Annotated in this window: 43 protein-coding genes and 1 pseudogene (1 of these 44 running past the window's edge); 25 read left to right on the top strand and 19 right to left on the bottom strand. The window is 39.1% G+C overall.

All coding sequences use genetic code 11. From position 1 onward, the window contains the following. The 7 genes from I6E69_RS14965 to I6E69_RS14935 form a co-directional block, all read left to right on the top strand. A protein-coding gene (locus tag I6E69_RS14965) for a hypothetical protein (RefSeq protein WP_010553497.1) crosses the window boundary here: on the top strand, positions 1-122 show its 3' portion. The gene continues 289 nt to the left of window position 1, outside the view; 122 of the gene's 411 nt are visible here — the last part of the coding sequence; the start codon falls outside the window, past its left edge; it ends in the stop codon at positions 120-122. A 555-nt stretch (positions 123-677) separates the two neighbouring features. Then, positions 678-3,791 carry a pilus assembly protein gene (locus I6E69_RS14960; RefSeq protein WP_197121566.1) on the top strand — a complete coding sequence of 1,038 codons (3,114 nt, stop codon included), beginning with the start codon at positions 678-680 and terminating at the stop codon, positions 3,789-3,791. Positions 3,792-4,374: 583 nt separating this feature from the next. Then, entirely contained in the window at positions 4,375-5,862 is a 1,488-nt protein-coding gene (locus tag I6E69_RS14955) for a hypothetical protein (protein ID WP_197121565.1), read from the top strand. A 236-nt stretch (positions 5,863-6,098) separates the two neighbouring features. Further along, on the top strand, positions 6,099-6,437 hold the full coding sequence (locus I6E69_RS14950; protein WP_024595217.1) for a hypothetical protein: 339 nt from the start codon (positions 6,099-6,101) through the stop codon (positions 6,435-6,437). Continuing rightward, positions 6,430-7,770, top strand: a complete 1,341-nt coding sequence (locus I6E69_RS14945; RefSeq protein WP_002961828.1) for an SPFH domain-containing protein — start codon at positions 6,430-6,432, stop codon at positions 7,768-7,770. The genes I6E69_RS14950 and I6E69_RS14945 overlap by 8 nt, the downstream gene beginning before the upstream one ends. Positions 7,771-7,922: 152 nt before the next feature. After that, positions 7,923-8,189: a YrhK family protein gene (locus I6E69_RS14940; RefSeq protein ID WP_002961829.1), complete on the top strand. Its 267-nt coding sequence runs from the start codon at positions 7,923-7,925 to the stop codon at positions 8,187-8,189. 89 nt (positions 8,190-8,278) lie between these two features. Then, positions 8,279-8,794, top strand: a complete 516-nt coding sequence (locus I6E69_RS14935; protein WP_002961830.1) for a M23 family metallopeptidase — start codon at positions 8,279-8,281, stop codon at positions 8,792-8,794. 74 nt (positions 8,795-8,868) lie between these two features. On the opposite strand, the gene I6E69_RS14930 is transcribed toward I6E69_RS14935, so the two are convergent. Further along, complete coding sequence (locus I6E69_RS14930) at positions 8,869-10,038, bottom strand: MFS transporter (RefSeq protein WP_002961831.1); 1,170 nt, start codon at positions 10,036-10,038, stop codon at positions 8,869-8,871. 244 nt (positions 10,039-10,282) lie between these two features. Here I6E69_RS14930 and I6E69_RS14925 point away from each other — a divergent pair. Then, positions 10,283-10,426 (top strand): annotated as a pseudogene (locus I6E69_RS14925) (LysR family transcriptional regulator); the annotation flags it as partial. Between the two features lie 19 nt (positions 10,427-10,445). On the opposite strand, the gene I6E69_RS14920 reads toward I6E69_RS14925, so the two are convergent. From I6E69_RS14920 to I6E69_RS14910, 3 genes are all read right to left on the bottom strand, one after another. After that, positions 10,446-11,447: a LacI family DNA-binding transcriptional regulator gene (locus I6E69_RS14920; protein ID WP_002961833.1), complete on the bottom strand. Its 1,002-nt coding sequence runs from the start codon at positions 11,445-11,447 to the stop codon at positions 10,446-10,448. A 76-nt stretch (positions 11,448-11,523) separates the two neighbouring features. Further along, positions 11,524-13,050, bottom strand: a complete 1,527-nt coding sequence (locus I6E69_RS14915) for an MFS transporter (RefSeq protein ID WP_197121564.1) — start codon at positions 13,048-13,050, stop codon at positions 11,524-11,526. A 32-nt stretch (positions 13,051-13,082) separates the two neighbouring features. Further along, positions 13,083-14,411, bottom strand: coding sequence for a GH1 family beta-glucosidase (locus I6E69_RS14910; RefSeq protein WP_138489250.1), 1,329 nt, complete (start codon positions 14,409-14,411; stop codon positions 13,083-13,085). A 239-nt stretch (positions 14,412-14,650) separates the two neighbouring features. Here I6E69_RS14910 and I6E69_RS14905 point away from each other — a divergent pair, with 239 nt between their 5' ends. Then, positions 14,651-17,227: an exo 1,3/1,4-beta-D-glucan glucohydrolase gene (locus I6E69_RS14905; protein WP_197121563.1), complete on the top strand. Its 2,577-nt coding sequence runs from the start codon at positions 14,651-14,653 to the stop codon at positions 17,225-17,227. A gap of 326 nt (positions 17,228-17,553) precedes the next feature. On the opposite strand, the gene I6E69_RS14900 is transcribed toward I6E69_RS14905, so the two are convergent. The 3 genes from I6E69_RS14900 to I6E69_RS14890 form a co-directional block, all read right to left on the bottom strand. Further along, positions 17,554-19,041: a tryptophan halogenase family protein gene (locus I6E69_RS14900; RefSeq protein ID WP_197121562.1), complete on the bottom strand. Its 1,488-nt coding sequence runs from the start codon at positions 19,039-19,041 to the stop codon at positions 17,554-17,556. Beyond that, positions 19,034-20,584, bottom strand: coding sequence for a tryptophan halogenase family protein (locus tag I6E69_RS14895; protein WP_197121561.1), 1,551 nt, complete (start codon positions 20,582-20,584; stop codon positions 19,034-19,036). The genes I6E69_RS14900 and I6E69_RS14895 overlap by 8 nt, the downstream gene beginning before the upstream one ends. Positions 20,585-20,686: 102 nt before the next feature. Further along, on the bottom strand, positions 20,687-23,653 hold the full coding sequence (locus I6E69_RS14890; RefSeq protein ID WP_138489246.1) for a TonB-dependent receptor: 2,967 nt from the start codon (positions 23,651-23,653) through the stop codon (positions 20,687-20,689). A gap of 688 nt (positions 23,654-24,341) precedes the next feature. On the opposite strand from I6E69_RS14890, the gene I6E69_RS14885 reads away from it, so the two are divergent. The 7 genes from I6E69_RS14885 (at position 24,342) to I6E69_RS14855 (ending at position 28,758) form a co-directional block, all read left to right on the top strand. Beyond that, the gene (locus I6E69_RS14885; protein ID WP_231619799.1) at positions 24,342-25,001 is read left to right on the top strand and encodes a hypothetical protein; all 660 of its coding nucleotides are present in this window, start codon (positions 24,342-24,344) and stop codon (positions 24,999-25,001) included. Positions 25,002-25,004: 3 nt separating this feature from the next. Continuing rightward, positions 25,005-25,679: a Crp/Fnr family transcriptional regulator gene (locus I6E69_RS14880; RefSeq protein WP_197121559.1), complete on the top strand. Its 675-nt coding sequence runs from the start codon at positions 25,005-25,007 to the stop codon at positions 25,677-25,679. Between the two features lie 71 nt (positions 25,680-25,750). Continuing rightward, entirely contained in the window at positions 25,751-26,158 is a 408-nt protein-coding gene (locus tag I6E69_RS14875; RefSeq protein ID WP_197121558.1) for a hypothetical protein, read from the top strand. 84 nt (positions 26,159-26,242) lie between these two features. Continuing rightward, entirely contained in the window at positions 26,243-26,746 is a 504-nt protein-coding gene (locus tag I6E69_RS14870; RefSeq protein ID WP_010553511.1) for a DUF962 domain-containing protein, read from the top strand. A gap of 60 nt (positions 26,747-26,806) precedes the next feature. After that, complete coding sequence (locus I6E69_RS14865; RefSeq protein ID WP_197121557.1) at positions 26,807-27,598, top strand: SDR family oxidoreductase; 792 nt, start codon at positions 26,807-26,809, stop codon at positions 27,596-27,598. 61 nt (positions 27,599-27,659) lie between these two features. Beyond that, complete coding sequence (locus I6E69_RS14860) at positions 27,660-28,253, top strand: DUF2238 domain-containing protein (protein ID WP_007583339.1); 594 nt, start codon at positions 27,660-27,662, stop codon at positions 28,251-28,253. Between the two features lie 52 nt (positions 28,254-28,305). Continuing rightward, the gene (locus I6E69_RS14855; RefSeq protein ID WP_197121556.1) at positions 28,306-28,758 is read left to right on the top strand and encodes a GNAT family N-acetyltransferase; all 453 of its coding nucleotides are present in this window, start codon (positions 28,306-28,308) and stop codon (positions 28,756-28,758) included. 39 nt (positions 28,759-28,797) lie between these two features. Here the strand turns inward: I6E69_RS14855 and I6E69_RS14850 are convergent, their stop codons facing one another. The 3 genes from I6E69_RS14850 to I6E69_RS14840 form a co-directional block, all read right to left on the bottom strand. Next, entirely contained in the window at positions 28,798-30,132 is a 1,335-nt protein-coding gene (locus I6E69_RS14850) for a hypothetical protein (protein ID WP_101162976.1), read from the bottom strand. Between the two features lie 602 nt (positions 30,133-30,734). Next, on the bottom strand, positions 30,735-30,914 hold the full coding sequence (locus I6E69_RS14845) for a DUF6435 family protein (RefSeq protein ID WP_007375469.1): 180 nt from the start codon (positions 30,912-30,914) through the stop codon (positions 30,735-30,737). 144 nt (positions 30,915-31,058) lie between these two features. Further along, a complete protein-coding gene (locus tag I6E69_RS14840; protein WP_197121555.1) occupies positions 31,059-32,234 on the bottom strand; it encodes a PQQ-dependent sugar dehydrogenase in 1,176 nt (391 codons plus the stop codon). 266 nt (positions 32,235-32,500) lie between these two features. Here I6E69_RS14840 and I6E69_RS14835 point away from each other — a divergent pair, with 266 nt between their 5' ends. The 3 genes from I6E69_RS14835 to I6E69_RS14825 all read left to right on the top strand — a co-directional run bounded on the left by I6E69_RS14835 (position 32,501) and on the right by I6E69_RS14825 (position 35,786). After that, the gene (locus tag I6E69_RS14835) at positions 32,501-33,544 is read left to right on the top strand and encodes a flavin reductase family protein (protein ID WP_197121554.1); all 1,044 of its coding nucleotides are present in this window, start codon (positions 32,501-32,503) and stop codon (positions 33,542-33,544) included. Beyond that, positions 33,541-34,593 carry an acyl-CoA desaturase gene (locus I6E69_RS14830; protein ID WP_188162067.1) on the top strand — a complete coding sequence of 351 codons (1,053 nt, stop codon included), beginning with the start codon at positions 33,541-33,543 and terminating at the stop codon, positions 34,591-34,593. Before I6E69_RS14835 ends, I6E69_RS14830 begins: the two co-directional genes overlap by 4 nt. Positions 34,594-34,784: 191 nt before the next feature. Then, positions 34,785-35,786, top strand: a complete 1,002-nt coding sequence (locus I6E69_RS14825; protein ID WP_257983256.1) for a branched-chain amino acid aminotransferase — start codon at positions 34,785-34,787, stop codon at positions 35,784-35,786. An 81-nt stretch (positions 35,787-35,867) separates the two neighbouring features. Here I6E69_RS14825 and I6E69_RS14820 read toward each other — a convergent pair whose 3' ends face one another. Together I6E69_RS14820 and I6E69_RS14815 are read right to left on the bottom strand one after the other, a co-directional pair. Then, positions 35,868-38,438, bottom strand: a complete 2,571-nt coding sequence (locus tag I6E69_RS14820) for a TonB-dependent siderophore receptor (protein WP_197121553.1) — start codon at positions 38,436-38,438, stop codon at positions 35,868-35,870. Between the two features lie 716 nt (positions 38,439-39,154). Further along, on the bottom strand, positions 39,155-39,469 hold the full coding sequence (locus I6E69_RS14815; protein ID WP_182720447.1) for a DUF962 domain-containing protein: 315 nt from the start codon (positions 39,467-39,469) through the stop codon (positions 39,155-39,157). Between the two features lie 164 nt (positions 39,470-39,633). Here I6E69_RS14815 and I6E69_RS14810 point away from each other — a divergent pair, with 164 nt between their 5' ends. Further along, entirely contained in the window at positions 39,634-41,790 is a 2,157-nt protein-coding gene (locus I6E69_RS14810; RefSeq protein WP_197121552.1) for a prolyl oligopeptidase family protein, read from the top strand. 98 nt (positions 41,791-41,888) lie between these two features. Here the strand turns inward: I6E69_RS14810 and I6E69_RS14805 are convergent, their stop codons facing one another. Then, positions 41,889-43,181, bottom strand: a complete 1,293-nt coding sequence (locus tag I6E69_RS14805; RefSeq protein WP_138489232.1) for an anti-phage deoxyguanosine triphosphatase — start codon at positions 43,179-43,181, stop codon at positions 41,889-41,891. A 248-nt stretch (positions 43,182-43,429) separates the two neighbouring features. Here I6E69_RS14805 and I6E69_RS14800 point away from each other — a divergent pair, with 248 nt between their 5' ends. Both I6E69_RS14800 and I6E69_RS14795 read left to right on the top strand, forming a co-directional pair. Continuing rightward, positions 43,430-44,236, top strand: a complete 807-nt coding sequence (locus tag I6E69_RS14800; protein WP_197121551.1) for a glucosaminidase domain-containing protein — start codon at positions 43,430-43,432, stop codon at positions 44,234-44,236. After that, positions 44,229-44,897: a DUF2987 domain-containing protein gene (locus tag I6E69_RS14795; protein ID WP_269435729.1), complete on the top strand. Its 669-nt coding sequence runs from the start codon at positions 44,229-44,231 to the stop codon at positions 44,895-44,897. The genes I6E69_RS14800 and I6E69_RS14795 overlap by 8 nt, the downstream gene beginning before the upstream one ends. A gap of 64 nt (positions 44,898-44,961) precedes the next feature. On the opposite strand, the gene I6E69_RS14790 is transcribed toward I6E69_RS14795, so the two are convergent. The 3 genes from I6E69_RS14790 to I6E69_RS14780 form a co-directional block, all read right to left on the bottom strand. Continuing rightward, a complete protein-coding gene (locus tag I6E69_RS14790) occupies positions 44,962-45,966 on the bottom strand; it encodes a LacI family DNA-binding transcriptional regulator (protein WP_002959786.1) in 1,005 nt (334 codons plus the stop codon). 62 nt (positions 45,967-46,028) lie between these two features. Further along, positions 46,029-47,351: a glycoside-pentoside-hexuronide (GPH):cation symporter gene (locus I6E69_RS14785; protein WP_182696453.1), complete on the bottom strand. Its 1,323-nt coding sequence runs from the start codon at positions 47,349-47,351 to the stop codon at positions 46,029-46,031. A gap of 44 nt (positions 47,352-47,395) precedes the next feature. Beyond that, positions 47,396-48,724, bottom strand: a complete 1,329-nt coding sequence (locus tag I6E69_RS14780) for a GH1 family beta-glucosidase (RefSeq protein WP_197121550.1) — start codon at positions 48,722-48,724, stop codon at positions 47,396-47,398. 268 nt (positions 48,725-48,992) lie between these two features. Between I6E69_RS14780 and I6E69_RS14775 the strand changes: the two genes are divergently transcribed. Both I6E69_RS14775 and I6E69_RS14770 read left to right on the top strand, forming a co-directional pair. After that, positions 48,993-50,267: a sugar MFS transporter gene (locus tag I6E69_RS14775; RefSeq protein ID WP_138489229.1), complete on the top strand. Its 1,275-nt coding sequence runs from the start codon at positions 48,993-48,995 to the stop codon at positions 50,265-50,267. Further along, positions 50,267-52,819, top strand: coding sequence for an exo 1,3/1,4-beta-D-glucan glucohydrolase (locus I6E69_RS14770; protein WP_197121549.1), 2,553 nt, complete (start codon positions 50,267-50,269; stop codon positions 52,817-52,819). Before I6E69_RS14775 ends, I6E69_RS14770 begins: the two co-directional genes overlap by 1 nt. A 189-nt stretch (positions 52,820-53,008) precedes the next feature. Here I6E69_RS14770 and I6E69_RS14765 read toward each other — a convergent pair whose 3' ends face one another. Both I6E69_RS14765 and I6E69_RS14760 read right to left on the bottom strand, forming a co-directional pair. After that, positions 53,009-53,962 carry a GGDEF domain-containing protein gene (locus I6E69_RS14765; protein ID WP_002959792.1) on the bottom strand — a complete coding sequence of 318 codons (954 nt, stop codon included), beginning with the start codon at positions 53,960-53,962 and terminating at the stop codon, positions 53,009-53,011. A gap of 354 nt (positions 53,963-54,316) precedes the next feature. Further along, positions 54,317-55,207, bottom strand: a complete 891-nt coding sequence (locus I6E69_RS14760) for a TIGR01777 family oxidoreductase (RefSeq protein WP_197121548.1) — start codon at positions 55,205-55,207, stop codon at positions 54,317-54,319. Between the two features lie 170 nt (positions 55,208-55,377). On the opposite strand from I6E69_RS14760, the gene I6E69_RS14755 reads away from it, so the two are divergent. Then, positions 55,378-56,415, top strand: coding sequence for an AI-2E family transporter (locus tag I6E69_RS14755; RefSeq protein WP_002959797.1), 1,038 nt, complete (start codon positions 55,378-55,380; stop codon positions 56,413-56,415). 69 nt (positions 56,416-56,484) lie between these two features. Here I6E69_RS14755 and I6E69_RS14750 read toward each other — a convergent pair whose 3' ends face one another. After that, complete coding sequence (locus I6E69_RS14750; RefSeq protein WP_197121547.1) at positions 56,485-57,564, bottom strand: FAD-dependent oxidoreductase; 1,080 nt, start codon at positions 57,562-57,564, stop codon at positions 56,485-56,487. Positions 57,565-57,671 lie beyond the last annotated feature (107 nt).

The following is a 57,671-nucleotide window of genomic DNA, read 5'->3' as shown; positions in this document are numbered from 1 at the left end:
CACGTATTAAGGCTCAAAAAGACACTGCGGGTATTTCTGATTTATATGAAGCGGTTCAAATTTCTAAAAACTCACTTGTAACACATAACTTAACTCGCGCTAAAAAAGAGTTATCTTTATAAGAATGATTACATAAAGCGCTTATAATTTAGCGAGAGTATAAAAGCCCATATTAGGTAGCACCTAATATGGGCTTTTTTTATGTTTGAATAACCGTAGTTACCTATTAAATACACTCTTTCAAATAAAGCAGCTTTACTGAATAATAGTGTTTTTAAAGGTGATTTTTAGAGCCTTACGTTACTAATTTATATTGGTAAGTACTTGTTACCTAAAACATAGATCTATAAATATAGAAACATAGGTAAAAATATAGTTTTTTAGCATGATTCAACTGTGCAGTAAAACGGGATTGTTTTATTTAAGCTGTTGTTTTTAATTGATAATAAAACCTAATGTCTTTGACTTTAGTCTGTTTTTATTTAAAAATCGAAGTAATATATATTTTATAGCATTGACGCCACGTGGATGCTAATCACTGTTTTGTGATGAATAGCTAGATATGACTTTCGTTTTATTTTTAGTCCCACCTCAATATTACTAAAAATTAAACAGGGAATAGAGTAGTTATTAACTTGCGCAATAAAAATAAAAAGCGCAAATAAAGGGATTTAAAAATGCAATTTAAACTAAAAAAAATAGCTGCCTTGTTATTCGGGGTAGGTATTAGCGTTTCTGTATTTGCCGAAGATATAGAACTATACGTAAACCATAATGTTGAAACCGACGAAAACCCTCGTGTACTTATTATTTTTGATACTTCAGGAAGTATGAAGACTAAGTTGCCTAATGGTGGACCTAGAAAAATCGATGCTGGTATAAGCGCGATGACCCAATTAGTAAATGATAACAGCTCGATTGATTTTGGGTTAATGCGTTTCAATTATTACTCTGGTGGGTATGTAATGGCTGGTTTAGGGGCTGAGCACTCCTCTGTAAAAACTCAAATACAAAATTTGCCAGCTAATGGTAATACGCCCGTTACAGAAACTTTATGGGAAGCTTACTTATACTTAACAGGTCAAAAAGTTCATTATGGGTATAGCTCAACTATTTATAACCGCGATTACAAGCGTGACTTAAGTGCTGAAACTGCCACTTCTTATAGCCAGAGTAATTCTTCTTATATCTCTCCTTTTAAACAAGTAATAGGTTCTGATGAGCGTTGTGATAACTCTATTAATTTGATTTTAATGACAGATGGCGACCCAGTGAGTGATAACGAAAGCGATAGTTCTATAAAGACTCTATACAAATCTACTTTTGACTCAAACCCATCTAAAACAAGTGGTAGTTATTTGGCTGCTTTAGCTCAAATAATACATGGCACAAGAGATGTTGAAGTTGACTTGTACGATACTACGCCAGAGATTGCTGATACCGGACGCGTTTTTACTATCGGTTTTGGTAGTGGCATGAGCACAAATGGTAAAAAGCTATTAGAAAAAACCGCTTTATTGGGCGGCGGCGAGTACTTACATGCCGATACATCGACTGAACTTTCTGAAGCGCTTAATAATACAATATCGAAAATACGCGAAGTTAACGATAGTTTTTCATCTCCTACGGTAGCAAGTAATAATGTTGACCAAACACGTAGCCGAGAGTCAATTTACTTTGCGATGTTTTACCCAGAAACAGGCGCACGTTGGAGCGGGAATTTAAAAAAGCTAAAAGTATCAGGCGCAAACATAGTCGATTCAACTGATAAAATAGCCCTTGATGAAAATGGGTTAATTGATGAGAAAGCGCGAACTTTTTGGCTGCCAACTAATAAGCCTGCAGATGGGAATTTAGTAGCCCAGGGTGGCGTAAATTTACTTTTATCAACTTTAGACCCTGATAGCCGTAAAATCTACATAGATAAAACGGGCAGTATTATTGATTTTACTTTTGATAAAGTACAAACCATTTTAAATTTAGCGACAGGTACAGTTACCGATCTTGCCCCTGATTTGATTCCTAATATCGGGCTAACTTTACAAGAGAGTGATATTAGCTGGGCACGAGGGGTTGATGTTGATAATGAAGATGGTGATGACTCATCAGTAGATCAGCGAATCAATATTTTTGGCGACCCTTTGCATTCAAAGCCGGTATCAATAGATTACGGCGATGGAAGTATTCACATACTTGTTGGTACTAATGCCGGATTTTTACATATGTTTGAAGACAAAGGCGATACTGTTGAAGAAAAGTGGGCTTTTACACCTGCTGCCTTATTAAAAAACATTCCTGCTTTGCGTAGTAATCTTGCAAATACAAAAGTGTATGGCATGGATGGGCCTATAAGTGTGTTCTTTAATAATAAAGGCTCAAATAGCGAAGGGTTAAACGATGGTGTTATTAGAGCAAGTGATGGTGATGAAGTGTGGGCATTTGCAGGTATGCGCAGAGGCGGTAAAAATTACTACGCGCTTGATATAAGTGACCCAAAAAAACCTAAAAAATTATGGAATAAGCCTATTGTTGGTGGCTCAGAAGAATTTAAATATTTAGCGCAAACATGGTCTAAACCTCAAATTGCATACATTAAAGCCTTTGGTGAGGATCCATTGCTAATATTTGGCGCAGGATACGATACAAACAAAGATAATGCGATTAGAACAACAGATGAAACCGGGCTAGGTATCTACATTGTTAATGCTAAAACTGGCGAAAAGGTATGGGCGCTGACTCCAGATGAACATGGTTTTACCGGAGAGCACAGTATTGCAGCGGATGTAACTACGCTTGACTCAGATTACGACGGGTATATCGACCGAATTTATGCAACCGATACAGGTGGTAATATTTGGCGAGTAGATATTCCTAGTGAAGATGAAGGTGATATTACCCATTTTAAACTTGCGGAGCTTGGCAGTACATTAGCGTCGCAAGACAGACGTTTTTTTTACAAACCATTAGTTGCTAGAACGCTGTTTAGTAAAGTCACTAAAACCAATTATGGTGGTGAAATGATCACCACCCGTTTAGATACACCGTACGACGCAATAGTTATAGGTAGCGGAAATCGTTCAAACCCACTTGCTACTAATGAGCAAGATCAGCTCTATATGATCCGTGATGAAAACACCCTAACAAAAATATTTACTGAATTTCCAGCCCCAATAGTGCCAGATGATTTAATGAAAATGAATGAAGACCCATTTGGTAACGCACTTGATGACGTAGATAAATTTGTTAATCTTGAAGTTAAGTTAGCCGAATTTAAAGGGTGGCGATACGAATTAGGGACGGGCGAAAAGTCCCTTGCTGCAGCAACGGTCGTTGGTGGGGTTGCGTACTTTACTTCCTTTACGCCTGCATCTTCATCATCAACGCAAAACCAATGTTCGTTAACGGGTGGCGGTGGTTCGCTTTATGCCTTTCATTTGCATTACGGAACGAAGGTTTACGACGATGTGAAATTTGCAACAAGTAATGATGTACCAGATACACCGAAACTATTTTTTGGGGAAGGCCCGTCGTGTGCAGATAATGATGCGGATGGTAAGTGCGATTGGGATGATGCAACGGATGTAACGCAAGTTAGTCAGTTTTATTTAATAGGCCCTGGGGTTAAAGGTTCTGATAAGCCGATAAAAGCTATTGAAATACTTGGGCCAAATTTAAATGTTGAAGGTGGAAAAGTTAAGCTAGTAAATGGCGCTGAACCAATTGGTTTTGGCTTTAAAACCCAACAAACATATATTTATAAACGCGAAGAAAACGATACTCAGGCACTTTAAAAAACACAATGCAATAAACATAAGCCACCTTAGTTAGGTGGCTTTTCAATTTTAAGAGCGAATCAAAAATGCTAACGGTTTGCTTATATAATTGGTTAAGAGTTTTCGAAGGGCTCTAAACCAACCCATGTATAATACACATTCATTTACAAAATACTGCCTATCACTCAAGCCCTTTAGATTGGGTGCCTGTAGTCCATATTGGTTAATAATAGCTGGCATTTGTTATATTTAATTAACAAATGTAAGAGCTAAATATAACATGCTGTGTCACTATATAGGTACAGGGCATGTTAACTTGTTGCCATCCCCCCATAAAAATTCAATAAATTTCTGTTGTTTAAATTTATACCAACCTACATAAATCTTTGAGTAACTTAACAAATTAAATTGCACTATAACGTCGTTAAAATTTTATTTAGAACAACTAGATACAAAAATTTTTGCCTCGTTCTAGCATAATTTTCTTAACATTAACTAGATCCCATAGATAAGCAGATTGGCATTACTTATTTTGTATTAAAGTAACTTATAACAATATGATTTTTAATAATAATTAAAGTGCAAAAAAGGAAGTCTTTGTATGTTTTTTAAAAAAAGTCAGTTAGCTATTTCATTAGCGTTTACGCTAGGCCTTGTTGGATGTGGTGGCGGTGATAAAGCGGCCGTTGTAGAGCCAGTTGTAGCTAAGCCAGATCCCGTAAAAGTAGATCCCGTAGAAGTTAACACTATCTCTCTTACTGGAAAGGTCATTGATGGTTATGTATCTGGTGCAATAGTATGGCTGGATATTGATGGCGATGGTACTTTTAATGAGCAAACAGAACCTTCTGTAGTATCTGAAGAATCGGGTAATTATAGTTTTAATTTTACAGAAGAGCAGGCGCTGTGTGTGCCGTATTCAACTATGTATGTTGATGTACCTGTTGGCGCAATTGACGAGGATTTAGGAGAGGTAACACAAGCGTATCAAATGTCATTTCCACCCTCAATTGAGGCTTTGACTGATGAAGATATTCGAAATATATCGCCTTTAACAACCGTTATTTGGGAGCAGTTGAGCCTTCAATTACAAAAAAGTGGTAACAATAATTTAAGTTGTGATGCACTTAAAGAAAATACTGAGCTACTTGCAAACCTTCAAAGCGAAATAACAAATGTTATGCAAAACTTGGTTGCGCATTATAATTTGTCGACAGAGCAAATTTACTCAGATTTTATCGCTACTAACGACAGCGACGCTTACGACAGAGCACAAGCAATTGTTAAGGGACTAAAAGCGGCCTATAAATTCAAGCAAGAGCTAGATGCTCAGTATCCTGATGCAGAAGAAGTAAGAGCAGTAATTTACCAGGACACAGCAAAAGATGCAGAGTATGGATTTGAAAATGCATGGTACCGCGATAAAGTTATTTTTGCAGGCGCTGAACTTATTTATGAGCAAGTAAAGCTTCAAAATACAGACGAACTCGACAAAATTGACGTTATTTTGTCTCGATTGGATTCAATAGATACGCCTTGGGGCGAAGAATCGTTAAATGGAAAATTAACAGTTAGAGACAATGTTTACATTAACGCTGATCGTACTTACCGATGCTCTAGCATTGAGAACGTTAGTTTTGAGCAAAGCAATGTGCTTTATGGCGTTGATAATACAAGCCCATCGGTTAACTTTTCTACAGCTGATGAATGCGTTAGTGCTAATTTAGATACACCGTTCGAGCGAGGTTTTAGCATTAGCTATACTGAGTCAGGATCGTTTTACCAAACTGACTTTGCCTTTAGGGAGGAAAATGCCGACTTTCAAACATTATCTAATTGGGTAAATGTTAAAGACAAAGCTGCTGACTTAGAAACTCAAGATTTAGTGACCGTACTCGCTGCTATGCCCTATAAGTTTGATGACGAAACATCTATTGATGCTAGCTTTTGGCGTAAATACAAAACCACAGACAACGTACGTATTATTAAAACAATTGAAGGGAAATGGTTTAGAGATACCCGCCGAGAAGATGGAACAATGCTGCATGAGTGCGGTGAAAATGGTGTTGACTGGGTGCAATGCGAATAATGTAAAAAGCACTTTAATAAATATTAGTTTAATGCCAGTCAGTTAATAACTGACTGGCATTTTTTTGTTTGAAAAAGCTTACTTTTATGTGCGGTTATAACTATATACCTGATGAACTTTATTTTTAATCTGTTTTTTACTCGGGTTTACTGTAAAATTACTGGGTTAACATTTGTTAAGTGGTGCTTACAATTGTTATTGCTCATTAAGTATTTAAACTAATTTAAGTAGAGCTTATGATTTTTTATATTATAGGGTTAAGTTTACTTGTTATTATTTTATGCGTTGCACTTTATGTAATTTACAGCAACGTACATAAAAGTCGGGTAAGAAAATCCAAGGAATACAACGTACTGTTTGATAAAGACACGATAGTTGATGAACTAATCACTCAACTAACAGAAAAAAATCAAACACAAGAAAACCAAGATAAAACAGCTAAAGGTAAAGAAGAAATCCTTGCAACATTTGTTGAGTTACATCGCTCTGGTAGCTTTTGCGCACATTTGAGTGAACAGGAAATTATTTACTTTGTTAAAAAGAAATTAAACATGGAGAGTAATAAAAATGGATAGCGAAAAAGCAGTCCCAGCAGTAAAAAGTGACTCATTTATGAGTCGATTTGGTCGTCGTAATGTAATTATAGTGTCATCAATTGTTGTTGTATTGGTCGTGATAGCAACCCTTACATCGCAAGTTGTTTCGTGGAATGAAGCAGATGAGCGTTTAGTACATCAATCGGCTTTTACAGGTAACTTAACCGTAATAAATCAAGCAGGCCCTTACTTAAAAGCATTTGGTAGTACATCTGCTTATAAAAAAGTAATTTCGATTAACTTTACGGGCGATGCCGGTGCAACAGCAAGCGCAATTGTACCGCTAATACCAATTCGATTTTTAGATACCACAACAGGTGGCGCACGAGGTGTTTCTCGTTTTAGATTACCAGGTAATGTACCTGCAGCAGAGTCGGGTGCTCTACGTGGTTTACTTAAAATACACGAAGAGTTTGGTTCACAAGAAACATTAATATCTAATTTATTAATGCGTGCAACCACTGAAAATGTAAAAGCGTCGGCGCGAATGATGTCGGTAGAGCAACATTACTCTGGTGGTAATGGTCAATTAAGCCAAGATTTTGCTGATCAATTAACAAACGGTATTTTTGTTACTGAACAAATTATTAGTACGGGTGAGCGCGATAAATCTGACGATTTAGGTAATTTAAGTAAACAGCAACGTGTCACTATTAATATTAAAATGGATGATGAGGGTAATACACTGCGTAATGCACCTATTTTAGGCGCTTACGGTATTACAGTAGTTGATGCCAGCATTATTGATATTGACTACGAAAGCAAAGTAAATGCTCGCCTTGAAGCCCAAAAGCAGGCTGCTGCTGATGAAGCGCTAGCGCGTCAAAACCTTAAAAAAGCAGAGCAACAAGCGCGTACTGAAGTGGCTTTAGGTGAACAAGCAATTGCTAAGCAACGTGCTGAATCTGAAAAGCTAAAAATAAAAGAGCAAATTGATGCTGAACGAATTAAGGCAAATGCCATTATTTCTGCACAGCAACGAGTAGCTGTAAAAGCGGAGCTTGCAAAAGAGCAAGAAGAGATTTTAAAGCAACAACGTTTAGAAGCATTAGGTATGGACGTTTTAGCTGAGGCTCGTTTAAGAGCTAAGTCTGCTGCACTTGATCCAAAGTATGTATTTGATGAAACGCTAAAAGCAGAAGTTAAAATTCAAACTGCTTTATTTACAAGCTTAGGCAATAGCCGTTTAGTGCCTGAAATTGTAATAGGCGCAGGCCAAGGCGAGCAAAGTAATGGCTCTGAATTTATGCGTTTATTAGCCGCCGATGCTGCATTAAGTCTTAAAAAGCGTTTAGAAAAAGAGAAAAAATAAACGATTAGTTAAGTATTGCACAAACAATAAAAACGTTGGCTGATTCGCATTGGCCAGCGTTTTTTATTGCGTAAATTTTGTTATTGTATGGTGCGGCTTAGCTTGTGAAAACAAGCTTTGTAAATTATGAAATAAAAGAGTGAGCAGTACTTATGGACCCCAGTAATCAGTTTATTTTAGATTTAGGACAAGAGCATATTACCATCCAGCGACGATATGAAGCGCTGGGAGCGTTTAACGATTTTTTGATTGCTGTGTGGTTTTTAATTGGCAGTTTTTTCTTTTTAAATGATTCACTAATAGAAAGTGGCACATGGCTGTTTATAGCGGGCAGTGCTCAATTGCTTATAAAACCTGTTTTGAAATTGATCAGCTTAGTACATGTTAGTCGGGTATTTCATTCAAATAAAACTTCATAAATAAAACCATAAATACGACTCATGATGAGTTCAGTTATTATGGCTAATAATTTACCAGTATAAGTTATTTAAATATCAAGGATAGAAAAGTGAAAGTACTTAAGTGGATTGCAATTGGAATAGCTACTTTACTAATTATAGGCTTACTAATTCCCGAAAAAATAATGATTCCGGTACAAGGTGCCACAAGTAAAGATTGGAACCATAACACGTTTTGGTACGAGCCTTGGGGTAGGTCGGGTGTGCACAAAGGAATTGATATTTTTGGCACAAAAAATACTCCCGTAGTTGCCTCAACAAGCGGTATTGTTATATTTGCAGGTGAGTTAACCCGTGGTGGTAAGGTGGTTGCGGTGCTTGGGCCTAAATGGCGCGTGCATTATTTTGCACATTTAAATGACTACTCGGTAAGTACAGGTGATGTAGTAAGTATAAACAGTCAAATTGGCTTACTGGGCGATACCGGAAATGCCGCAGGAAAACAGCCTCATGTGCATTATTCTATTTTATCGTTAGTGCCTATGCCGTGGCTTTTTACAACGCAAAACCAAGGGTGGAAAAAGATGTTTTTTTTGAGCCCACATAAAAAACTCACTGCTAAATAATAGTTTTAGCTGTTAAATCAAGATGTTTAACAGCTAAAATCCGTTAATGAACAAGTGTGTATTTAAGCTAAAAATTAGCCTGCAACTGGGGTTTTACCCGCGCGTATATTTTTAATGCTTTTAATAAACATATAAATACAGGTAGTGATTAAACAGCCTGCTAAATAAAACACAATACCGTTGGGTGCATCAGATAAATTTGCAGCAAGCATAGGGCCAAATACCGACCCAATACTGTAACTCAAAAGCATTACCTCAGTTGCCGATACTATTTTTGCCATTGGCAGGGAGTCGCACGCAAGTGTTATAGCAATCGGGTAAAGTGCAAAGCTGCATGCGCCTAGTATTAAGTAGCTTACTATTAATCCTGCTAAAGTGTTTGCTTGTAGTATACCCACAGCACCGGCTGCGCCTACTAAACAAAACATACCCATCAATAAGCTTTTTTCAAGCCGAGTAGATAAGTAACTCACAAGCGGCTGCACGACCATGCCGCCTAAAATAATAACCGCCATAAGTGTCCCTGTGTACTGAACTTGATCAGCTTGTGCTGAAATATACACCGGCATTAAGCCGTAAATAGGGCCCAGTAATAAGCCCGATGCTAAGCATCCGAGCATAGCTGGGTGGCTTAATGTTTTTATTTCTTTTAGTGGTAGTTTTTCAAGGTGCTGTTTTTCGGGCTGACCTTTAGTTATTAATAAAGGCGCCAAAATAGCTAAAAATAATAACGAGGCTACAAATAAATAAGGCGTTGAACCTTCGGTGCCAAGCGGCCCTATAGCAAGTTGACCAACCGCGCTGCCCCCATAAAGTGAGGTCATGTATAAACCCAAACGTTTAGCACGCGACTTTGCTGTGTTGGTCATTAATAACCAAGACTCAACAACGACAAACACACCGGCAACAGCAACACCTGCTACAAATCGTGCAATTAACCAGTTAACGGTATTTGGTAGTGCAAGTTGTGCAAGCACACTTACTATTAATAAGCTTAAAAATAATATAAAGGCCAAGCGATGACCCATTTTTACCACAATGCGCTCTATTGTGGTGGCGCCAATAAGTAAGCCAAAGTAAAAAATGCTCGCAAGCCAAGGCGCTAGGTTTTCATCAAGTTTAAATGCAGGTAACGACAGCGGAATAAGGCTCATTAAAAAGCCTGATGCAATAGCAAAAAATGACAGCCCGATAACGGGTGCTAAAGGGTTGTTAGAGGTGCTTGTGGCGGCTGATTCGGCCATGTGTGTTTATCGACTCATCAAGGTAAATAACCACTGTTTTAAAGTTTGAGAGGTTACTTTAATAATAAAATTTGCGCGAATTTAGAGCCAAATTAAAGATAAGTAAAGTGATTTTTTATTAAACAATATAAATAAACTTTAAAACGATCACTTTGGTAAATTATCGGATCTATTATGCTTTTTATTGTAGTTTTTTCATGTGGATATTGTTTTATATTTGTGAGCATTTATGTCTGAATAGGTTTTTGTAATGCAAGCAGATAGGCACATATCGCATGCTGCACGTCACTTTTTAAAGTTTGCGCAGCAGCACGTAGAGCAATATTTAAATACGCAGTGGGTGCGTAATGAATTACATAATTTAGATTTTAAACTAGATTTAAACTAGATTTAAATTCGGTTTAAAGTTAATTAATGTCGGGTGTTGAGTCTCTTAAAATAAGCTTTGGCTGAAACACGTGCTTTACTGTTATGCCGCTTTTTTTATAAATGTCTTTAAGTACTAAGTTAGCCGCAGCTCGGCCCATTTCGGGAACTGGGTTATCTATAGTAGTCAGTGTTGGATAGAGGTAATTGGTGAAAATTACGTTATCGAACCCAATAATGGCTAAATCTTTTGGTAGGTTAAAACCGTGTTCGCGGGCGTATTTCATAGCACCCGATGCCATTTCGTCATTGGCACATACAAGGGCGGTTATTTGCGCTTTATTTTGAATAAAATGCCTTAAGCCGTCGCTGCCGCCAGTTTCTTTAAAGTCGCCTATGTAAAATAGGTTTTCGTCAAAGGTTAGGTTGTATTCTGCTAGGGCTTTTTTGTGGCCTTTTAAACGATTTGACGCATCTTCTTTAAACTGCGGACCTGCTATGTACGCAATGTTTTTATGACCTTTGTTGATCATGGCTTTAGTGGCTAAGTAGCCACCCATTACGTTGTCGAGGCTAATGCAGTTTTCTTCAATTTCTTTAACGTAGCGGCTCATTAAGTAAATAGGGGTTTTGCCTTTACTTAACTCAATTAGGTACTCGTTTGATACCGCTTCTACGTGGGCAATAATAGCGTCGCAATTACGGCCTATTAAAAATTCAAAGCCGCTTTTTTCTTTTTTCTCGTCACTGTGCCCAGGGGTAATAATAACGTGTTTACCCGCAATACGAAGGTGCTCTTCAATGGCTGACATCATTTGACCAAAAAACGGACCATCCAACTCAGAAACTAAAATACCGACGCTGTTTGTAGTGCTAGACGCCAAAGAGCGAGCAATAGAACTTGGCTGATAGCCTAGCTCTTTCATTGCTTCTAATACCTTTTTTTTCGTTTTTTTGCTTACGTAGTCGTTGTCGTTAAGTACCCTTGAAACAGTTGATAAAGACACACCTGCCATTTCTGATACTTGATAAATTGTCGCCATTGATGTCCTAGCTTATATGTATTTTTACTCGCGCTTTATAAAAAATATAAAATGCGAAGGGTCATTAAAAGTTAATTTACACATTACTGCGTCTAATTGCTAAGTCTTCTGTTATTTTTTGCGTCATCGCTGAAGTAAGCGGATAAATAAGCATCAATGCGGCGCCTAAAAAAGCAAATGCGGCAGGTATCCAGCTCATAAGTAGCTGCATACCAGGTAAGGCTTGTGTAATTGTTAGCTCATCCATACCGTTATAGCCGTAGCCTGCAAGTACCACTAATACTAATGCACCTGCAAAACCACCTCCGGTTTTTTGCACAAATGTACCCGCAGAATAAATAAGGCCTGTAGCGCGGCGTTTGTTTTTCCACTCTGAATAATCGGCTGAATCACCAAGCATACTAAAAAATAATGTTGGCATCATCGCGGCAAAAAATTCAGCAGCGCAACCAAAGGTAAATACAGCAACCAGGTTATCGCTAGGTACCCAGTAAAATGCAGTAGTGAGTATGCCGCTGAGCATTAATGATGCTATAAATAGGTTTCGTTTACCCATAATTTCGGCCAGTTTACCTGTGGCAAGTGCGCCAAATATAGATACAACCAACAAAGCAATAAAGTATTGCCCAGCCATGAGTTCATTAGCTACGTGGTACTTAAAGTAGTACGCAATTACACCGTATTTTATGCCATTAAACATCATAGTTAAAAAACCAATGCCGAGTAACACCAGCCAAGGTTTGTTGGTCAGAAGATCAACCATATCGCGCTGTGATCCCGTTAAGCTTTGTTTATCTTTATTGAGTAATTTTTTAATAACGAATGTCATTGCAGCCATAACAAGGGCAAAAAATACACCGCTGTATAAATCGCGGTAATAAAAAAACAGGGTGGTAGCAAGCAAAGGTAGGATTATAAATGGCAGGCTTTTGGTTAAATCAAACAACTCTGATTTTAAATTCCCTTCATTTGAGGCGTGCGGTGTTACACGCTCTTTGGTGGTCGCAAACGTTATAATCATTAAAATAATAAGTAAGCTGGCAAATAAGTACATAGTAAGCTGATAGCCTTTGGCGTTGTCGCCGCCACCAAAAAATGCCACTAGCTCAGGTAAAAAACCCATAACCAATAAGCCACCAGTAAACGCACCTGCAAACCTAAAACCAGAGAGCTTTGTGCGCTCTGTATCGTCTGGTGTCATTACGCCCATAAGTGCCGAGTAGGGCACGTTACTTACGGTGTAAGCAAGCGTTAAACCTATGTAAGTTATGTAGGCATAAATAAGTTTATTGGTGGTGCTAAAGTCGGGTGTAGTAAAACACAACACCATAAACAAGCCCAAAAACGGTGCCGAGTAGAGTATCCACGGGCGAAATTTACCAAAGCGCGACTGCGTTCTGTCGGCAATCATACCCATAATAATATCGGTTACGCCATCAGATAGCCTTACCACCAAAAACAACATGGCAGCGGCGGCTGCCGATATGCCAAATGTATCGGTGTAAAACACCGCTAAATAAGCAAGCGCACCGCGCCATACTAAGTTAGCGCCGGCATCGCCCATGGCGTAACCTACTTTTTCGTATAAAGGGAGTTTGTTCACAGTGTGTGTTCTTATTGTTATAAGCCGATAAATTATCGGCTAGTTATTAGGTTACTGTACGCTTTACCGCTGGCTTTAACAGTTCGTTTTTGTGTGTTGTAGTCTACGTGTACTATTCCAAAGCGCTTTAAATATCCTTCTGCCCATTCAAAGTTATCCATTAGGCTCCACGCAAAGTAACCATCTACTTTTACGCCTTGCTCGGTTGCGTTATGCAGGGCATTTAAATGCTCGTGGTAATATTCAATACGGTCGTTGTCTTTGATTTCACCGTCTTTAAATTCGTCAGCCATGGCTGCGCCGTTTTCGGTAATATAAATAGGCGGTAGGGTGTACTTTTCGTTCAACGATACAAGTAATTCTGTAAGCGCTTTAGGATAAATTTCCCAGCCTATATCGGTCATTGGCGCTTTATGTGGCAGCTCATGGTAAAAGTCGGTTTCGCTTGCTTGATAATGCATGCGGGTGTAAAAGTTAACCCCTAGGTAATCTAGCGGTTGAGCAATTATTTCCATGTCGCCATCTAAAATATCTGGGCGGTGGGCTTTAGGTAATTGCTTAATAATATCAGGGTATTTACCTTGCATTACAGGCTGCATGTACCATTGGTTTATATAGTCATCAGCAAATGCAGTGGCTTTTAAATCGTCTTCACTTTGGGTAACTGAGTAACAAGGCGTAAAGTTAAGTACAATACCGTTTAGCGTATTTGGGCTATTTTTAGCAAGTACTTGCATAGCCAAACCGTGACCCAGTAATAAGTGGTGCGCGGCTTTACGACCAAATTCGCGACCTACTATGCCAGGCGCATGTACGCCTATTTCGTAACCTAAGTAAGAGCTGCAAAACGGCTCGTTTAAGGTAGCGTAAGAGTGCACACGTTCCCCAAAAGCTTTGGTAATTAAATCTGTGTAATGTGCAAATTCGTAAGCGGTGTTACGGTTTAGCCAACCGCCTTCATCTTCAATATGTTGTGGTAAATCCCAGTGGTACAGCGTTACAAAAGCTTTAATGTTACGACGTTTTAATTCATCTAAAATGTCGGTATAAAACTTAACGCCTGTTGGGTTTAAGTGACCGCTTTTAGTCATTACGCGTGGCCACGAAATCGAAAGTCTGTAAGCGTCTACACCTAATGATTCAATTAAGTTTATATCGTCTTTCCAGCGAGTGTAGTGCTCGCAGGCTACATCGCCATTTGAATTGTCGACTATTTTTCCTTCTTTACTGCAAAAGGTATCCCAAATACATGGCAGGCGATCAGCTGCGCCGCCTTCAATTTGAAATGAGGCCGTAGCTACACCATAAGTAAAATTTTTGGCTAAAAGTGGTGAGCCACTAGGTAAAGATAATTGTTTCATTAAGAGAAAACCTCTGCTTCTTTTTTGGTAAAGTTTGCTTTGTATAGAGCGTATATTAAATTCATTATTGGAAGCGCTTCCATATTTAATTTGATTAATCACTAAGTATGGTATTTAATAACTTTAAGGAAGCGCTTCCATATTTAGGTTAGTGGCTATTGTTAAACAGGTCAATAGTTAAATTTAAATAACAAATGGGCGCTCACAAAATCACACTGACACAACACAGGGCTATAAAAATGAAAAAAAGCTTAAACACTAACAGGTTACACATGCTCCCCATTTTAATTGGAGGATTGTGCGTTTTAAGTGGGTGTAATAAACAAGAGATTAACGCAAATAATAGCCAAAGCGCCGTAGTCAAAAAGACTGAGCATGAGCAAGGGGATTTATCACTTTGGCCAACCCTTAAAAGTAAGGTAGTTAAAACCCCTGAAATTGAAAATACAATTGCACAGTATTTAAAAACAATGACACTTGAGCAAAAAGTAGCGCAGATGATCCAACCTGAAATTCGCGATATTAGTGTTGAAGATATGCGCAAATACGGTTTTGGTTCGTATTTAAATGGCGGTGGCTCGTTCCCGAATGCTAATAAGCATGCAACGCCTGCAGATTGGATAACACTTGCTGAGAGCATGTACCAAGCCTCGGTTGATGACTCAATTGATGGCAGTAAAATTCCGACCATGTGGGGCACCGATGCCGTACATGGCCATAATAATGTGATTGGGGCGACGTTATTTCCGCACAATATTGGTTTAGGTGCAGCAAATAATCCTGCATTAATTGAGCAAATTGCAGCAGCTACGGCAATAGAAGTAATGGCAACAGGCATAGATTGGGTGTTTGCACCAACTGTTGCGGTTGTGCGCGACGACCGATGGGGCAGAACGTACGAAGGCTACTCAGAAGACCCTGCAATTGTACGTGAGTATTCAGCCGCAATTGTAAACGGATTGCAAGGCAGAGCCGATGAAGACTTTTTAAGTGATAAACGCGTAATTAGTACCGTTAAGCACTTTTTAGGCGATGGCGGCACATTAGATGGTGACGATCAAGGCGATAACATTGATAGCGAAGAGGTGTTATATAACATTCATGCGCAAGGTTATATAGGTGGCTTAACCGCAGGTAGTCAGTCGGTTATGGCATCGTTTAATAGCTGGAATGGTAAAAAAAATCACGGCAACAAATACTTACTTACCGATGTATTAAAAACAAAAATGGGTTTTGATGGCTTTGTTGTAGGAGATTGGAACGGACACGGACAAGTTGCAGGCTGTACAAATGAAAGTTGCCCACAGGCTGTTAATGCGGGGCTTGATATTTTTATGGTGCCAACGGGTGCTTGGAAGCCACTTTATGAAAATACAATTAAACAAGTAAAAGCGGGCACAATAACAATGGCGCGAATAGATGACGCCGTAGCACGTATTTTACGCGTTAAATTACGTGCGGGTTTATTTGATAAACCGAGCCCCGCAAATCGAAAATATTCAGGTAAATTAAAACTAATAGGTGCGCCAGCACATCGCGATATTGCCCGCCAAGCGGTACAAGAGTCGCTAGTACTGCTTAAAAACAACAACCATTTATTACCGCTTAACCCATCAAGCAACATACTTATAGCGGGCGATGCGGCCGATAACATAGGCAAGCAATCGGGTGGTTGGAGTATTACGTGGCAGGGAACTAATAATCAAAATGCAGATTTTCCTGGGGCAACGTCTATTTATGCGGGGCTAAAAACGCAAATTGAGGCTGCTGGCGGTAACGCTATTTTAAGCCCAACGGGTGAATTTAATACCAAACCCGATGTAGCCATTGTTGTATTTGGTGAAGAACCATACGCAGAGGGGCATGGTGATAAAGACAACCTTGAGTTTGAACGTAACAATAAACGTTCTCTTAAAATATTAAAAGCATTAAAGCAGCAAGGTATTGCGGTGGTATCGGTGTTTATATCGGGCAGACCAATGTGGGTTAACAGCGAGCTAAACGCGTCAGATGCATTTGTAGCAGCATGGCTTCCTGGCACTGAAGGGCAGGGTATTGCTGATGTTTTATTAGCGGATAAAAATGGGAAGGTGCAGTATGACTTTAAAGGTAAATTGTCGTTCTCGTGGCCTAAATCGCCACTACAAACCGCAGTAAATAAGGGCGATGCTGATTACTCGCCATTATTACCCTATGGCTTTGGCTTAACGTATAAAGATGAAAGTACGCTTAGCAATAATCTAAATGAAGACTCAGGTGTTGATATTAGTAACCTTGCGCCGCTATCTATATTTAATGGCAGTTTTAAAACACCGTGGCGTTTGTTTTTAAATTCAAACAGCGAGCAGCACCAAGTAGCAAGTAACAGTGTAAAGCTCGGCGGCATTACTTATCGCACTGAAGACAAAGCGATTCAAGAAGATGCGATGCAATTTAATTTTGATGGCACTGCAGCCAGCTATATCGAAATTAATAGTAACTTTACCGAAGATAAAGTGGCCTACATTGAAGCAAATTCAGCCCTTAGCTTTAGTTATAAAGTAAACCAAATACCTAGCTCACAAACATACCTTGCAATGAAGTGCGAACAAGGCTGTGGCGGCGAGCTTGATATTACCAATGAGCTTGAAAATGCTGATTTAAATACATGGCAAACCATGAGCATAGATTTAACGTGTTTTGCTAAAAAGGGTGTTGATTTTGCCAGAGTAACCAGCCCTTTTATTATTAAAACGGCAGGAGAGCTTAGCGTTTCAGTTGCAGATATTAGCTTTGAACCACAAGGCGCTGAAACAGCAAAAATAAAGTGTGAGTAGTAGCGTGCTTATAAGTTAAGTTTATTGTGTGTTGTCTCAAAGCCCTAAGGGCGTGTTGATCTTTGTGGATTGAAATTTGTTCAATCTAGGGGCAATTTAATCGCGGCGCGAGGTTTGTAACCTAGTGGGCTAAGTAAAAACCGAGCAACAAAGAGTAAATTGCCCCTAGGCAGAACCCTACGGGCAGCGCATGTTTGGCATTTATGCTACGTTATCGCCTATTTATGGGGAATAACCACACTACATAGGCTCTGCCTTGCCTAAAAACCAAATATGCTGCTGCAAATTCAACCACCAAAGAACAACACGCCCTAATAAGGGCTTTTTTATGCTGGGCAATACTGTTTTAAAAACTCATGATGAGATGGTAATTGGCTTACGCGTTGCTCTATTTGTTGCTTAATACCGTGTAAAAAACGGGTGAGTTCTTCATCGCTCATCATGCTGGCTATTAAGTGATGTTGATTAGGCTCGATACCTTGGCCAAGCATAACTTGTACCCACGAATCGACTCTAAAAATGTCGCCATCATCTAAAAATACACGGCCGGTTTGTTTAAACAAATCAATTTTATGTTGAAGTGTTTTTGGCACTTCCATGGCGTTACAATGCTGCCAAAACTCACTGTCATCGCGATTAGTTACTTTGTAGTGCAGCACAATAAAGTCGCGAATATTTTCAATTTCGCTTTTAAGCTGTTTGTTGTATTCGTCAATGGCGTGATTAGTTATGCCATTAAACGGAAATAAACGCATAAAGCGAATAATACCCGACATAATTAAGTGAATGCTGGTGGACTCAAGTGGCTCTACAAAACCGCTAGCAAGGCCAAGCGCTAGGCAGTTTTTGTTCCAGCCTTTTAAGCGTCGCCCTGTTTTAAATTTAATAATACGGGGCTCTGTAAGCGGCTCACCTTCAATGTTATTTAATAATAGCGCTTTGGCTTGTTCGTCATCCATATATTGGCTGCAATAAACTAATCCGTTGCCGACACGGTTTTGCAGCGGTATACGCCATTGCCAGCCGCTTTTATGGGCAATAGAGCGGGTAAGTGGCAATACGGTATCGCTGGTTGATTTTGTTTGCACCGCAATGGCGCTGTTACACGGTAGTAAATGCGACCAGTCTTCGTAGCCAGTATGTAATGCTTGCTCTATTAATAAGCCTCTAAAGCCGGTGCAATCAATAAAGAAGTCGCCGTTAATATGCTCGCCATTATTTAAAGTAAGTGATTCTATATGGCCTGTTTTAGGTTTTTTTACTACTTTTTGTATTTTACCTTCAATGCGTTTTACACCCAGTGGCTCTGAAAATTCACGCAAAAACTGCGCGTAACGCGTGGCATCCATATGGTAGGCATAGTTAATGGGGTTTTGCTGATTAAACGCAAATTTACCGGCTTTAGCCGCTTGCAGTTCGTAGCAGTAATCGCCAAATGGGTTGTTTATTCCGAGTGCTTTACCTTGCAGCCAAAAGTGATGAAATTCACCCGCCCAACATTCTTTGCCCGTTGCGCCAAATGAGTGAATATAATGCGTGTTTTCATCGCCCCAGTTTTCAAAGCTAATACCTAATTTAAAGCTTGCTTGAGTGGCTTTCATAAATGCTTGCTCGTTTATACCCAGCAATTTATGAAATGTACGAATAGGCGGAATTGTTGCTTCGCCAACACCCACAGTGCCAATATCGTCAGATTCAACAAGGGTTATGTTTATATTGTTGCCAACTAGTTTAGCAAGTGCTGCTGCGGCCATCCAACCAGCGGTGCCGCCTCCAGCAATTACTACGTTTTTAACAGCGTTTTTTTTAGTCATTATGTGGCTGCCCATTGTTTGATAAAAGGTGATTTAAAAGCGCGCGATTACTTGGCAGTCCATTTAAACACTGCGCTATTTTTTCGCGATTTTGCTGATAATAGTAATCCCCAGCACGTGGGTCGTTAAATGTATTTTGTGCAGATACTGTTTGTGTATCAAAGCCCATGCCATATAAAACGTATTGGTAACTGCTTGATGAAAACACTTCTTCGTTTTCAATAAAATCAAAGCGGCTAGGGGGCTGAAATTGCCAAAGTTTAAGTAAGTTTTGCAGGCGCTCGGGCGCGGTATTTAAATTACTAATATCTTGCCAATAAGGAGTGTCGTCGCGCTCGCTTAGTACATAATGAAGTTTTAAAAATTCAATAACGCGCTGCCAACGAGTGCTAAAACGCTCATTAAAACGCGTTTCAAGCTGGCTCATGTGGGTGCGGTTTTGCGGTAGTTGCTCGCTTATCATGCTAATTGAAAGCTCAACCATAGCAAGTGCTGACGCTTCAAGTGGCTCTAAAAAGCCAGCTGACATACCTACGGCAACACAGTTTTTAATCCAAAATTTTTGCCTGTAACCAGGGCTGAATTTTAATACACGGTAGGTAAGTTGCTCAGCTTGTTGCTCACTGGTGCTTTTGGCTATGTAGCTTTTTAGTGTATTTGTTGCGCTTTCATCGCTTTGATATTTACTACTAAATACATAACCTGTACCACGGCGTGTTGGCAGGGCTATATCCCAAATCCAGCCGTTACTTTGCGCTGTAGATAGCGTAGCAGAGGCAATTGGTTGATTGATGTGTGCATTAGGTATTTGCGCCGCTACAGCGCTGTTATTAAATAAAATATGATCTTGCGCTATAAACTCACTATTAAAATGCTCACCAATTAAACGAGCGCAAGAGCCTGAGCAATCTATAAATAAATCACCTGTTATATCGCCATTATTATTTGTTTTTAATGAAGCAATATAGCCATGTTCGTCGTTAATAACCTCGGTTACATCGTCAAAAATATGTGTAACGTTTAGGTTTTTAACGCAGTGATTTTTTAAAAGCTCAGCAAATTTACCCGCATCTAAATGATAACCATAGTTGGTAACTGCTGCATATTCGGGTGTTTGTAATTGCTTTGGTGCTAGTGCTGCTTGGCATACAAAGCTTTGCATATTAACAACGTCGGCAAATTTTTGATCAGGTGCAATGCGTTGCCAGCTGGCGTGTAAATTAGTGTGCTCGTAGCCTTGTGGATTCATAAAAGGGTGGTAGTAGTTTTCTCCCTCGCTGAGGTTGCGCCAATTTATAAATTTAGAACCTTGCTTAAATGACGCGTCGCACTGGGTTATAAAATCAATTTCTTTAATGCCAATGCGCTGTAAGGTATTACGCATTGACGGCCACGTTCCTTCGCCCACACCCAATATAGGCACGTTTGCTGACTCCACTAACGTTACATTAAGGTGCGGGTGTTCGGCGGCTAATAAGCCTGCGCTTAGCCAGCCGGCAGTACCACCACCTAAAACGACTATTTTTGTTATTGGTTTGGTCATGAGTTAACACCCTAAAGTTGATAACAATTAAACTAGCATTAATACTGTTTTAAATACAAAAAAGCCGCTAGTAAAAACTAACGGCTTTACTTTGTATTACCTTTAGAAGTTGTAACGCATACCAATATTGTAACGTGCGCCTAGCTGTTGTAGGTTCCACAATTGTACTGACGTACGGCCATGTTCGCGGCTGTTTTGTTCAGTAATGTTAAGGCCTTCAACAAAAAACGATAGTTGTTCGCTGTAGTTGTACGCAACATTAAAGTCGATTTGATAATATTCTTCAGTAAAGCCTGGCTCGTTTACGTATCGAGCTGCGCTATTTAAAAACTTATCACGCCAGTTGTAAGCAATACGTGCTTGAAAATCATCGTTTTCGTACATTGCAATAAAGTTAGCTGTATCGCTTAAACCCACTAGTGCAAATTGTGTTGTAGTAGGGTCAGCGTTTACATCAAAGTCTATGTCGCCATTAACTGTGGTGTAGTTTGCTTGCACACCAAAACCGCTTTCACCAAAAAAGTGCTGAAAGGCAATTTCAAAACCATCAATGGTGGCATTTTTATTGTTGGTAGGTACTTGCGCTGTAAATTCTAGTAATGGGTCGTCGCTGTTAGCAATTACATCGTAAGCGGCTTCAAACTCTTCGTAAGTCATAGAGTCAAAATCAACGCCATTTTCTGTTGCGGCAACCATTTGAAATAAGTTTGAGTCGGTTAGAGCAAGTCCGCGAGATTCTAGCTCAGCAATGGCAGCTTGAGCGCGAGGGCCTGCTGTTGCATCGCGTAATCCGTAGTAGTTTTGTGTCATTGGTGTTAAACCAATAAAGTTTTCGATGTCTTTAGTGTAATAACCTACCGACACATAACTTGTTTCTGCAAAGTACCACTCAGCCGATACATCAATATTATCAGATTCTAGCGGCACTAAACCAGGGTTACCCGTTGACGCTGTAGCTGGTGAAGAACCGGCTAAAAGAGTAGGGGCACCCGGTACACCAACAGTCGCTGCTGAACTTAAGTTGTCGTAAGTTGGGCGAGCAATTGTCGTGCTATAAGAAAAACGCGCTTTTACGTTTTCGATTACTTCTATGTCAAAGTCAAAGCTTGGTAAAAAATGATCGTAGCTAGATTTAAGCGTGAAATCTTCTTTAGCCGAGCCAAAACGAACGTTAAAGTCGTTATTACCTTCCCACGCTATTGCGTTAGGTAAATCGATATTAGCCGTTGAAGTAATGTCGGTAGACTCTTGGCGCGCGCCAATTACAATGTTGTATGGCATATCGCCAATGTAACCGTTGTAAGTAAATTGCACAAACGCAGCGGTTATGTCTTCTTCAATGGTGCGGTTTGTTGCAAATGCGCCATCGGCTGCAAAGTTAAAGCCGTATTCTTCACCTGCCCAGTAACCAATTTGCGATGCGCTGCCGGTATAACCTTGGTTGAACGAGCCCGATGTATCGTAGTCGTCAAACTCAGCTAAAAAGTTTGTTGGGTTTAGGTAGCCATCAGGTAGTTCGCCGGGGTTTTCGATACCCCAGTTACCCATTGTATTACGTGTAAGTGATTGCAGTGAATGGCTTTCCATAGAGCGAGACTCTATACCAAAGTCAATTGCACCGTTTTCAATTTCGTATTTACCATGGATTCTAAATTCTGTGATTTCAGATTCTTGGCGAGCAAAGTTAGAATCTAAAATAGACGTACCCACATCAGAGGCATCTAACGTGTTATTACAATTTAGGTTATCTCGGCGGCAATCATCAAAATCGATACTCATTGATGGAAGCTCGCGGCTAAAATCAACTTCTTGTGCGTTAACTACGTTTGCGCCTAAGCCTGCGTTTACCCAGCTGCCGTAAGGTGCATCTGGTTTGCTAGTGGCTTTTGAATTGTGCGCATCAAACATAAAGCTTAATTCTGAGTTGAAATAGTACTCAACGTTTAAACCAATAGAGTCGTTTTGGTTAACTTGGTTTAGCTCTTGAAACGCTAAACCTAAATCGCGTGTTTGCTGATCGCGACGTTCTTCTCGGTAATAAATAGGAGTTTTTACCGTGTTGTCGTCAAATGTTAGCGCGCTTTTGTAGTTATCCATCCAAATTGATTGCTCAGCACGGGCTTCGAATAAATCTTGCTTAGAATATGTGTAATCAAGCGTGGCTGTTAAATCGTCAATAGGGCTGTATTGCAGCGTTAATTGCGCGTTTGTACGAGTACGTTCTCTGTCGGCAATGGTGTAGCGCAAATCTGATGGCATTGAATAAAGCTGGCCAACGGCGGGTGCATTAGTTAAAACAATATCGTCTGCAGCTTGTGGGATTGTGCCGTCAAAAGCTGATGTATTCCATTGATTTACAAATGCACCTGTTGATGAGCTATCGCGTTGTTGCATGCTTGCAGTTAACGAGGCACCAAATTTAGCTTCACTGTCGGTCCAGCTAATTAAGCCCGAAAGCTCTGGTGTTATGTCATCACCAACACGGTTTGTTGAGTCGTGTAATGCTTTTACGCCAATGCTTGAAACAAAGCCTGGGTTGTCGAGTGGGCGAGCGGTATTAATATTAATTGTTGCGCCAATACCACCTGATGCAATGCTTGCTTTACCAGTTTTATATACTTCAACCGATTTAACGCTATCAGACGCTAAGTTTGCAAAGTCAAAAGCACGAGAGCTGGGTGTACCACCGCCTGCAGGCAAAGATGCCGCCGGCATTGTACGCCCGTTTAGGGTTACCATATTGTAGTCGGGGCCAAAACCACGAACCGTTACTTTAGAGCCTTCACCATTTGAGCGATCAATCGACACACCCGTAATACGCTGTAGCGACTCGGCTAAGTTGGTATCTGGGAATTTACCAATATCTTCAGCTGATATTGCATCTACAACACCGGCGGCGTCGCGTTTTAAACGAGTCGACTCTTTAATACTGCTTTTAAAACCAGTAACTTGGATTACTTCAACATCTGTATTTGCTTCTTGTGCATATACAGGCAAAGAGATTGATGCGCCTAAAATCAGAGATAGGCTGGTCGCTATCTTTGTTTTTCTTACAATATGGTTGGACATTCGGTTTCCCTCGCGCTTTTATCATTATTATTAACAGCTTGTATGGGGCTGTTATTGTGTAGTTATAAACATTGTCAAATGTGTGGAAGCGCTTCCAGAAAGATCTGTTTGACTAGACTTTGTGGAAGCGCTTCCAGAAATGCTAGTTTATATTTTGAATAGGGTCAACTGTTGTTTTAATAAAATGAGACTAAATTGTTTTTAAAATGTATGTTTTTTGGATTTAATTTTATTTAAATTATAAATTACAATTGGTTATAAAAAACCGTTTGAAATAGTGCGGTAACAACATTTTATTATAAGAAAACCAATTATTGATTAATTTAGTTATTTACATATTTTTATAAGGTGTTTAAATCAGCTTTTAATACTAGCTAAAATTAATAAATCGGCCGTTGGTCACTCAACAAAAAATAGGTACATTTGCTAACTTAGCGAAAATGCCGATGTAGTGATTATGTACAACGCAATTGAAGCAATCGCATCAAGCGGCGGTTCTAACTCAGTTTATGAATCGGTCATTAAAAACCAGTAGTTGTTTAAAAAATCGTTAATTAAATCACTAAAAAGTAACGTAGTTTTTGCAGAAGATGGTTTAAAAATAAACTTATAAAGTATTGCGCATAAGGTGTTGCGAGTCGCTAGTTTTATCGCTATTTTAAAGGCTCTCTCATAGATGGATTTTATTATGCGCATTAAATTTTTAGCGAGCTTTTATTCTTTCTTCTTGTTTGCTCTGTTTGGTTGTGACGATCAAAGTATGGCAATTCAAGGTAGTCCTCAGCTAAATAATAATGTAAGTAACTCACCCTCTAATCTCAAAGTAAACACGCCTTCAGCAGCTCAAACAAACGAACCCGCTTTAGTGGTCGGTATGCTAGCAACACATTGTAAAAGTAATGAAGCAGCCTACATTAACGCAAAAATGCATAAAGTTGTGCGTAACCCAGATGAAAATACAGCCTACAAGTTAGAGCCTACCGATAAAGTGCTTTCTATTTGCGTTGCAAAAGATGACTCATCGCTTAGTTATCGATTTGGTAGAGTTAATGACATAGGGCTTGAAAAAGAAGCTACACCAGATGCACCATTTGGCAGTTACTACAGGCAAGTAGGGCGTATTGGCGAGAGTATTTTATTTTTTAGTAACGGCGAATATCACTACTATATTATTAACTCAGGCGGTATGGGCAGTGGTGTAACCGTTAATGTTTATAAAAACGATACATTAATAACTGAGTTGTTTTCGGGTAATGATCCTTACGATGATTTTGTTATAGCAACCGATTTAAATTTCCCTAAAAAATTGGTTAGCGAAAAACAGCCATTTAATAAGCAAATGCAGTAAATAATGACTCCACAGCAGCAAAACGTTATAGAGCAAGGGCATTGGTTTAAAAACCGTAGCGCTTACTTAAAAAGCTTTTTATTAACGCAGGGCAAAACGCTCTCGCTAAAGGCTCAGCAATCATTATTTTTACGTGGTGATAAGCACGATGGAATTTATGCAGTACTTAGCGGCGTGGTACGTATTAGTGGCGTAAGTAACGAAGGCAAAGAAGCCGTACTGAGCTTTATTGATTCATCACTGTGGTTTGGCGAAGTTACCTTGTTTGATGGTGGCCTACGTACTCATGATGTATATGCACAAACTGATGTTGTGCTTTTTTACGTGCCCCAACGCGAGCTTGAACAGCTATTAAACGAACAGCCACAATATTGGCAAGAGTTTGGTTTATTGCTGGCACAAAAGTTACGCCTAATGTTTAGCTCAATGGAAGATCACGCATTACTTAGTGCTGAGCAAAAAGTATGCAATCGACTTTTAATGCTTAGCGAACATACAGAGCACTTAACACCACTTGTTTTATCTCAGCAGCAACTTGCTGATATGACCTACCTAACGCGCCAAACTATTAATCAAATACTGCAACAGCTTGTTAGCTTACAAGCTATTAGTTTGGGGTATCAACGCATAACAGTTTTAGATAAACAAAAGTTACAGGCGCTTGCTACACAGGCTTAAATAGAGGCTGCTTTATTTAGTTGGAACCAAAATTGCTACAGATAATGTAACGCAACAATGGATTTGAGCTAATGACTACAATAACCTTTAAAAATCAATATAGTAATTATAACTCTTCTACAGTAAATAAAGCGGCAGGTCCAAGCGAAGTTGCGGCAACTAATCCCCTCCCTAACGAAAAAACAAATGATGCTAAAGGCATTAGTTCAGCCCCTAAAGAACCAACGTTTTTAGAAAGTGCCCAAGAAGCACTGGTTTATCAGCGCTTAGGCGTAAACAAAAACAAGATAGACGAGCTAAAAGCAACAATAGAAGAGCTCATGAAAGAACAGCAAAGTAAGGGCGCAGACCCTAGCACAATTGCTGATAAAATAGAGGAACTTCAAAAAATGCTCGAGCAAGAGTACCAAAAAGGGCGTGAGCGAACGGATATGAAAGGTGAGCATGAGCTGGGTAAAATAATTTCTGCATTTGTTTAATTTACAAAATGTCGGATACCTGACATTTTTGCTGTACTTACTTTTGCTAAAGTAAGTTTTATATATAAAAATAAAGGCAAAACAATGAAAACACTTCAACAGCAACTTGGTAAATATGGTTTGTATCATCGTTCTAAGCGTAATGTACTAACGCACTTCATTGGTATTCCGCTCATTGTATTTGCAGCGTTGTGTTTACTAGCGCGCATTCAAATACCCCTTGGTAGTGTAGTAATTGATGGTGCACAACTTTTTGTATTAGCGTCGGTTGTTTATTATTTTATGCTGAGCTTTTCGCTTGGCTTTATTATGGCCGTGATATTCACTTTACTCCTTGTTGGTGCTCAGCCTATTGCGGCAATGGCGTTTTGGCCTTGGTTGAGTATTGGCGTAGGTGTGTTTGTATTTGGCTGGGTATTACAGTTTATTGGGCACTATTACGAAGGTAAAAAACCGGCGTTTGTAGATGACCTAATTGGTTTAATTATTGGCCCTTTGTACGTAACTGTTGAACTACTATTTTTAATGGGTTTTTACAAAACATTAGAAGATGAAGTAAACGCAATAGCAGGTCCTACAAAGGCGTAAAATACTTTACTAAGTACCTTTATAAAACCTAATAAATAACAATAAAAGGGCAGATAACGCATGCAATATAATAATAAAACCGTGTGGATCACCGGGGCATCGTCAGGTATTGGTAAAGAGCTTGCTATACAATTTGGCGAGCTTGGAGCGCGCGTTATTTTATCGGCGCGCAATGTAGATAAACTAAACGATTTAAAAGCAACGCTTAAAGGTGAAGGGCACTTAGTTATGCCGCTGGACTTAGCTCAGCCAGAGCATGTACTGAGTTCAATAACAGCAAAAATGAGCGAGCTTCCTGCAATTGATATTTTAATTAATAACGGCGGCGTATCGCAGCGTAGCTTATTTTTAGAAAACGATTTTAACGTGTATCGCCAATTAATGGAGGTTAATTACTTTGGCTTAATTGCACTTACTAAAGCTGTATTACCTACTATGGTGGCAAGGCGCAGTGGTTCAATTGTGTCTATTAGTAGTGTGGCGGGTAAAGTAGGTTCAAAATTTAGAACGGGTTATTCGGGTTCTAAATATGCGGTTGTTGGTTTTATGGATTGCCTACGTGCAGAAGTAGCACAACATAATATTCATTGTTTAACAATTTGCCCAGGCTCTATTAAAACAGCAATTGCGCATAACTCATTAAACGAGCAAGGCATAGCGCAAAATAAACCAGAAGAGTCGATAGAAAATGGCATGGATGTAAGTGTAGCTGCTTCAAAAATGATTCGTGCCATTAGCGATAAAAAAGACGAAGTGATTATTGGCAAAGGTTTAAGTGGTTGGGCGCCCACAATTAAGCGCTTTTTTCCTACTTTGTTTAATCGCATTACAGCAAAAACAAACTATAGGTAGCGTCGTTTATTTCAAAGGCGTAAAATGCCGTAAATTTGATCAATTTAGAAAAGGATTCTAAATGAAGTATTTATGGCTGAGCCTGTTTTTTATTGTATTAATTTGGTCTGGTATTAACCCAAAAGATCAATTTACATGGCTGCTTGAAGTTATCCCCGCAATTATTGGTTTAGTGCTGCTAGCAAGTACCTATAGTCACTTTAAACTTACTCCTATTCTATATACATTTATTTTAGCGCATTGCATTGTGCTGATGATTGGCGGGCATTACACCTACGCCGAAGTCCCTTTTTTCGACAACCTATTTGGTAGCGAGCGTAATAACTACGACAAAGTAGGGCACTTTTTTCAAGGGTTTGTACCTGCACTACTAGCACGCGAAATTTTACTGCGCAAAAAAGTAGTAAATGGTCGAGGCTGGTTAATCACCTTTGTTATTTCGGTATGTTTGGCATTTAGCGCCTTTTACGAATTAATAGAGTGGTGGGTTGCAGTGTTAAGCGGCGAAAACGCAGAAGCATTTTTAGGCACGCAAGGTTACGTGTGGGATACCCAATCAGATATGGGACTGGCGTTATTTGGGGCTATTTGCTCGCTATTAGTACTTTCAAAAGTACACGACAAACAGCTAAAAAACGTTAAAGATTATTTATAGAAAAAGTTATATAAACGCTTATAAAAACATTGATAAAAAAGACTATTAACTTATGACAGTAAACACTAGTGATTACTCAATTAGCACAGACAAAAGCAAACTTAACTTTAACGTTATTTATAACTTTATTGCTAATAGCTATTGGGCCAAAGGCATTCCTAAAAGTGTGATGCAATCGGCTATTGATAACTCAATGTGCTTTGGTGTTTACAGCGCTCATAACGAGCAAGTTGGCTTTGCCCGAGTCGTGACCGATAAAGCAACCTTTGCTTATTTAGCCGATGTATTTATTGCCCCGCACTTGCAAGGAAATGGGCTGAGTAAGTTACTTATTAAAACGATAGTAGAGCACCCTGAGCTGCAAGGGCTCAGGCGCTTTTTATTAGCGACATCGGATGCCCACGGCCTTTATGCGCAATACGGGTTTAAACCTATAGATAACCCCGCACTGCTAATGCAAATAAATCCTGAGAATGTGTATGGTAAAAACAATCGTGATACCTAATAAACGGGAGCGAAGAACAAATTCCGTCTAATGTTCTTGTTATGTTTTTTTCATACGATGCCATATGAAAGCAGGTGTCTTTTTCAGCTTTTGATATTGAGAAACTCCTGATAAAGACTCTGTAAAACCACTTGCAACGCCGAGTCCTAACATAGCTAAAAAAGGAATGGCTGAACCACCACTGACAATTGATGCAGACAACCCGCCTAAACTTACTAATGAACCTTTAGTAAAGCCTGATTTCATGGCACTTAGGCTATTACTGACTTCTTTAATTTGAGGTTCAATTTCATTAGAAAATAACCTCCTAGCTCTCCTATTGAATTCTTCACCTTCATAGCCAGAAAGCTCTCCTGATAGGTCTAGTAAAGTTTCATTAAAACGCTGATATAGTTGAGGGTCTTTTGTACGAAGTGCAAGTATTGTTTCTGGGCTATCAATATTCAACAGAGTACCATTAGCATCGAAAAAGCCTTTTGCCTCCTCTCCTTGGTTAGGATTCCTCTCAGTTGTCATATTTAATAATTTAGCTTCGAATGGTGACTCAGTTATATAAGTATGTCCCAGCTTTTGAGAAATGCTTGATTCAGTAGATATTCCAATTAATCGTGATCGCATAGCTTGATTGATTGTTTGATAAGACCAAAAATCAAATTTCTCTTTGCTTAATGTCCCTTTAGGATCCCACTTGGTTTTCAATTTCAATATTTCAGAGTTATCTATATCAGATTCAGTAACACCTGTTTGAAATAAATAAAGGCTTGTTCCATTTTGCCAATAATCATTCTTAAAACTAACATTTAAAGCCATTCGACGATTTACATCTGCAAGTTCAGACAGCAAATACATACCACCATTTTCATTTGGAATGACAGATTTTTGTACTGCATTTTTATGAATATAGTCATGTATTTTTTCGGGGATTGATGATTTAAAAGCATCATCAGAAGCTAAAATTGGGATTTCATTTTCATTAGGCTGAACCAGATCTAATAACGGATAAACCTTTACAATGTCAGATCGGATTAATTTAAAAAAATACGAAAATAAATTAAGCCCTTCAATTAGATCTTTATATCTAATGTCACCTCTAACCATTAATGGGTCATTAATTATTTGAGACTCATATATTAACGCCGATGCTAATATTTTTGAATTAGTTAAATCAACTGATGTAGAGCTGTATAAACCACTTAACCGACCTGATACTGAAACATTCTTTAACTCTAAGGGAAATTGTACTGCTCTTGACTGTATATAGGCAGATATGCGTTTAGACACCTCATGATCAGGCAAAGAAGATATGTCACAGATTGCCCCTTGGGCACTTAATAACCCTACTTCAATCAATGTATCTAATGCTAAGTTGCTCAACACATTCTCCTAAAACATAATAGCTTTATCAGAGGACACTTTCCTCTTTTTATGAGTAACGCATGTCCTCTTAATTATTTTTAATATTAATAACAAATCCTGTAACACATTGCGAGTATTAAACTTTAAGTTGGGATGTTGTTTTAACAATATTCAGAAAAAAGGAAAACGTCCTCATTTATTTACTTAGGAGGAAAACGCCAGCGCGGTACATAAATTCAGCAATAAAATGTTTAAAATGAAAACCAAATCCGATTTTAAATCATTTAATAGTCACTAATAAACGCCAGCGATAACGTAAGTAACCGCTTTAAGCACACTTGTTTGTGTAAACATATTATAGAAGGGGGTTTAGGGTTGGTGGAAGCAGTAAAGCGAGGTCATGAATTATTTACTAAACGTGTCTTCCTGCTTTTAAAATAGGGCAGACACGATGTACTTATACCAATCGACTTAAATATTTAGCCTTTCTAGCGTGCTAAATAAAGCGTTAACGGCGTTATAAATTTCTCGTTTAGAACAACTACATGTCGAAATTTATGCCTTGTTATCACTCTATTTATCCGTCGCTATAAATGTCTAATAACTTAACACGATTGGTGTTATTTGGCTTTTTTAGCCTCTAGAGTTTCTATTTCACTCCAAATTTTTTCGGCTTCTGCACTCAACATGGCAAAGCTTTTAATGTCGCCTTTTCTTTGTGCCTGCATGCCTTGCTCTAGTTTTACATCGTATTCTTTACGCAGTTTTTTTACGGGATCAGGCTTTAAAAATGAAAACATTAGTATTCTCTTAATTTATTAAATTATATGTAGTTAGTGTACGCATTAATGGGCTTAATAGTTCTTTGTTTGGTGAAAATGTTTACTTTGCGCTTTAAAAGCGCAAAGTAAACACGGTGTAATTTTGTGTACTAGTGCTAGTGTTTATTTTTCTGGCTCTAGGCGTTTAATACCTTGGCCATCAATACCTAAATAAATAAAACCATCACTGCCTTGGGCTAGGCTGCGTACTCTGCCAATTCCATCGAGTATTTTATATTGCTTAACAACCTTACCTTTTGAGAGCTCCAGTGCGCTAATGAATGCAAATTTCATTGATGCTAATAATAGCTTACCTTTAAGCTTTGGGTATTTATCACTCGTTACATACAACATATCGGAAGGGGCAATTGAAGGGGTCCAATGTAATACGGGCGATTGCATGCCGTCTTTTTCTTTAAGGTCTGTAAACTTGGTACCGCTGTAGTTAACGCCATAACTTACTAAAGGCCATCCGTAGTTAGCGCCTTTTTTTATAATATTAAGTTCATCGCCGCCGCGTGGTCCGTGCTCGTGGGACCATAAAATATTATTTTGATTATCAAACCACATGCCTTGTGGATTACGGTGCCCATAAGACCATGCCGCATGTTTTGCATCTTTTTGTTTAACAAACGGATTGTCGCTTGGGATACGACCATCTTCGTGTAAGCGATAAATTTTACCGCCATCGCGAGTGAGATCTTGCGGGTTTATGTCGCGCGAGCCGCGATCGCCAATTGAAAAATAAACATAACCTTCATCATCAAATACAATACGGCTGCCGTAGTGCTGGCCTTTGGTAGTATTATGCTCGCCTTTGTATAGCAATTGCTGATCAGACAGCTGCGTATGATCGCTACTTAGCTTGGCGCGCATTAAAGCGGTGTTACTTCCGCTTCCTTTGCCCTCACTACTTGAGTAACTAAAGTATAGCCATTGGTTTTGCTTACTATCGGTGTGTAGTGATAAATCAAGTAATCCACCTTGGCCATTAGCGTCAATGTCGGGAAGCCCTGAAACCTTAGTTAATTTAGTGGTATTTTTAGGTAATAAAAATAACGCTCCGCTGCGCTCAGATATTAGTAAATCACCATTAGCTAAAGGCTCAATAGCCCAAGGTATAACTACACCTTCTGCCGCTGTTACTGCGTTAACGCTAAGCGATAAAGTATCGAGCTGCTTATAGTTTTTTACGTAATCGCTTTTTGCATGCGCGGGTGCGTTAGTAGCAAATATAGCAACGGCTAAGCCTGCACTTATTAGTTTAGGGTGAGTGTTATGTGACCTTAAATTTATCATTATGGCTTCCAAAATTAATCCAATCTTACATAACCTTATCATGGCATAAATAAATTTGTTAAGTGCTGAGTTGAATGAAAAACACACACTTATATGTTTTAAAATTACCTCATCACAGGAAATTGTTTTAGTAAATTGCGCTAATAAAAATTGAATAATTACTCTATTGGGGTTGAAAACTTAAAATTTGAGCGTACACTTGTGCGCTGAAGTTTGGGCGTACACGTGTAAGTTCAAAGTAATTAAGATTTGATAGAGATTTAACCATGATGACTCAAGTATTAAACCAATTTTCAAAATGGTTTTTACACCATCAAAGTTTTGCAGGCTACATAGAGCCCGTAATGCAGGTGTTTAAACCTGCGTGGCGTGCAGGGCAGTTTAGAGCGCAAGTAGTTAGTACCGCTGTGCTTGATGGCGGTTTTTTAAGTGTGCAACTCAAGCCTAGTAAACAATGGCGGGCGCATACGTCAGGGCAACATATAAGTTTAACGGTTGAAATTAATGGGCGATTATTAACACGCGTTTTTACCGTGGCCTCAAGCGCTCAGCAATTTAAAAATACAGGTTTAGTGCGCTTACTAATTAAAACGAATACGCAAGGGCGCTTTACTGGCTTACTTAGTAGCGCATTAAAAGCGGGTTTGTGGTGCAATATTTCTGCGCCAAGTGGCGACTTTGTATTTAAAAACACACACACGCCAGCCACTTTTATTGCCGGTGGGTCGGGTATAACACCTATGCTGGCTATGCTTGATGATTACTTAAGCCAAACTACGCAAAAAGTGTCGTTAGTGTATTACGCAAAAGCCACTGAGCATCAATGTGTTGATGAGCTAAGTGAGTTGGCAGCGCAATTTGAGCATTTTTCGTTTTTATTATTAACGCGTGAGCAATCAAGCGATATAACCAGCAATATTAAGCCGTGGGAAAACCCAGACATTTACTGCTGTGGCCCTGCAGCATTTATGCAAACGGTGAGCGATTTTGCTAAAACGCATAAGCTAAATTATTACCAAGAAGCATTTGGTTTAGCGCTGCCTACCTTAAACGACGATAGCCAATTTAATGTAAAAATTAACGCCAGTGCCCATGTTGTATCGGGCAACGATGTTTTACTACCTCAGTTTGAAGAAAAAAAGCTCCCCGTTAAACGCGGTTGCGGTATTGGTATTTGCCATCAATGCCAATGTATTAAAAAGTCAGGCGTGGTACGTAATTTAAAAACAGGTGAATTGAGTGACAACGGCGAGCAATTAATACAACTTTGCGTAAGCCAACCTGTTAGTGATTTGGAGTTACAATTATGAAAAACATTAACTATGACATGCTCGCAAGCGAGCTAGATGCCATTAAAATGGACACCCTTGGCAAAGTTGGCCAACAAGATGCTGACTATATTCGCTCTGTTGTGCGCAAACAGCGAGTGTGTGAATGGAGCGGGCGAATTTTGCTAATGCTTGGTTTTATTCAGCCATTATTGTGGGTTGCAGGTGTATTGCTATTAGCACTTGCTAAAATTTTAGACAATATGGAAATTGGCCACAATGTAATGCATGGTCAATACGATTGGATGAACGACAAGCAACTTAACTCACAACATTATGAGTGGGACATAGCGTGCGACGGGCAAAGTTGGCACCGCGTACATAATTTTGAGCACCATACTTATACTAATATTATTGGCAAAGACAGAGACTTTGGTTATGGCTTGTTGCGTTTAAGCGATGATTTTAAATGGCGTTTTAAAAATGTATGGCAGTTTTTTACGTATATTAATTTAAGTGTGTTATTTCAGTGGGGCGTGTCGTATCACGAGTTGGCTGCAGAGCGTGTTTTTATTGGTAAAAAGAAAGAAAACCGCGAAGGGCTTGTATCACATTCTACATTAAAGCAACGCTTTTTTAGTAAAGGCGCTCGCCAACTAATTAAAGATTATGCGATATTTCCGTTACTTGCAGGGCCTTTATTTTTATGGGTATTGGCGGGTAATTTAGTAGCAAACTTAATCCGTAATTTATGGACATCAACCATAATATTTTGTGGTCACTTTACAGAAGAAACACAAACTTTTAAACAAGAAGACTGCGTAAACGAAACGCAAGGGCAGTGGTATTATCGCCAAGTACTGGGCTCGTCTAATATTAAAGGGTCGCATTGGTTTCATGTTTTAACGGGGCATTTGAGCTGCCAAATAGAGCATCACTTATTTCCAGATATGCCGTCTTCGCGCTATCAAGAAGTTGCACCTCAAGTACAAGCCGTTTTGAAAAAACACGGTATTGATTACCATACAGGTAGCTTTTTTAAACAGTATAGCTCGGTGTTAAAACGTATTATTAGATATTCGTTCAAGTAAATTATTCACCTTTAAGAATCGGCTAGTGCAACTGCATTAGCCGATTTTTTTGTTTATAGCACCCCGTGCGGTTAATTAGTAAACAGCACTTGCAAAAATTTCTCATAGTTAATTAAAAAAGCCTTACTTTAGCTATGGTTAAATAGCGTGTGATTGTCATACAATGGAGGAAAATAGACCACACAAGAGAGATTAAAATGGCCGCATTTGGTACCGTGTTTATGCCGCAGATGATTCAAGCTCGTTTTTCTGATAATAAATGGAGCGAAAGCTCAATTGTCCCTTCCGATAAACTTGAACTTCATGCTGGTGCGCACGTTCTTCATTATTCAAGTACATGTTTTGAAGGCTTAAAAGCCTTTCGCCATGAAGATGGTTCTGTTTATCTTTTTAGAATGGATGCAAATATTGCACGCATGCAACAAAGCTCAGCGCTATTAAGCTTACCGAGTTTTGACAGCGATATGCTAAAAACGATGATTATCGATATTATGCGCGAATACGCAGATGAAACGCCATTACCGCCGGGCTCTATGTATATTCGTCCAACGCACATTGGTACTGAGGCTGCAATTGGTAAAGCAGCAGCGCCATCAATGAGCTCGCTTTTGTACACGTTACTATCGCCAGTAGGTGATTACTTTGCCGGTGGTGCAACTGCACTGCGTGTACTGCTTGAAGAAGATGGCATGCGCTGCGCCCCGCACATGGGAATGGTAAAAAGTGGTGGTAACTACGCCAGTGCTCTAGCACCTATTAGTGCTGCACGAACTAAGTATCAAGCAGATCAAATTTTATTTTGCCCAGGTGGCGACGTACAAGAAACCGGTGCTGCTAACTTTATACTTATTGATGGCAACGAAATTATTACTAAAGCGCTTGATAGCACGTTTTTACATGGTGTAACGCGTAATAGTATTTTAACCATTGCAAAAGATTTAGGTATGACGGTAAGCGAACGTAACTTTAGCGTTACTGAGCTATTAGAGCGTGCTGCTAAACCAGGTACTGAAGCGGCGCTTTCAGGCACTGCAGCTGTACTAACTGCTGTGGGTACGTTTATTCATAATGACAAAGAATACAAAGTAGGTACTGGCGAGCCAGGCCCAACGACTGCACGCCTTCGCCAAGCATTGAACGATATTCAATGGGGTAAAAGTGAAGACAAACATGGCTGGTTAACTAAAATCTAATTATAGATTTATCAGCAACTTGCATTAAAAAGCCACCTAATCGGTGGCTTTTGCGTGTTTGGTTACTTTAAGCTGCGCTTATTAAAACTTCATTTCTATTTTACCGTACACGTAGCGTCCGTTAAATCCATACGGTGAGAAGCTAGAGTAAGCAAATAAACGAGAGAAGGTGGTTACATCGTCAACATTTTCACGGGTTGCATCTGGGTAAACATCAAAAATGTTATTAGCCCCTAAGCTCAGCGATAAGTTTTCACTAAGCGAGTAGGCGACATCTAAGTCGGTTATCCATTTAGGCTTAAGCACTTCGTTACGTTCTGGGATATCTGAAGGGTCTTGAGTTTCACCGTAACGCGTTGTTCTAAGCGTGGTACGAATATCGTCGTTAGTCCATGTTGCGCTTAAGTTGTACTTATTACGCGGTGTGCTTACTTCAAAACGACGTAGCTCAGTGCCTGAGAATAAGTTGTCTTGATCAAACCCTGCACCTTGAAGCTCTGCTGGTGGGTCGATAATATTTGTTACTTCATTTTTACCGTAGTTGTAACCTAGGTTAAAGGCTAAATCGCCATAACCATCAGTTGCTACATTATATGAGGCAACCACATCCACACCACGGGTTTTACTGTCAATTGCATTTAAGAAGAAACGACCTTGGTTAGCGCCTGTGCCTTGAAGTAAATCGGCAATAGCATCGCCCGATAAGTTGTTTGATAACACAATGCGGTCATCAATTAATATTTGGTAGTAATCAACCGATAAGCTGAAATTAAAGTCGGTAGACCATGTAAAACCAACGCCGTAGTTTGTTGCTTCTTCAGCATCAAGACCAGGTGAGCCCAGTGCTTTTGCTACATCGCTGCTTGGTGCGAACGTACCTGTTTCGGTTGGTTCGCCATCAACAAATACAGTGGCTACTGAGGTAAAGTATTGTTGCTGCAAAGAGGGTGCTCTAAAACCAGTAGATACAGAGGCGCGTAGTGCTAGGTCTTCAGTTAATGAATAACGAGTTGCAATTTTACCGTTAAGTGTATCGCCAAAGTCTGAGTAATCTTCATAACGGGCGGCAACCGCTAAATTCCAATCGTCGGTTAGGTAGGTTTCAAGGTCTATATACAAGCTCACGTTATGGCGGCTATTATCGCCCTCTGATTCGGGTGTAAACCCTGGGAATACTTGTGCGCCCGCTGCGCCAAATGGGCCATCAACTGGGTCGGTTACTGCGCCTCCTGGGCCAAATGTTCCTTGTGCATATGATGCTTCTTCGCCTGCATCTATTTGGTATCCTTCGCGGCGATACTCAGCACCTACAGCTACACTTACCGAGCTTTCTAAAAAGCTGACGTCCACTTCGCGACTAAAATCAACGTTTAAGGTAAGTTGATCGTAGGTAAGTGTTCCGGCATCAAAGCTTGTTTGGCTAGTCGGGCCGTATGAGGTATTTAAGCTATTTATAACACCAAACTCAAATGCATCTTGACCATATACGGCCGATACATCGTAATTCCATTCACTTACAAAACCTTTAGCGCCAAGTGCCAGTGAAAAGTCATCTATGTCTGAGGTGATAACAGGTAAAAAGCCATCAGGATAAACTTCTTCTATATTACGGCTATCGCTTGCACGGCGATAAAAACCGCCGCCTTCGCCTTCACGTTTGCTGTAAGAGCCAAACGAATATAAATCTACTTCGTTTGTTAATTGATACCCCGCGTTATAAAACACTGAAAAGTCTTCTACATCGCCATTACCAAAGTTATGGTTATATCGATTTACGGTAAGTTCACGTGGGTCGAGAGAGCCATCATCTAATCGTGCGTAGTTTTCACGATTATCGTAGTCAGAGCGGTTAGTTGAATGGCGGTCGCGGTATTCTGTTGAAATGTTTAAAAAGCCATTATCGCCAAGTTCAAAACCCATATTACCTTGCAGCGTTAGTGTTTGGCCGTCTGTTAAAGAGCGATCGCCCCCTTCGGTAAAGGCTAAATTACCATCACTGCCTTCAGATACAGACTCAAGCTGTGGTACACCGTCCATTTCGGTTACGTTAGCACCATATATAGCCGCCACTGAGCCACCGCTGCTGGCACTTTTAAGCACAATATTAATAACACCGGCTATAGCATCAGAGCCATATTGGGCTGCTGCACCATCACGTAATACTTCAATGCGGTCGATAGCATTTGCTGGAATAGCATTTAAATCAACTGATGATGAACCACGACCTGTTGAGCCATTTAAGTTAAGTAATGCATTACTGTGGCGGCGCTTACCATTAACAAGTACTAAAGTGTGATCGGGTGCTAAGCCACGAAGTTGAGCAGGGCGTACATGGTCACTACCATCAGTAAGTGATGCTTGCGGGAAGTTAAAGCTAGGTAATAAATTGCTAAGTAGGGCATTCGTTTCAGTAAAGCCTGAGTTTTTAAGTGCATCTGCACCAATTATATCGATGGGTACTGCGCTGTCTTCTACTGTACGGCCTAATCGGCGAGAGCCAATTACGCTTATTTGTTCGATGTTTTCTTCTGCTATGGTGTCTTGCTCTGCAGCATTTACTGAGAGCGAACCAACTAGCGCAGCTGATGCGCTCATGGCGAGTAATATTTGTGGTACCGACTGCTGTAATTTAAATAACGGTTTTCTATTCATGCTGTATTTCCCCATACCCATTGAATTATTTTAGTTTTGTACAAAAAGATTAATACCAACCCGCAATAATACTTAATCATTTTTAGGGGCTAAACGTGCCGTTACCTGCGTTAAAAAATTCTCATTTACGACTGCATGGATGCAGAAGGTAGAGCAATGCAGGAGCAATTGCCGAGAGCAACTAAATAGCGAATTTTTTGCCTAGCTATCAACACGTTTTTCCATCCTCAAAATAGATCACTTAATTAAGCGGATTGGTATAAACTTTTTTGTTACCTTGAACATATACTTAATTAACAAAGCCAGTCAATTGAATAACATTCAATTAATTTAAGGTTTTTTATAATTACATTTGGTTGTTTTTTATAATGACCATTGTTTTAGTTATATAGCGAAGGTGATTGCTAAGTAATTGATGGATAATGAATTATATTTAAAAATTAAATTTAACGTTTAATTAACTGGTAAGATGAGGTTGGTAGATTTAACTAATTATTTGTAGGAAGCCATTTTTATTGGGCTGGCAATAAACAACTGTTGAGCTATAAATATTTTTAAAAATATAAAATAAAAATACACCCATTAAATGTTAACTAAATTAACATTTAATGGGTGTATTATAAATTATGTACTACTTATTAGAACCTATACTTTAAAGCATGAAGTAATTTTGTTTTTATAAGTAATTGGTATAAAAAAGAGTGCTAGAAATAGTGTTAAAATTTAATTTTTCCAATAAGTATGTCTTTAAACATTACCCAATCTCCCCACAAACTGTAAAAAGGGTGTTTAAAAGTAGCAGGGCGGTTTTTTTCAAAAAAGAAATGCCCGACCCACGCAAACCCATATCCAATAACAGGTAATAGCCACAATAAACTGTAGTGTTGTTTTAATAATGCTATTGCGATTACAACAAGAACAAGGGTGCTTCCTATAAAATGTAAGCGGCGGCAAGTCACGTTGCGGTGCTCTTTTAAATAATAAGGATAGAAAGCTTTAAAGCTTTTAAACGTGGGGTTTGTACTTTGCATAGTGTGCTCTTTTATTGTTTTTTATTTTAATGAGGGTCGTGCTATTAAAGCGTAAGTTTACATTTGTTTACAGCGATAAATGGCGCTTAACGCATCTAAATAGACAAAAGGGCTAAAAGTTAATAACTTAGGCGCACTATTAATAAATAAGAATGGAACTCGGGATGTTTAAACATACTCTAGCGTGTGCTGTAATTGTAGCGCTTAGCGGCTGTTCAGAGCCAACTAATACGGTAACTCAAGAAGAAGTAAAAGCACCTATGAAGCAAGTTAACGCAGTTATATACCCAGAAACAAAAAAAGGCGATGTAGTAGATACCTACTTTGAAGAAGCCGTTAGTGACCCATATCGTTGGCTTGAAGATGATATGAGCAACGAAACTGCCGATTGGGTTAAAACGCAAAACAATTTAACGTTTTCTTATTTAGAACAAATTCCTTATCGCGATAAGTTAAAACAGCGCCTTGAAAAACTAATGAATTACGAAAAAGTAGGCGCTCCTTTTACTGAAGGCGATTACACCTATTTTTATAAAAACGATGGTCTGCAAAATCAATATGTTTTATATCGCAGTAAAGATGGCGGCGACGTTGAAGTATTTTTAGATCCAAACAAGTTTAGTGAAGATGGTACGACGTCTATGTCGGGTTTATCGTTTTCAAAAGATGGATCATTGCTCGCGTATCAAATATCTGAAGGTGGTAGCGATTGGCGTAAAATTATAGTTATTGATACAAAAACTAAAGAGCAAGTTGAAGAAGCACTTGTTGATGTTAAATTTAGTGGCATAGATTGGTTAGGTAACGAAGGTTTTTATTATTCAAGTTACGAAAAACCTAAAGGCAGTGAACTCTCGGCTAAAACAGATCAGCATAAAGCGTATTACCATAAGTTAGGTACTGCACAATCTACTGATAGTGTTGTATTTGGTGAAACTGATGAGCAAAAACATCGCTATGTAGGCGCTGATGTAACTCATGACGGCCGCTACTTACTTATTTCGGCAAGTACGTCTACTTCAGGCAATAAGCTGTTTATAAAAGATTTAACAAAAGAAAACAGTGAGTTTGTAACGGTTGTAGGAAATACTGATTCAGATACATCAGTTATTGATAACGAAGGCAGCAAGCTGTTTTTAGTTACTAACCTTAATGCACCAAACAAAAAAGTAGTGACGGTTGATGCAAGCAACCCAAGCCCAGAAAATTGGGTTGATTTAATTCCTGAAACCAAAAACGTACTAAATCTTACAAAAGGTGGCGATACCTTTTTTGCCAACTACATGGTTGATGCTATTTCGCAGGTAAAACAGTACAACAAAAAAGGCGAGCTAATTCGCGAAATTACATTACCAGGCGTGGGTACAGCACGCGGTTTTGGCGGTAAAAAAGATCAAACAACGCTTTATTATTCGTTCACTAACTACAAAACACCAGGTACTACTTATACGTTTGATGTAGCTACGGGTGAATCGGGTGTTTATCGTAAGTCGGCTATTGATTTTAATAGTGATGATTACACGTCTGAGCAGGTGTTTTACACATCTAAAGACGGTACTAAAATACCGATGGTAATTACCTATAAAACAGGCATTAAGCTTGATGGTTCAAACCCTACAATTTTATACGGTTACGGTGGTTTTAATATTAGTTTAACGCCAAGCTTCAGCCCCGTTAATGCAGTATGGCTTGAGCAAGGTGGTGTATACGCCGTCGCTAATATTCGCGGTGGTGGTGAGTACGGTAAAGATTGGCACAATGCCGGCACTAAATTGCAAAAGCAAAATGTGTTTGACGACTTTATTGCCGCAGCTGAGTATTTAAAAGATAAAAAGTACACATCTAAAAAGCGCTTAGCACTTCGCGGTGGATCTAATGGTGGTTTGTTAGTTGGCGCAGTGATGACGCAGCGCCCAGACCTATTCCAAGTAGCTCTACCTGCTGTAGGCGTACTTGATATGCTGCGCTACCATACATTTACTGCGGGCGCTGGTTGGGCATACGACTACGGTACCAGTGAGCAAAGCAAAGAAATGTTTGAATACATTAAAGGTTATTCACCACTTCATAATGTAAAGGCAGGTGTTGAGTATCCAGCGACTATGATCACAACTGGCGATCATGATGACCGCGTTGTCCCTTCGCATTCGTTTAAGTTTGCCGCTGAGCTTCAAGCAAAACAAACGGGTAATAATCCAACGCTTATTCGTATAGAAACCAATGCGGGGCATGGCGCAGGTACACCAACGAGTAAAACAATTGAGCAGTATGCTGATATATTTGGTTTTACGTTATACAACATGGGTGTAGAGTCGTTATAAAAGCGCTTTAACCAAATAGCTAACTTTAATAGCTAAGCAAAAAGGCCGAGTAAATTAACCTTACTCGGCCTTTTCAATGTTTGCTAGTTAGCAGTTAGCTACTGCATAGGTGAAAACAATCGTTGGTATGTTTTATAGGCGTACTCGTCGGTCATTCCACTCAAATAATCGCAAATTATACGCATCCCTTGGTTTTGCTTTTGCGCTTCTATGTATTGTGCTTGTGTTGTTTCGGGCAATAAACGCAGCGGATCGCTAGCAAACGCGGTAAATAACTCTATTAGTAAGTTTTGACCTTTAAACTCTATTTGCTGCATTTCGGGGTCGCGTATTAAACGTTGAAACACAAAATGCTTAAGTATTTGCAATACACTGTCGTATTGGGCATCTAATTTAGCGGTGTACTTTAAAATAGGGCATTCAAAGTTATCGTTTTGAATATCCAAATGTATATGAATAATAAAGGTATTAACCAGCTCACCTATGGCATCTTTTCGCTCATAATCATTTTTTGAAAACAAGCGCTGGGTCAGCGATTCAAGTATGGCGTTTAGCCAGTCAAAGTTTAGTGTTTTTAAATGGGGCAGAGCATGAGTTTGCCAATCGTCTAATGTGAGTACGTGGGTTGCAATGGCATCTTCTAAGTCGTGTACCGCGTATGCTATATCGTCGGCATGCTCCATTATGGCGCTGTCGAGCGATTTATACGTTGTTTTAGCGCGGTACTTATCAATAGCAGCATTGTTACCCAGCAACGTTTTATCGTTTTGACTCAGTGGTTCTACTATCCAATTGAATATGGCTGCATCGTCGTTGTATAACCCTTTGGCAGGTCGCCAATCATCTGCTTTTATAAATGCACGACCGGTTGTGGCATCGGGAATGGTATGCCAAAGCGTATTAATAAACGCGGGGTATTTTATAAAACCTAATAAAGTACGACGAGTTAGGTTCATGCCGTGCCCATTACTGTAGGGCTCAAGTTTTGCAACTATGCGCAGTGTTTGTGCGTTACCTTCAAAACCACCGTGATCGCGCATCATGTAATTTAGCGCTATTTCACCACCATGACCAAAAGGCGGATGGCCAATATCGTGCGCCAAACACAATGTTTCGAGCAGTCCGGTTGATGGAAAGTGCGTAAAGTCGCTATGTTGCGCTTTTAAGTGGCGCAATATGCCAGTACCAATTTGCGATACTTCTAAAGAGTGGGTAAGGCGAGTGCGGTAAAAGTCGTTTAGGCCAATGCCCATAATTTGGGTTTTAGCTTGCAAACGCCTAAATGCAGCTGCATGAATAATACGCGAACGATCGACCTGCCACGGTGAGCGATTATCGTTAGGACGATGTTTATATTGCTCTATTATTCGGCTTTGCCATTGTTTATCCATACTGCTTACTCACACATAGTTAATATTATTAAACTTTGCTCAGTATACCCATGGACTTATAAATTGCGAATGAACAAATGCACTACATAGGCTCTGTTTTATCTAAAACCCAAATACATTGCTGAAAATTCAACCGTAAAAGGTCATCAAACCCCAGTTATTCGCGTTTATAAAGTGGCTTAGGTATAATGCGCCTTCGTATGCTTGTGTATTAACCATGCATAGTTGTTGTTTCAAAGAGAGAATACATGTTAAAAACGATTTTTAAGCTTTTACTAACCGTGTTTTTTGTATGGGCGCTTGCTTACCCGTTTATACAAAGTGACGATGTTGAACTAGATGAACAAACGTCAGAACAACCAAAAAAAGTGAAGAAAAAAGAAAAACCATTACATAATGTAAAACTGCCAAAGTTTTCAGAATTTAGTGATGTTAAAGAAAAAAAACATGCATTTTTTAGCTTTATTCGTCCGCACGTTGAAGCCGAAAACAAAAAAATATTACAGCAACGCGCTAAGCTTGAAATAGCACGCATGATGCTTGAGGGTAACGAGCCACTTCAATCTAAACAAAGCAAAGATATTGCAGCAATATTAAAGTCGTACGGCTTACCAACCACCATTGATACGCTAATACTTACGCAAGCACTACGCCGTGTTGATATAATTCCTAAAGAATTAGCGCTTATGCAAGCTGCGAATGAATCTGCGTGGGGCACATCGCGTTTTGCACGTATTGGCCTTAACTTTTTTGGTCAGTGGTGTTACACAAAAGGTTGTGGCATGGTACCAAAACGCCGTAATACTGGATCGGCACACGAAGTTGCTGCGTTTAAATCGGTAAGAGCTGCTATAAACTCTTACTTTAAAAACATAAATACGCATCCTGCTTATAAAGATTTGCGCGCAATACGTGAAAACTTACGTCTTGAGCAAAAACCAATTTTAGCGACTGAACTTACACACGGTTTAATGTCTTACTCTGAGCGCGGTGAAGCGTATATAGAAGAGCTAAACACGATGATTAGCCAAAATAGAGCCTACTTTGATGAATAAATACATTTTTAATTGCACCAACGCCATTGCGTTAGTGCTGCTGGGCATGAGTGCATTTAATGTTAATGCAAGAGAATTTGTGATGTCGTATGACGGTTTTTATGACCGATTAAAAGTTGTTAACAAAGGCGATTTTCAATATGCGCGAGTTAATTTTTATATAAGTGATATAGCAACTAACGAAGCGTGTGCCATTAAAAGCGGCACTATTTTAACTGAAAGAAACGAGTACCCACTTAACTTCACCGATAAAGCACAATTACTATTACCGTTCGATAAGCAACTTGATACAGATAAAGCCGTCATTGTGGTGCAGCCACAAAATCCAGATCATGATTGCCAATTAAAACTTCAAATAGAAGCAAACGAACTTGAAGATTTAACGTTTTCAAAGCAGTCGTTATATATCATTAACGAAGAACTTGATGAGCTGTTAACTGATTTGTCGGGCTTTTTTGTAAGTAAATTAATGTGGTTTTTATTACCAGAGCAAAAGGGCGTAGCAGTTACATTTAAAAGCCCAATGCAATTTGATGATAAGAGCATAACGTGTGAAAAGTCAGTGTGTTATTTTGCAGTTAAAGATAGCTGGGAAGATGATACTGCAGTGCTTGGCGATATATCGCAGGTTATTAAAGTAACGCCTTGGATTGTTAAGTAGCCCACATATAAAAAGCGGCATTTAGCCGCTTTTTTGTACCAAAATTAGTATTCGCTTTTAGTCTTTACTTGATAAGTGGTGCAGATGAATCGCGCTGCATTAAAGTAGGTTCAAAAAAGCGATTTATAACAAGGTTTTTATTTTGATAAACATCTTTAAGCACTAATTTAGCAGCCATTTCGCCCATTTTTCCGATCGGATTATCAATCGTCGTGAGTGTAGGGTACAGGTAGTTTGCAAAAATAACGTTATCAAATCCAACAATCGATAAATCGTTTGGTAAATTATAACCGTGCTCTCGAGCATATTTCATAGCACCGGAAGCCATTTCGTCATTGGCGCACACTAGTGCAGTAAAACTGAGCTTTTCATCAATAAAATGTTTTAAGCCTTTACTACCACCGGTTTCGTTAAAGTCCCCAATGTAATAAAGCGCAGGATCAAATTTAATACCAGCCTCTGTGAGTGCTTGTTTATGACCCTCTAAGCGGTTAAAAGCATCGGCTTTGAACTGCGGACCTGCAATGTACGCTATTTGTGTATGGCCTTGATTTAATATCGATTTAGTGGCTAGGTAACCACCTAATTGATTATCTAAACTGATACAGTTATCTTTTAATTGCTCTACGTAACGGCTCATTAAATAAACGGGCGTAGAGCCTTTACTTAGTTTTATTAGGTAGTCGTCAGAAACGGCTTCTACGTGCAAAATAATGGCATCGCAGCGTCTGCTAATTAAAAACTCAATGCCTTCTTGTTCTTTGTCTTCTTCACTGTGCCCGGTGGTAATAATAACGTGTTTACCCGCAGCTCGAAGCTCCGACTCAATACCTGCCATCATTTGGGCAAAGAAAGGACCATGTAACTCAGACACTAAAATACCGACACTGTTAGTACAGTTAGAGGCTAAAGATTGCGCTATTGAGTTAGGCTTGTAGCCAAGCTGCTCCATGGCATCAAGCACTTTTTGTTTGGTTTTATCGCTTACACGGGTATTTTTGTTCATCACGCGAGAAACGGTGGCTAACGATACGCCCGCAAGCTCTGAAACTTGATAAATTGTTGCCATGTTATTTGTTCACTCGCTTATCCTTAACTACTTCGGCTAAATAATACCTTAGAGTATATATCTTAACTAGCTGTTAGTTTAGATTGAATATTTTCAACAACCTGATTAGTCAGTGTATATTTTTTCATTATGTAGGCAACAAATAATGAGCCAAAAGCAGGTAGTACAGTGAATGACAGTAAAATACCGTGTTGGGTATCAAGCGTTTGTACTGCATCGGCCTGATAACTGTAAAAAGATAATAACCAGCCTGCAATTGCGCCGCCTACCGCCACGCCCATTTTAATAAAAAATATAACGCCTGAATAAACTAAACCCGTAATGCGTACACCTGTTTTTTCATGCCCATAATCTATGGTGTCGGCCATTTTTGCCCACAACAACGGGGTTGCCATATCTAAAAAGAATTTCCATAAAATAAAGGCAGTAAATGCGAGTACTAATTGATCTTTACTAATAAAGTAACTAAAACCACAAATAGCGGCAGCAATAACTTGTAAGCTTATATAGGCTTTTATCTTACAAAAGCGCTTTGCAAGCGGTTGAGCTAAAGCACACCCTAGCATGCTTGCTGCAACGCCTAGTGTCATAAATAAGGTGATTAAATCGTCTCGACCTAAATAGTATTTTACGTAGTAAACAGCAAGCGTAAGCCTTAATACTTGACCGGTAAGTAAAAAAAACGCAGCTAAGCAAAGTGTTCGCCATTGATCGTTTTTAATTAATGCTTTAACACTTTGGGCAAAAGGAATGTTTTGCTCTTTTGGCTGTTGTATACGCTCTTTTGTGCCTAAAAAACAAAGTAAAAAAAGTACAAAGCCTAAAATGCTCATTGCAGTCATGGTGTATTGATAGCCCTTAGCTGCATCGCCTTGGCCAAAGTACTCAACCATTGGCATAGTACAACCCGCTACTATTACGCCGCCTAACATACCAAATACAAAGCGGTAAGACTGAATAGTCACGCGCTCTTTTACATCTGCAGTAAGTACACCGCCCAGTGCACAATAAGGAATATTGATAGCGGTGTAAGCTACCATAAGAAGTGTGTAAGTAGTAAAGGCGTAAATTATTTTATCGGTGCCTTCTAAATCAGGCGTAGTAAACGCTAAAATACTTATAATGGCAAAAGGAAGCGAAAGCCAAAGTAGGTAGGGGCGAAAGTGCCCCCAGCGCGTATGTGTTTTGTCAGCAAGGTTGCCCATTAATGGGTCGGTTACGGCATCAAAAATACGTACTGCTAAAAACATAGTACCGACAACAGCGGGTGATAAACCCACTACGTCTGTGTAGTACAGCATTAAAAACATCATAACTGTTTGAAAAATAATATTACTGGCGGTGTCGCCTAAGCCATACGCTATTTTTTCTTTTACACTGACCATGATTATTTATCCCGCTTTATACTTTTTTAGTTATGGGTATGCTCTTATCTTTTAGAGATGAGTTCTTTATAAGCTAAGCCACTGTTTTTAATAGTGCGTTGCTGGGTTTTATAATCTACATACACAATACCAAAACGTTTTAAATAGCCTTCTGCCCATTCAAAGTTATCCATTAGGCTCCAAGCAAAGTAGCCATGTATAACAACACCTTGTTCAATTGCATTATGAACCGCGTTTAAATGAGTATTATAATAACTTAAACGGTCTAAGTCGTTAACTTCACCATTATTATACGTATCGGGCATTGCTGCACCATTTTCGGTTATATAAATAGGCGGTAAGGTGTATGTTTTATTAAGCGATACGAGCAAGTCAGTGAACGATTGCGGGTAAATTTCCCACCCCATATCAGTTAGCGGGCCCGTAGGTGCAATAGGCTCATAAATGTCAGTAGGGTGCGCTTTATAAACTTGGCGGGTATAAAAGTTAATACCTAAGTAATCAATAGATTGAGAAATTAGTTCCATATCGCCCTCAAGAATATCAGGCTGATGGTTTAATGGTAATTGATTAATTATATCAGGATATTGGGCATCAATTATTGGTTTGATATACCACTGATTAAGATAGTCGTCTGCAAATGCAGTGGCTTTTAAGTCTTCATTACTTTGAGTAAGGCTATAACACGGCGTAAAGTTAAGCACTATGCCATTTAAAGTATTAGGCGAGTTTTGCTTTAATACGCTCATAGCGAGTCCGTGGGCTAATAATAAATGATGCGCTGCTTTACGGCCATATTCTTTACCCACTTTACCTGGGGCATGAATACCAATTTCGTAACCTAAAAACGCACTACAAAATGGTTCATTCAATGTGGCATAAGAGTGAACGCGATCGCCAAAGGCTTTGGTAATTAAATTTACGTAATGTTCAAAAGCATAAGCTGTTTGTCTGTTAAGCCAACCGCCTTCATCTTCAAGGTGTTGCGGTAAATCCCAGTGGTACAAAGTAACAAAGGCTTTAATATTGCGACGTTTTAGCTCATCTAAAATATCAGTATAAAACTTCACGCCTACAGGATTTAACTTTGCGTCTTGGGTCATCACGCGCGGCCATGAAATAGAAAGTCTGTAAGCATCTACGCCAAGTGACTCAATAAGGTCTATATCATCACGCCAAAGGTTATAGTGATCGCACGCGGTATGACCGTCTGAGCTATCGACTATTTTATTGGGCGTATCGCAAAAAGTGTCCCAAATACATGGGAGACGATCTTGTGATCCGCCTTCTATTTGAAAAGAAGCCGTGGCCACACCGTATACAAAGTTTTTAGATAAAAGCGGTGAATGGGGTGGTAGTGATAATTTTGTCATTAATAACAAACCTTTTGTTAGTCATTTACAGAGAAATCAGCTCTGTGTTTTTGCTTAATTAATGCTGTATGCGTGGTACAAAAAATAAAAAGTGTTGAAATATACAGCTTGTTCGTATTTAATTGCATATGAAAGCGCTTACATTTAAGGTTAGTGTTTATTAATTCTTAGGTCAACTCTTTAATGCTTCTGGATGGTTTAAAGACAGCTGAAAACTAAAACAGGGCAGCTTAAGAATAGATTTATAATAATAAAATACGGAGAACACATGGCAAGTTCAGCACCAGTGACAACACACACACAGTCGCAAAACTATCAGGATAAAAATTACAGTTTTGCATTAACTTCTTTAACAACATTGTTTTTTATGTGGGGATTTATAACCTGCTTAAATGATATTTTAATCCCACACTTAAAAGCCGTATTTAACTTAACGTATGTACAAGCCATGTTGGTTCAGTTTTGCTTTTTTGGCGCTTACTTTTTAATGTCACTTCCAAGTGGTTATATAGTTAAAAAGGTGGGATATAAAAAAGGGATTGTGATTGGATTATTAATTGCAGCCGTCGGGTGTATATTATTTTACCCAGCAGCATCTTTACATAGTTACCCTGTATTTTTATTCGCTTTATTTGTACTTGCCAGCGGTATAACGTTATTGCAAGTATCTGCTAATCCTTACGTAAGTTTGTTGGGCTCGCCAAAAACTGCGTCATCTCGACTTACGCTTACCCAAGCTTTTAATGCTTTAGGTACTACTGTTGCGCCATCATTTGGTGCTCTGTTAATTCTAGACTCAGCGTCAGAAGCCTTTTTAACACCGGCTCAAAATGCAGAGTCAGTTCAACTTCCTTACCTCCTTTTAGCTGCAATGCTTATTTTACTAGCCGGTATTTTTGCTTGGCTTAAATTACCAGACATTATGAGCGAGCAAAAAGCAGAAGCCGAAAACTCAGAAGCAATTGAAGGCAGTGCTTGGCAGTATCGCCATCTTGTATTAGGTGCTGTGGGTATATTTATGTATGTAGGCGCCGAAGTGGCAATTGGTAGCTTTTTAGTAAGCTTTTTAGCACAAGAAAATATAGCAGGGCTAAAAGAGAATGTTGCAGCTCATTACATCACTTATTATTTTGGTGGTGCTATGGTTGGGCGTTTTATTGGTGCTGCTGTAATGCAAAAACTACCCGCTGGTAAAGTACTTGGCTTTAACGCAACCATGGCTATTATTTTAGTCATTATTGCCATGAGCACGTCGGGTCAATTAGCAATGTGGTCAATACTATTGGTTGGTTTATTCAATTCTATTATGTTCCCCACTATTTTTAGTTTAGCGTTAAATGGACTTGGTAAGCATACCGCTCAAGGCTCTGGTATTTTGTGTTTGGCGATTGTAGGTGGTGCAATAGTGCCACTTTTACAAGGTGCACTTGCTGATAGTGTGGGTGTCCAACTTTCGTATGTTTTACCTATTTTATGTTACATATTTATTGTTTTTTACGGCCTACGAGGCAGCAAACCAGTATTAGTGAAGGAGCCATCATAATGAAAACGACTTTTAAACTTAATGCATTAGCAATTGCAACGTTAGTAGGAAGTGTTACTTCACTAAGCGGATGCACTAACGAAAGCAATGTTGAAAAAGTAAATGTTGAAGCGCAATCAGAGCTTGAGAAAATTTGGCCAAAGCTTTCAATTGCAGTGAAAAAAGACCCTGCTATTGAAGCTCAAATTGTCACGTTTTTAGAAAATATGACGCTTGAGCAAAAAGTAGCGCAAATGATTCAACCAGAAATTCGTGATATTACCGTTGAAGACATGCGTAAATATGGTTTTGGCTCTTACCTTAATGGCGGTGGTGCTTTTCCTAATGGCGATAAGCATGCAACGCCAGAGGATTGGGTTGCACTTGCAGAAAAAATGTATCAAGCATCTATTGATGACTCAGTGGATGGCAGCAAAATTCCAACTATGTGGGGCACCGATGCAGTACATGGTCATAATAACGTAATTGGCGCGACACTTTTTCCACATAATATTGGTTTAGGCGCAGCTAATAACCCAGATTTAATAGAGCAAATAGCGTCTATTACCGCAGTAGAAGTAATGGCTACGGGAATAGATTGGGTATTTGCACCCACTGTAGCAGTAGTACGAGACGACCGATGGGGCAGAACGTACGAAGGCTATTCTGAGGATCCAAAAATTGTTCACGATTACTCAGCAGCGATTGTAAATGGATTGCAAGGTAAAGCCGATGGCGACTTTTTAAGTGATAAGCGCGTTATTAGCACGGTTAAGCATTTTATTGGCGATGGCGGCACTGTTGATGGGGATGATCAGGGAAATAATATAGACAGCGAGCAATCGCTATTTGATATTCATGCTCAAGGTTACGTAGGTGGTTTGTCGGCGGGTAGTCAATCTGTTATGGCGTCTTTTAATAGCTGGAATGGCGTTAAAAATCACGGCAATAAATACTTACTTACAGATGTATTAAAAACACGTATGGGTTTTGATGGTTTTGTAGTGGGAGATTGGAACGGCCATGGGCAAATTAAAGGCTGTACTAACGAAAGCTGCCCAGAAGCGGTAAATGCTGGCCTTGATATTTTTATGGTGCCAACAGGCGCGTGGAAGCCGCTATATGAAAATACAATTGCACAAGTAAATGCAGGTAAAATAAGTATGAGCCGCATTGATGATGCGGTTGCACGTATTTTACGCGTAAAGTTACGCGCTGGGTTATTTGATAAACCAAGTCCGGCTAAGCGTCTTTACTCGGGTAAAACAGAGCTTATTGGCGCGCAAGCGCATCGCGAAGTAGCACGCCAAGCTGTGCGCGAATCGCTTGTATTACTTAAAAATAAAAATAACCTATTACCTATCGCAGCTAATCAACGCGTGCTTGTTGCAGGTGATGGTGCCGATAACATAGGTAAACAGTCGGGTGGTTGGAGTATTACGTGGCAAGGGACTAATAATAAAAATGCAGATTTCCCTGGAGCAACGTCAATTTACAAAGGGCTTGAAGAGCAAATATCTGCAGCAGGTGGAAGTGTTACTTTAAGTGCTGATGGTACGTTTGAACAACGTCCTGATGTTGCCATTGTTGTATTTGGTGAGGAACCTTACGCAGAAGGGCACGGCGATAAAGATAACCTTGAATTTGAGCGCGGAAATAAAAAGTCATTAGCACTTTTAAGCTCGCTAAAAGAGCAAGGCATTCCTGTTGTATCTGTGTTTATTTCAGGTCGACCTATGTGGGTGAACAGCGAACTTAACGCATCTGATGCGTTTGTGGCTGCTTGGTTACCAGGTACAGAAGGTGCGGGTATTGCTGATGTGTTATTAAAAGCGGCAGACGGCACCATCCAAAATAACTTTAAAGGTAAGCTATCGTTTTCTTGGCCTAAATCGGCGGTACAAACTGCGGTTAATAAAGGCGATGAAAATTACGATCCATTACTTCCTTATGGTTTTGGTTTAACGTATGGCGATAAAAATGTGCTAGCTGACGACCTTGATGAAGACTCTAAACTTGATAACTCAGGGCTTACAAGTATGGATATACTTGTTGGTGCACCTGTAGCACCATGGCGCTTATTGTTAAAATCGGGCGATGAGCTTTTAGATGTATCGAGTAGTACCCATGAATTTGGTGCAATTAAATACCGTACTGAGGACAAAACAGTACAAGAAGACGCGCGCCAATTTAACTTCAGCGGTGCAGAAAAAGCCAGTGCTGAAATAGTAACAAGCTTTGCAGAAGATACCATTGCCTACGTTGAAGCAAACAGTGTGATTAGCTTTGATATTAAATTAAACGAGGCACTAACGAACGATGTAGCCCTTGCTATGACTTGTTCTGGTGAGTGTGGTGCAAGCATTGATTTAGCAAACGTCGTGGATAAAACTATTGAAAATAAATGGCAGTCAGTATCAATCGATTTAGGTTGTTTTGCTGATAAGGGTGTTAATTTTGCAAACCTAACAAGCCCATTTAGCTTACACAGCAATGGTAAAGCATCAATTTCTGTGGCTAATATTCAGTTTGTGCCAAATAAAGCAGGCGAAGCTACACTTTCATGTAAGTAGTTTATTAACTCTATTGTGTGTATACCAAAGCCCTTCGAATGAAGGGCTTTTTTTATGTAGATGTTTAATACTAACCTGCATAAATACTTGAGCTAATTGATATAACTAAAAAGGAACAAGTCACTATAAATACAAAGGGTTACCACGTTTTTATAGGAAGAACCTTTTTTATAATAGCTTGTAAAATAATTAACACTGCATTAAGAGGTTTTTTTCGTCAAAGCTAACTACTTTATCTCTGCCGGTTTCTTTAGCAAGATAAAGGCGTTTATCAGCCAACGACAGTAAGTCTTTTACACTCATTTTACCATTTACAGAGTGACTCACTCCCGCGCTCACAGATAGTTTTATATGCGCGTTTTGATAATAAAACGGATGCTTAGAAATATTTTCACGTAAGTGCTCTGCATATTCTTTAGCTGCTCGTAGGGAATAGTCTGGTAGTAATATTGCAAATTCTTCACCGCCTATTCTGGCGCAAATACCCTCATCAATAAATTGCTCTTTTATGTGCTGCGCAATCCATTTAATTGCTTGATCGCCCGTGTCGTGGCCGTACTTATCGTTTACATGCTTAAAAAAGTCGATATCTAAAATAATTATAGATACATTTATATCATTGTTATTAGGCTGTTTAAGGACTGCTTTGGCGTTGTTAAAAAAACCTCTGCGATTAAATAACTGTGTAAGAGAGTCGGTATTGGCAAGGTTCGATAGCGTGTATTCACTATTAGAAAATAACAAAAATGGCAGTATAAGAGCACTCAGTGTGGCTAATAGTAAATGACTAATAAGCACAATTTGCAAAGGGGTTGCTACATCTTGAATACTCGAACTAAGTACCGGTATTGATAGAAATATAGCATTTAAAAACATAACTCCACTGTGCACTAAAAAGCAGGTAATTAACGCCTTTTTCTGGGCTTTAGCAACAAAGCTCATGCTTTTGATTAAATAAGCTGTGTAAATAAATAATCCGGCAATTACTAAACTCGTTAGCATTTTTGCTGCACCGAAAGGATAAATTGCCAATAACAATAAGCTAGAAAAACCAAATATGCAGTAAAGAGGCATTAAGCTAATATTTTGTACGTTTTTGTATTTATATAGTCCAACAATAATTAAAAGTGGGCTAGTAATCATTGAAACATTAGCTAAATAGTGGGTTATTAAAGGAAGATCTATGAATAAGCGCAAACATGCTAGTATTTCGGCTAATGCGAATGTGGCACAGGCTAAACCAAATAATAAAAAAGATGTTTGTTTTTTATATTTATAAATTGAGAGAAAAAATAAGCTTATGAATAAGTTAAGGATAAAAGAGAAGAAGATCACAGTAGGCAAATGAAACATGATTTATTCTCTTTATTATAAAATGATGAAATATATATTTAACTAACTGTTGTAATTATTATGTATTAATAAGAAAAGGTCAATTCAGTTAAAAGGATTGCTTTTTCAATTTTTATATTTTACCTCAAGAATTATTAACGCCCGCTAAACCAAACTCTCTAAAGCTGATTTAATATCAGGATGATGAAAACGATAATTATGAACGAGCGCCTTTTTAGGGACTACAAATTGTCCCGTTGTTAGTAAGTCTGACATTTCACCCATTAATAGTTTAAGTACTGCAGTGGGCATAGTGATAAATGCAGGTCGAGAGAGCGCCTCGCCTAAGCTTTTACTAAATTGAGCATTGCTTACAGGGTTGGGGGCTGTTGCGTTAACAGGGCCTGATATTTCTGGGTGTTTAATAATAAAGAGTATTAGCTGAATCATATCGTCGATGTGTATCCACGACATGCCTTGCTCGCCATTACCAATCGGGCCACCCAAGCATAATTTAAAAGCAGGCAACATTTTTCCAAGTGCACCTCCTTTTTTAGCTAAAACAATACCCGTTCGCAAAAGGCATACTCTGGTTTGTTCTGATTGGGCGAGTAGTGCTGCATTTTCCCAGTCTTTACAAAGCTGGTGGCTAAATTCGTCGTGTGGGCTTTCAAAAGTTTCATCAATAGGATTACTATTTTGTCGACCATAAAAACCAATTGCACTGCCAGATATAAAAGTATGCGGAGCAGTACTACAGGCTTTAATAGCTTCACTAATTTGCTGTGTAATATCAATACGACTGTTTCGTATTATTTGCTTTTGTTTGTCGCTCCAGCGTTTATTTACAATCGGCTCGCCAGCGAGATTAATAACGATATCAACAGTGTTAAAGTCAACATCACTAATGTCACTTACCGCTTTAACTTTGTGGCCTAATAATACGTTTGCTTTAGTCGGATTTCGGCTAAGTACAGTAACAGTATTATGATGAAGTAAAAAAGGGCATAAGTGCTTACCAATTAATCCGGTCGCGCCAGTTATAAATATATGCATTATTCATCCTTACAATAAAATAGAAGCAAGTGATTAAAAAACATACTCGCTAGCAAACAGCTTTGCAAATTTATACGTAAAACAGGCTTTTATGATCACTTCGTAATTATTTCATTTAATTACCTTTTGCCTTACACTGGGACGATATAGTTAATAAAAGGATTAATAAATTGGCAAGTTTAACTGGAGTAAATAAAAGCTTAATAGTTTTTGCTTCCTTAGTGGTCGTACTCGCGGGGATAAAAGCGGCGAGTGTAATTATTATTCCGTTTATTTTGGCGGCATTTATTGCCATTATTTGTAATCCGCTTATTAAGTTTTTTGCGCGCTACAAAATTCCTAAAAGCATTGCTGTTATGTTGGTCGTGCTGATTATAGTTGGCTTGGGGGTAAGCCTTGGCGGGCTTGTAGGGCAATCTATCAACGATTTTTCTCAGCAGCTTCCTGAGTATAAAACACAACTTAAAGAAGAATTTGTATGGCTGGTCGATTTAGCATCTCAATACAACATACTGATCAATAAAGATCAGTTAATTAATATGTTCGACCCTGGCAAAATGGTTGATGTGGCCACTAATATGCTCACTGGGTTAGGTGGCGTAATGGCAAACATGTTTTTAATTATTTTAACGGTTGTTTTTATGCTGTTTGAAGGGCCAATGCTGAGCAAAAAAATACATATGGCACTTGAAGACCCTGATAGTAAAATGAAGCAAATTGACCGCTTTTTAGAATCTATTAATTCATACTTGGCAATTAAAACGCTAGTAAGTTTAGGGACGGGTATTATTGCTGCGTTTTACTTATGGATTTTAGACGTTGACTACTTTGTGCTTTGGGGCGTGTTGGCATTTATGTTCAATTACATTCCAAATATAGGTTCAATTATTGCGGCTGTACCAGCTGTATTACTTGCCCTTATTACTCAAGGCCCATTAGTGGCAGGACTTGTTGCTGCAGGATATTTAACAATAAATACGGTAATGGGTAATATTGTAGAGCCTAAATTTTTGGGCAAAGGGCTGGGTCTTTCAACGTTAGTGGTGTTTTTATCATTAATATTTTGGGGCTGGTTATTAGGTACTGTGGGTATGCTTTTATCTGTTCCATTAACAATGATTGTAAAAATAGCCCTAGAAGCCAGTGCAGAAGGTAAGTGGGTTGCCACTTTACTGGGCAGTGGTGAAGACGTTACTAAAAACAACTAACATTTATAACCATCAAGGGCTGTAAAATTAAAACCCTTGATGGTTAAGTTATCAGTAAATACAGGGCTATTAATTAACAAACGATTTAATAGCGTCATCCACTGCGTATATTGCGCCTTCTAAATATCCTGCTTCTTGTTTTGCAAACTCACTCGCTACAAAATGAATGTTGAGGTTACTTAATTGCTCTTCCAAGTTTGAAAAATCAAACTCTGGGTGCCGTGAAGGCTGAGTTTGATCGTCTCTATTAGCTACAAATTTATCCTCTGCCCAGTCTTTAATAAAGTATCCGGTTGCCTTTTCAGCATCCTTACCATAAAAGTAGCTGAGCTGTTGGGCACAGGCTTGAATTAATTGCTCTTGAGTTACTTGGTTTCGTGATAAGTAGGGGACACCTATAAAGCCAAATAATGCGGCGTAATTACTATCCTCAGCACTGGCATCGTGAATTTCGACCATAGGGCCTACGCGGCTAAAGCATTGCCCAGATAAGTTTTTATCACGCCAAAATGCATGTTCAAAAGTAGCTATAAACTTGGCTTGTCCTGCCATCCATGTAGGTACACTACTAAGGTGGTGTATGAGCGTTGGAGTCGCCCATAGTTCAGGTGTTAAATGCGTTGTAACCATACGAGGAGGAATTGCTGAAATTAATTTGCCAGTAGTAAAGTGCTTTATATTGCCTAAGTGATTAACAGTAACTTGCCAGCTATTATCACCTTTTTTAAGCTCAGTGACATTGTGTTCTAATAACACTGAATCAGGATTAAGTTGCTCACATAAGGCAGTTATTAAGGTATTCATGCCGTGTTTGAGTCTAAATAGTTGCATATCTCCAGCACCTGCAATTTGTTGAGGTTGCTTAGAATTAGGTGCTTGATATAACACATCACCTTTATTGTATTGCTCAAATATACTTAAGTTGAGTGACTTTATTAGCGCTTGAATTTTTGGTTGGTGGGGAAATATCCACGTAGGACCCAAATCAAAACTAACATCGTTATTTTTTGGTGATTGCGCGGCAAAAATTCGGCCACCTAATTGCGATTTAGCTTCTAATAATAAGTACTCAATATTAAGTAGTTGTAATTTATACGCACTGTATAAACCAGCAAGTCCGCCACCTATAATAATTACTGGTTTAGTCATCTGTTTATCCATTAGTTTTTAGCAATCTACTAGGGGCTGTTGATCTTTGTAGTACATATATCAATCAGCCCACATTGGTAGCCACATCATAGTAAATGCTAAAGCGA

Source organism: Pseudoalteromonas sp. NZS100, assembly GCF_015864815.1.
GTDB classification, from domain to species: domain Bacteria; phylum Pseudomonadota; class Gammaproteobacteria; order Enterobacterales; family Alteromonadaceae; genus Pseudoalteromonas; species Pseudoalteromonas distincta.
This window is presented reverse-complemented; position numbering and strand designations above follow the sequence as displayed.

Coding starts and splice junctions, on each gene's coding strand:
- I6E69_RS14960 (WP_197121566.1), top strand. CDS start 678: ATGCAATTTAAACTAAAAAAAATAGCTGCCTTGTTATTCGGGGTAGGT.
- I6E69_RS14955 (WP_197121565.1), top strand. CDS start 4,375: ATGTTTTTTAAAAAAAGTCAGTTAGCTATTTCATTAGCGTTTACGCTA.
- I6E69_RS14950 (WP_024595217.1), top strand. CDS start 6,099: ATGATTTTTTATATTATAGGGTTAAGTTTACTTGTTATTATTTTATGC.
- I6E69_RS14945 (WP_002961828.1), top strand. CDS start 6,430: ATGGATAGCGAAAAAGCAGTCCCAGCAGTAAAAAGTGACTCATTTATG.
- I6E69_RS14940 (WP_002961829.1), top strand. CDS start 7,923: ATGGACCCCAGTAATCAGTTTATTTTAGATTTAGGACAAGAGCATATT.
- I6E69_RS14930 (WP_002961831.1), bottom strand. CDS start 10,038: ATGGCCGAATCAGCCGCCACAAGCACCTCTAACAACCCTTTAGCACCC.
- I6E69_RS14920 (WP_002961833.1), bottom strand. CDS start 11,447: ATGGCGACAATTTATCAAGTATCAGAAATGGCAGGTGTGTCTTTATCA.
- I6E69_RS14910 (WP_138489250.1), bottom strand. CDS start 14,411: ATGAAACAATTATCTTTACCTAGTGGCTCACCACTTTTAGCCAAAAAT.
- I6E69_RS14905 (WP_197121563.1), top strand. CDS start 14,651: ATGAAAAAAAGCTTAAACACTAACAGGTTACACATGCTCCCCATTTTA.
- I6E69_RS14900 (WP_197121562.1), bottom strand. CDS start 19,041: ATGACTAAAAAAAACGCTGTTAAAAACGTAGTAATTGCTGGAGGCGGC.
- I6E69_RS14895 (WP_197121561.1), bottom strand. CDS start 20,584: ATGACCAAACCAATAACAAAAATAGTCGTTTTAGGTGGTGGTACTGCC.
- I6E69_RS14890 (WP_138489246.1), bottom strand. CDS start 23,653: ATGTCCAACCATATTGTAAGAAAAACAAAGATAGCGACCAGCCTATCT.
- I6E69_RS14885 (WP_231619799.1), top strand. CDS start 24,342: ATGCGCATTAAATTTTTAGCGAGCTTTTATTCTTTCTTCTTGTTTGCT.
- I6E69_RS14880 (WP_197121559.1), top strand. CDS start 25,005: ATGACTCCACAGCAGCAAAACGTTATAGAGCAAGGGCATTGGTTTAAA.
- I6E69_RS14875 (WP_197121558.1), top strand. CDS start 25,751: ATGACTACAATAACCTTTAAAAATCAATATAGTAATTATAACTCTTCT.
- I6E69_RS14870 (WP_010553511.1), top strand. CDS start 26,243: ATGAAAACACTTCAACAGCAACTTGGTAAATATGGTTTGTATCATCGT.
- I6E69_RS14865 (WP_197121557.1), top strand. CDS start 26,807: ATGCAATATAATAATAAAACCGTGTGGATCACCGGGGCATCGTCAGGT.
- I6E69_RS14860 (WP_007583339.1), top strand. CDS start 27,660: ATGAAGTATTTATGGCTGAGCCTGTTTTTTATTGTATTAATTTGGTCT.
- I6E69_RS14855 (WP_197121556.1), top strand. CDS start 28,306: ATGACAGTAAACACTAGTGATTACTCAATTAGCACAGACAAAAGCAAA.
- I6E69_RS14845 (WP_007375469.1), bottom strand. CDS start 30,914: ATGTTTTCATTTTTAAAGCCTGATCCCGTAAAAAAACTGCGTAAAGAA.
- I6E69_RS14840 (WP_197121555.1), bottom strand. CDS start 32,234: ATGATAAATTTAAGGTCACATAACACTCACCCTAAACTAATAAGTGCA.
- I6E69_RS14835 (WP_197121554.1), top strand. CDS start 32,501: ATGATGACTCAAGTATTAAACCAATTTTCAAAATGGTTTTTACACCAT.
- I6E69_RS14830 (WP_188162067.1), top strand. CDS start 33,541: ATGAAAAACATTAACTATGACATGCTCGCAAGCGAGCTAGATGCCATT.
- I6E69_RS14820 (WP_197121553.1), bottom strand. CDS start 38,438: ATGAATAGAAAACCGTTATTTAAATTACAGCAGTCGGTACCACAAATA.
- I6E69_RS14815 (WP_182720447.1), bottom strand. CDS start 39,469: ATGCAAAGTACAAACCCCACGTTTAAAAGCTTTAAAGCTTTCTATCCT.
- I6E69_RS14810 (WP_197121552.1), top strand. CDS start 39,634: ATGTTTAAACATACTCTAGCGTGTGCTGTAATTGTAGCGCTTAGCGGC.
- I6E69_RS14805 (WP_138489232.1), bottom strand. CDS start 43,181: ATGGATAAACAATGGCAAAGCCGAATAATAGAGCAATATAAACATCGT.
- I6E69_RS14800 (WP_197121551.1), top strand. CDS start 43,430: ATGTTAAAAACGATTTTTAAGCTTTTACTAACCGTGTTTTTTGTATGG.
- I6E69_RS14795 (WP_269435729.1), top strand. CDS start 44,229: ATGAATAAATACATTTTTAATTGCACCAACGCCATTGCGTTAGTGCTG.
- I6E69_RS14790 (WP_002959786.1), bottom strand. CDS start 45,966: ATGGCAACAATTTATCAAGTTTCAGAGCTTGCGGGCGTATCGTTAGCC.
- I6E69_RS14785 (WP_182696453.1), bottom strand. CDS start 47,351: ATGGTCAGTGTAAAAGAAAAAATAGCGTATGGCTTAGGCGACACCGCC.
- I6E69_RS14780 (WP_197121550.1), bottom strand. CDS start 48,724: ATGACAAAATTATCACTACCACCCCATTCACCGCTTTTATCTAAAAAC.
- I6E69_RS14775 (WP_138489229.1), top strand. CDS start 48,993: ATGGCAAGTTCAGCACCAGTGACAACACACACACAGTCGCAAAACTAT.
- I6E69_RS14770 (WP_197121549.1), top strand. CDS start 50,267: ATGAAAACGACTTTTAAACTTAATGCATTAGCAATTGCAACGTTAGTA.
- I6E69_RS14765 (WP_002959792.1), bottom strand. CDS start 53,962: ATGATTACTAGCCCACTTTTAATTATTGTTGGACTATATAAATACAAA.
- I6E69_RS14760 (WP_197121548.1), bottom strand. CDS start 55,207: ATGCATATATTTATAACTGGCGCGACCGGATTAATTGGTAAGCACTTA.
- I6E69_RS14750 (WP_197121547.1), bottom strand. CDS start 57,564: ATGACTAAACCAGTAATTATTATAGGTGGCGGACTTGCTGGTTTATAC.